Annotated in this window: 55 protein-coding genes and 1 pseudogene (1 of these 56 running past the window's edge); 36 read left to right on the forward strand and 20 right to left on the reverse strand. The window is 68.2% G+C overall.

Going from position 1 to position 57671, the window contains the following annotated elements; translation table 11 throughout:
• Nucleotides 1-415 precede the first annotated feature (415 nt).
• Nucleotides 416-1135 carry a polysaccharide deacetylase family protein gene (locus tag GA707_RS19315; RefSeq protein ID WP_193315444.1) on the forward strand — a complete coding sequence of 240 codons (720 nt, stop codon included), beginning with the start codon at nt 416-418 and terminating at the stop codon, nt 1133-1135.
• 290 nt (nt 1136-1425) lie between these two features.
• Nucleotides 1426-1674, forward strand: a complete 249-nt coding sequence (locus tag GA707_RS19320; protein WP_152180094.1) for a hypothetical protein — start codon at nt 1426-1428, stop codon at nt 1672-1674.
• Nucleotides 1675-1793: 119 nt separating this feature from the next.
• Here GA707_RS19320 and GA707_RS19325 read toward each other — a convergent pair whose 3' ends face one another.
• A complete protein-coding gene (locus GA707_RS19325; RefSeq protein ID WP_152180095.1) occupies nt 1794-2312 on the reverse strand; it encodes a hypothetical protein in 519 nt (172 codons plus the stop codon).
• A gap of 234 nt (nt 2313-2546) precedes the next feature.
• Here GA707_RS19325 and GA707_RS19330 point away from each other — a divergent pair, with 234 nt between their 5' ends.
• The 3 genes from GA707_RS19330 to GA707_RS19340 all read left to right on the forward strand — a co-directional run bounded on the left by GA707_RS19330 (nt 2547) and on the right by GA707_RS19340 (nt 4172).
• The gene (locus GA707_RS19330) at nt 2547-2759 is read left to right on the forward strand and encodes a hypothetical protein (RefSeq protein ID WP_152180096.1); all 213 of its coding nucleotides are present in this window, start codon (nt 2547-2549) and stop codon (nt 2757-2759) included.
• Between the two features lie 35 nt (nt 2760-2794).
• Complete coding sequence (locus GA707_RS19335) at nt 2795-3289, forward strand: hypothetical protein (protein ID WP_152180097.1); 495 nt, start codon at nt 2795-2797, stop codon at nt 3287-3289.
• A 136-nt stretch (nt 3290-3425) separates the two neighbouring features.
• Nucleotides 3426-4172: a DUF4386 family protein gene (locus GA707_RS19340; protein WP_152180098.1), complete on the forward strand. Its 747-nt coding sequence runs from the start codon at nt 3426-3428 to the stop codon at nt 4170-4172.
• A 243-nt stretch (nt 4173-4415) separates the two neighbouring features.
• On the opposite strand, the gene GA707_RS19345 is transcribed toward GA707_RS19340, so the two are convergent.
• The 15 genes and pseudogenes from GA707_RS19345 to GA707_RS19420 form a co-directional block, all read right to left on the reverse strand.
• Entirely contained in the window at nt 4416-4718 is a 303-nt protein-coding gene (locus tag GA707_RS19345; RefSeq protein ID WP_152180099.1) for a hypothetical protein, read from the reverse strand.
• 683 nt (nt 4719-5401) lie between these two features.
• Nucleotides 5402-6595, reverse strand: coding sequence for an ATP/GTP-binding protein (locus tag GA707_RS19355; protein ID WP_152180101.1), 1194 nt, complete (start codon nt 6593-6595; stop codon nt 5402-5404).
• 334 nt (nt 6596-6929) lie between these two features.
• The gene (locus GA707_RS19360) at nt 6930-7916 is read right to left on the reverse strand and encodes a hypothetical protein (RefSeq protein WP_152180102.1); all 987 of its coding nucleotides are present in this window, start codon (nt 7914-7916) and stop codon (nt 6930-6932) included.
• Between the two features lie 145 nt (nt 7917-8061).
• Nucleotides 8062-9138: a hypothetical protein gene (locus tag GA707_RS19365; protein ID WP_193315445.1), complete on the reverse strand. Its 1077-nt coding sequence runs from the start codon at nt 9136-9138 to the stop codon at nt 8062-8064.
• 555 nt (nt 9139-9693) lie between these two features.
• Nucleotides 9694-10479: a hypothetical protein gene (locus GA707_RS19370; protein WP_152180104.1), complete on the reverse strand. Its 786-nt coding sequence runs from the start codon at nt 10477-10479 to the stop codon at nt 9694-9696.
• Between the two features lie 365 nt (nt 10480-10844).
• Entirely contained in the window at nt 10845-11882 is a 1038-nt protein-coding gene (locus GA707_RS19375; RefSeq protein WP_193315446.1) for a serine hydrolase, read from the reverse strand.
• A 266-nt stretch (nt 11883-12148) separates the two neighbouring features.
• Nucleotides 12149-13339 (reverse strand): glycosyltransferase, encoded by a 1191-nt coding sequence (locus tag GA707_RS19380; protein ID WP_193315447.1) that lies wholly within the window; start codon nt 13337-13339, stop codon nt 12149-12151.
• 74 nt (nt 13340-13413) lie between these two features.
• Complete coding sequence (locus GA707_RS19385) at nt 13414-13806, reverse strand: type II toxin-antitoxin system VapC family toxin (protein WP_152180107.1); 393 nt, start codon at nt 13804-13806, stop codon at nt 13414-13416.
• On the reverse strand, nt 13803-14030 hold the full coding sequence (locus GA707_RS19390; RefSeq protein ID WP_152180108.1) for an antitoxin: 228 nt from the start codon (nt 14028-14030) through the stop codon (nt 13803-13805). The genes GA707_RS19385 and GA707_RS19390 overlap by 4 nt, the downstream gene beginning before the upstream one ends.
• A gap of 102 nt (nt 14031-14132) precedes the next feature.
• Nucleotides 14133-14492 (reverse strand): annotated as a pseudogene (locus tag GA707_RS19395) (bleomycin resistance protein); the annotation flags it as partial.
• A 147-nt stretch (nt 14493-14639) separates the two neighbouring features.
• Nucleotides 14640-15155 (reverse strand): isoprenylcysteine carboxylmethyltransferase family protein, encoded by a 516-nt coding sequence (locus GA707_RS19400; RefSeq protein ID WP_122261604.1) that lies wholly within the window; start codon nt 15153-15155, stop codon nt 14640-14642.
• A gap of 187 nt (nt 15156-15342) precedes the next feature.
• Nucleotides 15343-15981, reverse strand: a complete 639-nt coding sequence (locus tag GA707_RS19405) for an NAD(P)-dependent oxidoreductase (RefSeq protein WP_226963974.1) — start codon at nt 15979-15981, stop codon at nt 15343-15345.
• A gap of 166 nt (nt 15982-16147) precedes the next feature.
• Nucleotides 16148-16459 (reverse strand): hypothetical protein, encoded by a 312-nt coding sequence (locus GA707_RS19410; protein WP_152180110.1) that lies wholly within the window; start codon nt 16457-16459, stop codon nt 16148-16150.
• Nucleotides 16460-16461: 2 nt separating this feature from the next.
• Nucleotides 16462-16773 carry a hypothetical protein gene (locus GA707_RS19415; protein ID WP_152180111.1) on the reverse strand — a complete coding sequence of 104 codons (312 nt, stop codon included), beginning with the start codon at nt 16771-16773 and terminating at the stop codon, nt 16462-16464.
• A gap of 129 nt (nt 16774-16902) precedes the next feature.
• Complete coding sequence (locus tag GA707_RS19420; RefSeq protein WP_226963975.1) at nt 16903-17544, reverse strand: DinB family protein; 642 nt, start codon at nt 17542-17544, stop codon at nt 16903-16905.
• 71 nt (nt 17545-17615) lie between these two features.
• Here GA707_RS19420 and GA707_RS19425 point away from each other — a divergent pair, with 71 nt between their 5' ends.
• The 5 genes from GA707_RS19425 to GA707_RS19445 all read left to right on the forward strand — a co-directional run bounded on the left by GA707_RS19425 (nt 17616) and on the right by GA707_RS19445 (nt 21043).
• Complete coding sequence (locus tag GA707_RS19425; protein ID WP_152180113.1) at nt 17616-18014, forward strand: metalloregulator ArsR/SmtB family transcription factor; 399 nt, start codon at nt 17616-17618, stop codon at nt 18012-18014.
• On the forward strand, nt 18011-18658 hold the full coding sequence (locus GA707_RS19430) for a cation diffusion facilitator family transporter (protein WP_152180114.1): 648 nt from the start codon (nt 18011-18013) through the stop codon (nt 18656-18658). Before GA707_RS19425 ends, GA707_RS19430 begins: the two co-directional genes overlap by 4 nt.
• Entirely contained in the window at nt 18648-19283 is a 636-nt protein-coding gene (locus GA707_RS19435; protein ID WP_152180115.1) for an isoprenylcysteine carboxylmethyltransferase family protein, read from the forward strand. The genes GA707_RS19430 and GA707_RS19435 overlap by 11 nt, the downstream gene beginning before the upstream one ends.
• Entirely contained in the window at nt 19283-20200 is a 918-nt protein-coding gene (locus GA707_RS19440; RefSeq protein ID WP_152180116.1) for a cation diffusion facilitator family transporter, read from the forward strand. The genes GA707_RS19435 and GA707_RS19440 overlap by 1 nt, the downstream gene beginning before the upstream one ends.
• Before the next feature lie 219 nt (nt 20201-20419).
• Complete coding sequence (locus GA707_RS19445; RefSeq protein WP_152180117.1) at nt 20420-21043, forward strand: class I SAM-dependent methyltransferase; 624 nt, start codon at nt 20420-20422, stop codon at nt 21041-21043.
• A gap of 368 nt (nt 21044-21411) precedes the next feature.
• On the opposite strand, the gene GA707_RS19450 is transcribed toward GA707_RS19445, so the two are convergent.
• The 3 genes from GA707_RS19450 to GA707_RS19460 form a co-directional block, all read right to left on the reverse strand.
• A complete protein-coding gene (locus GA707_RS19450; protein ID WP_152180118.1) occupies nt 21412-21765 on the reverse strand; it encodes a hypothetical protein in 354 nt (117 codons plus the stop codon).
• Between the two features lie 157 nt (nt 21766-21922).
• On the reverse strand, nt 21923-22828 hold the full coding sequence (locus GA707_RS19455) for a nuclease-related domain-containing protein (RefSeq protein WP_152180148.1): 906 nt from the start codon (nt 22826-22828) through the stop codon (nt 21923-21925).
• A gap of 126 nt (nt 22829-22954) precedes the next feature.
• Nucleotides 22955-23932, reverse strand: coding sequence for an endonuclease/exonuclease/phosphatase family protein (locus GA707_RS19460; protein ID WP_152180119.1), 978 nt, complete (start codon nt 23930-23932; stop codon nt 22955-22957).
• Nucleotides 23933-24111: 179 nt separating this feature from the next.
• Between GA707_RS19460 and GA707_RS19465 the strand changes: the two genes are divergently transcribed.
• The 13 genes from GA707_RS19465 to GA707_RS19530 all read left to right on the forward strand — a co-directional run bounded on the left by GA707_RS19465 (nt 24112) and on the right by GA707_RS19530 (nt 36384).
• A complete protein-coding gene (locus GA707_RS19465; protein WP_152180120.1) occupies nt 24112-24537 on the forward strand; it encodes a helix-turn-helix domain-containing protein in 426 nt (141 codons plus the stop codon).
• A gap of 271 nt (nt 24538-24808) precedes the next feature.
• Nucleotides 24809-25411, forward strand: a complete 603-nt coding sequence (locus tag GA707_RS19470) for a hypothetical protein (RefSeq protein WP_152180121.1) — start codon at nt 24809-24811, stop codon at nt 25409-25411.
• 269 nt (nt 25412-25680) lie between these two features.
• Nucleotides 25681-26310 carry a PKD domain-containing protein gene (locus tag GA707_RS19480; protein WP_152180122.1) on the forward strand — a complete coding sequence of 210 codons (630 nt, stop codon included), beginning with the start codon at nt 25681-25683 and terminating at the stop codon, nt 26308-26310.
• A gap of 43 nt (nt 26311-26353) precedes the next feature.
• Nucleotides 26354-27079: an SAF domain-containing protein gene (locus GA707_RS19485; RefSeq protein ID WP_226963976.1), complete on the forward strand. Its 726-nt coding sequence runs from the start codon at nt 26354-26356 to the stop codon at nt 27077-27079.
• 7 nt (nt 27080-27086) lie between these two features.
• A complete protein-coding gene (locus tag GA707_RS19490) occupies nt 27087-27908 on the forward strand; it encodes a hypothetical protein (RefSeq protein ID WP_152180123.1) in 822 nt (273 codons plus the stop codon).
• Complete coding sequence (locus GA707_RS19495) at nt 27905-29569, forward strand: CpaF family protein (protein WP_152180124.1); 1665 nt, start codon at nt 27905-27907, stop codon at nt 29567-29569. The genes GA707_RS19490 and GA707_RS19495 overlap by 4 nt, the downstream gene beginning before the upstream one ends.
• The gene (locus tag GA707_RS19500) at nt 29566-30435 is read left to right on the forward strand and encodes a type II secretion system F family protein (protein ID WP_152180125.1); all 870 of its coding nucleotides are present in this window, start codon (nt 29566-29568) and stop codon (nt 30433-30435) included. Before GA707_RS19495 ends, GA707_RS19500 begins: the two co-directional genes overlap by 4 nt.
• On the forward strand, nt 30432-31346 hold the full coding sequence (locus tag GA707_RS19505) for a hypothetical protein (RefSeq protein WP_152180126.1): 915 nt from the start codon (nt 30432-30434) through the stop codon (nt 31344-31346). The genes GA707_RS19500 and GA707_RS19505 overlap by 4 nt, the downstream gene beginning before the upstream one ends.
• Nucleotides 31347-31383: 37 nt before the next feature.
• Complete coding sequence (locus tag GA707_RS19510; RefSeq protein ID WP_152180127.1) at nt 31384-31599, forward strand: hypothetical protein; 216 nt, start codon at nt 31384-31386, stop codon at nt 31597-31599.
• Nucleotides 31600-31608: 9 nt separating this feature from the next.
• Nucleotides 31609-32046: a TadE family protein gene (locus tag GA707_RS19515; RefSeq protein WP_152180128.1), complete on the forward strand. Its 438-nt coding sequence runs from the start codon at nt 31609-31611 to the stop codon at nt 32044-32046.
• Entirely contained in the window at nt 32043-32537 is a 495-nt protein-coding gene (locus GA707_RS19520) for a TadE/TadG family type IV pilus assembly protein (protein ID WP_226963977.1), read from the forward strand. Before GA707_RS19515 ends, GA707_RS19520 begins: the two co-directional genes overlap by 4 nt.
• 92 nt (nt 32538-32629) lie before the next feature.
• Complete coding sequence (locus tag GA707_RS19525) at nt 32630-33019, forward strand: pilus assembly protein TadG-related protein (RefSeq protein ID WP_226963978.1); 390 nt, start codon at nt 32630-32632, stop codon at nt 33017-33019.
• Nucleotides 33016-36384: a LysM peptidoglycan-binding domain-containing protein gene (locus tag GA707_RS19530; protein ID WP_152180130.1), complete on the forward strand. Its 3369-nt coding sequence runs from the start codon at nt 33016-33018 to the stop codon at nt 36382-36384. Before GA707_RS19525 ends, GA707_RS19530 begins: the two co-directional genes overlap by 4 nt.
• Here the strand turns inward: GA707_RS19530 and GA707_RS19535 are convergent.
• Complete coding sequence (locus GA707_RS19535) at nt 36381-37184, reverse strand: alpha/beta fold hydrolase (RefSeq protein ID WP_226963979.1); 804 nt, start codon at nt 37182-37184, stop codon at nt 36381-36383. The two genes, GA707_RS19530 and GA707_RS19535, sit on opposite strands and share 4 nt — an antisense overlap.
• Nucleotides 37185-38122: 938 nt before the next feature.
• Here GA707_RS19535 and GA707_RS19540 point away from each other — a divergent pair.
• From GA707_RS19540 to GA707_RS19600, 13 genes are all read left to right on the forward strand, one after another.
• Nucleotides 38123-38941 carry a hypothetical protein gene (locus GA707_RS19540; RefSeq protein WP_152180132.1) on the forward strand — a complete coding sequence of 273 codons (819 nt, stop codon included), beginning with the start codon at nt 38123-38125 and terminating at the stop codon, nt 38939-38941.
• Nucleotides 38942-39042: 101 nt separating this feature from the next.
• Nucleotides 39043-39897, forward strand: a complete 855-nt coding sequence (locus tag GA707_RS19545; protein WP_152180133.1) for a hypothetical protein — start codon at nt 39043-39045, stop codon at nt 39895-39897.
• On the forward strand, nt 39894-40190 hold the full coding sequence (locus tag GA707_RS19550) for a hypothetical protein (RefSeq protein ID WP_152180134.1): 297 nt from the start codon (nt 39894-39896) through the stop codon (nt 40188-40190). The genes GA707_RS19545 and GA707_RS19550 overlap by 4 nt, the downstream gene beginning before the upstream one ends.
• Nucleotides 40187-41041, forward strand: coding sequence for a hypothetical protein (locus GA707_RS19555; protein ID WP_152180135.1), 855 nt, complete (start codon nt 40187-40189; stop codon nt 41039-41041). Before GA707_RS19550 ends, GA707_RS19555 begins: the two co-directional genes overlap by 4 nt.
• 17 nt (nt 41042-41058) lie before the next feature.
• Nucleotides 41059-42528: a hypothetical protein gene (locus tag GA707_RS19560; RefSeq protein WP_152180136.1), complete on the forward strand. Its 1470-nt coding sequence runs from the start codon at nt 41059-41061 to the stop codon at nt 42526-42528.
• A 45-nt stretch (nt 42529-42573) separates the two neighbouring features.
• Nucleotides 42574-44079: an SCO6880 family protein gene (locus GA707_RS19565; protein WP_152180137.1), complete on the forward strand. Its 1506-nt coding sequence runs from the start codon at nt 42574-42576 to the stop codon at nt 44077-44079.
• A gap of 26 nt (nt 44080-44105) precedes the next feature.
• Nucleotides 44106-45632 (forward strand): ATP-binding protein, encoded by a 1527-nt coding sequence (locus GA707_RS19570; protein WP_152180138.1) that lies wholly within the window; start codon nt 44106-44108, stop codon nt 45630-45632.
• A gap of 8 nt (nt 45633-45640) precedes the next feature.
• Nucleotides 45641-46732 carry a M23 family metallopeptidase gene (locus GA707_RS19575; protein ID WP_152180139.1) on the forward strand — a complete coding sequence of 364 codons (1092 nt, stop codon included), beginning with the start codon at nt 45641-45643 and terminating at the stop codon, nt 46730-46732.
• A gap of 737 nt (nt 46733-47469) precedes the next feature.
• Nucleotides 47470-50685, forward strand: coding sequence for a helicase-related protein (locus GA707_RS19580; RefSeq protein WP_226963980.1), 3216 nt, complete (start codon nt 47470-47472; stop codon nt 50683-50685).
• Nucleotides 50682-53474 (forward strand): hypothetical protein, encoded by a 2793-nt coding sequence (locus GA707_RS19585; protein ID WP_226963981.1) that lies wholly within the window; start codon nt 50682-50684, stop codon nt 53472-53474. The genes GA707_RS19580 and GA707_RS19585 overlap by 4 nt, the downstream gene beginning before the upstream one ends.
• Before the next feature lie 272 nt (nt 53475-53746).
• Nucleotides 53747-56401, forward strand: a complete 2655-nt coding sequence (locus GA707_RS19590) for a DUF499 domain-containing protein (RefSeq protein WP_226963983.1) — start codon at nt 53747-53749, stop codon at nt 56399-56401.
• A gap of 568 nt (nt 56402-56969) precedes the next feature.
• Nucleotides 56970-57485 (forward strand): hypothetical protein, encoded by a 516-nt coding sequence (locus GA707_RS19595; RefSeq protein WP_152180140.1) that lies wholly within the window; start codon nt 56970-56972, stop codon nt 57483-57485.
• Nucleotides 57482-57671, forward strand: partial view of a type IV secretory system conjugative DNA transfer family protein gene (locus tag GA707_RS19600; RefSeq protein WP_152180141.1) — the 5' portion only. 1262 nt of this gene lie beyond the right edge of the window; the window shows 190 of its 1452 coding nt (coding positions 1-190); the start codon lies at nt 57482-57484; its stop codon lies beyond the right edge, outside the window. The genes GA707_RS19595 and GA707_RS19600 overlap by 4 nt, the downstream gene beginning before the upstream one ends.

Genomic DNA, 57671 nt, shown 5'->3' on the forward strand with positions numbered 1-57671 from the left:
CACACCGCCGCGAGTCGACCAGACCTGAAAGGTCGGGCCCGTCTCTGTCGAGTCTCTGCCGGCTGATCGAGACCTCGGGGGTTGGACGAGGGGGCGGTAGGTCGCGTGCGAGGATGATCGTTCGTGCGTTTTCTAGCTGGTGATGGGAGGAACTCAGGTGGATTCCGATGTAGCGGATCCGCTGGGCCGCCGTCGTCAGCGCCTGGCAGTGCTCAACCGCCGGGGGGCACTCCGCCTTGGCGCCGCAGGTGCTGTCTCACTCCTGACCGCCTGCGCGGAGGGGGAACAGGCTCAGGAGCCCTCACGATCGGCGGAGGCCTCCGCAGAGAGTGCGTCGTCCCCGACCGCGGTAGGCACCAGCGACGCCGATGCTGCGACAACAGAGGCGACGCCTGCGGCGCCACCCGCAGCCGCCATGCCGTCCCGGCAGGACATTGTGGACAGGTTCGCCGGGCGCGTACCGTCGACCTTTGGGCTGGAAGTGCCCGGTGTCGCGCTGCGCCACCCTGGAGAGGGTGTGGCGCTGACTTTCGACCTGTGTGGGGGACCACAGGGAGAGAAGTTCGATCATGATCTATGGAAGTTGCTGCAGGAGCTAGCGATCCCTTCCACGTTCTTCGTGAACTCTCGCTGGCTCAAGGCGAACCCGACGCTGGCGCGGGAGCTGGGGGCCGACCCGCTGATCGAGATCGCCAACCACGGACACGAGCACCGCCCCCTGACCGTGGACGGGCGCGCGGCATACGGGATCGCAGGTACCCGAGACGCGGGGGCCGCCTACGACGAGGTAGCCGCGCCCGTGCCCGCTCTGACCGACGCCGCCGGGGCAGCGCCCCTGTGGTTCCGCTCCGGGACGGCCCACTGTGACGACGTCGGCGTCGCGATCGCTGAAGCCCTCGGTCAGGTCGTGGTGAACTTCAGCATCAACGGCGATGCTGGTGCAACCTTCAGCGCGCAGCAGGTGGTCATCGAGGTAGACCGCGCCGGCGACGGTGACATCGTCATCGCCCACGCCAACCGTCCCGGGTCTGGCACGGCCGGCGGCATGGCACTTGCGCTACCCGCAATGCTCGAGCGTGGTGTCACATTCGTGCAGCTGGCTGACGCCCTGCCAAGCGTCCGAAACCCCTACTGACACAGTCCTCCAAGCTCGAGCCTCGAGCCGGAGAAGTCGGCTGCCGAACCAATGCTGGCCGACCTCACAGGGGGCGAACGAACACCATGCTGCCAAGCGTCGCCAACGTGTGCTCGGGGGGTCCGCACGACGGCAGCCCTCACCTCCTCGGCGCTGCGTCACAGCGCCGCGAGTTGGGCGCATACTCTCGCCTAAGTGTTCGTATCCAAGGGGCGATTATCCCGTCGAGTCATGCGAGTTCGCTGCTGAGGCCTACTGACCTAAGGCGAGATTCTCGTTATGGTCGCCGCATGAAGGCGGGAGACCAGCACTCGATGTCGCTGTCGAATCGGGAGCTCATGATGCTCAGTGCCGGGCTCAAGGCCTATCTGCAGATCTTCGCCGCCCACCGCGCGGAGGACGGCGGGGCGAGCCACTCAGAAGATGAGTTGATCGCAGTAGCGAACGATGTCGGCCGGCTGCTCTGGCGACTTGAAGCGACCATGGCGGGCCAAGCCGCCGTTGAGCACAGTCCGGAAGCGGTGGACCCAGAGGCATAACCGCAGGACTACGGTCACTTCGCCGCGAGTTGGGCGCGGGGAGAGCCGGACCTCGCTCACCTCGTGTAGGCGTCGCCGCGGTGAGCGTCACGGGCTCCGGCCGAGGGACGTTGCAGGGGTCAGTACTGTTCGTCCTCGCGCGCTGCATCCCAGATCGCTTTCCGGTGCGCTACCGGGTCGGTGATCCCTTGGCTCAGAGCCCATTCCTGGACAGAGTTGAACAAGGCGTCGGCTCCGCAGGGAGGGTCCCGCAGTTCGGCCCTGATGGAGATCTTCTCCAAGGCCGCAGTCACGTGCTCGCAGATATGTCGCATCATCCCGAAGACGTCCAGACCGGAGTACGCACCGGCCGGCAGTCGACAACTCGCAGACCAGCCTTCCTTGGTCCTTGAGACTCGGATGGCCGGCGCAGTCACCTCATGGCGGTATCTAAAAATGACGGACAGCTCACCCACCGACGCGATGGGAAGCCATTCCCGCCATTCCCCGGAGGGATCCGATGCCAGGTAGTCATCCACGAGCGTCCATGCGCTGATGAGGTTGAAGTTGCCTCGGCCTGCGAACTCCAGACCCAGGACTATCGGCCAGTTGTCCTCTCGGTGATCCCGCGTTTCGCTGCCACCCCGGTTGTTCATCATCGACGGCTCACCCCAGCTTCGTACGAGCTGGTCATCCGACGGCCAGGGCAATGACACGCAGTACCGCAGGCCGACAGATCCGCAGAACGCATTGGGACGACCTTTCCCGCGATGACGCATAGCGATCCACCCACGGCGATGGAGGCCGCTGACCCAGTAGACACCACCACCGACCTCCTGCGGCACTTCGCCGCGTAGCGCGTCGGCTTGGCCCGGGGTCCCTAGACTCCGATGATGTCGGAGACGGTGGTGTCGGCGTCGGGGGTTGATCGCGGGGGTGAGCAGCCGCCGTCGTGGTGGCCTGTGGCTCGGTGGTCGGTGCTGGCGCTGTCGGTGCTGACGGTTGGTGTGTTCGCCGTCCAGGGCCATCTGCAGACGTCCTACGGTGACTTGCAGAAGGAACTGCGGCAGGGCACCGTCACGAGGTACGGATCGAGGGCGGCCTAGGCGGGGCTGACGGCATCGACCCTGCCGTTCAGGGCTTGGCAGTGGTGCACGTGTACTGGGATACCGGCTGGCCCGCCCGCGTGACCCGGATCTGGCAAGCCACGTCCCAGTCAGAGCTGAACAGCGACACCCTGGCCGGTGCCGACGCAGACGCCGTCGTGGTCGGACCAGTCGACGACGCTCTTCGCCTGGAGGCTCCAGGGCTCGACGTGACCTTCACGGAGTCGCCGGAGCCCAGCGCGGGGGCGATCCTCGGCCGGTGGGAACTGCCCGGCACCTGGATGGCCCTTCCCTTCGTCCTCCTCGCCAGCTTCTTCCTCGTCCTAGGCCGCGGACCAGAGCCGCGGTGGGCCACCCGGTGGGCCTGGGCATGGCTGAGCCTGACCCCCGTCATGGTTCTCGTGGTGCCGCTCTACGTGCTCTTCGGTTCCCGACCCCACCCTTCCAGGGCACGCCGCCTGACCGGCGGCTGGGCCTACCTCATCACCCTCATCGTCTTCACCGGCCTCGGCGTCCTCGCTCCGATCTAACGGTCCGCCGCGCCATTCAGAGTCTCGAGACACATCGGCCAGATGCCCCACATCGCCGGCTGTCGACCGACGCGCGGCGCACCCATCACGTCTGACGCGGAAGAAGGAGTACTGTAGCCGCGACAGACGGCCTCTGGTGGAGGTGATCTCGACGACCAGTGCAGCCCGCGCCGGATACTCCGTCGTGGTGATGGCGGTGCTCGGCCTGGCTTGGACCGTCGTCGAGGTCCTACCCCCGGCCCTGGGCTACACCGACACCGACGACCCGGCCGTGATGGTGCAGTTCCTACGCGACTTCCCCGTCATCTACCAGATCGACGGCGTGCTGCTAGTCATGCTGTCGGTGGCCGTGGTGAGCGCAGTGGTGGGTGTCGCAGATCATCTGCGCAGCGACCGTCCCCAGGGCACTGCGCTACGGGTCGCGAGCATCTTCGGGTTGTTCACCGCCGCGCTGCTGCTGCCCCTCGCCGGGCTGCGGATGGCATCGGCGAGCACGCTGCTGCACGTCGACAAGCTCAACACCGACTGGAGCGAAGCCGCGTACCTGAGCGTGCAGATGGTGGGCACCCAGGCTCTCGGCGCCGGCGCCATCATCGCGTTGTGCGGCTGGGCGGTCGGCCTGTGTGCCGACGCGATGCTGACGGGGGTGCTCCCGCGTTGGCTGATCATCCTCGGGCTCCTTCCAGCAACTCGACTGCTGTTCGCCTCGTCCGCGCCCTTCGTCGCGGACGAGTCAGCGGCGTCCGCGGTGTTGTGGGTTGTCTACATGCTGGCCGTCCCCGGCACCACGGTCTGGTTCCTGCTGCTGGGGATCACGCTGATCCGACACCGCAGCCCGTCGATGGTGGCATCGGCTTCCGACCCTGACACCACACCAGCGTGACAGCGTCAGACGCGCGGGTCCGAGCGCGTCCTACCGCCGCGTATCGCGCGGCGCCGGATCGCGCTCTGCGCCTCGATGGGGTCACATGGCGGGGCCTTGACCGCATTGGATCTCAGGTTTCCGATGTCGACGTGCGTGGGATTCGCAGTGCTTGCGGACGCGGACTCGCGGAGCGCACTCGTTTGGCCAGGGAACCCCGGCGGAGCCACACCGTGATGTGAGGGGCCGCGCACCGCGGGACCGTCATCTTATGGTGCGCTCAATTCCTTCGAGCGCGAGTTGCTTCAGCTGGAGCTCGACGGCCCACTGCGTCGACCCCCAGACGGTGACGACGCCGTCGGTGATGTCGACCGCACCGACCCCGGGTACTCCCCAATTCACTGCCCGCAGCTGGTGAGTCGGCATACGAGAACTCGACATCCCTCCCGCCACCCCAATCTCCATGATCTCGTACTCTTCGCCGGTGGGGAAGAGCAGCGTCGAGCCGGCGAGGTTGCAGCCCGGTTCCCCCATCTGGGCCAGAGCGGTGACGTCGATAGTGTCCACTGGGCACGGCTGCAAGTCGTCTGCGCCCGGCGGGACACTCACCCCGCCCCTAGAACAACCTCCCAAGAGAAGTATCAGGACTCCACAGGCAGCGCCCGCTGCGGCCCTCGCACTGATCTCCGATGTCCGACCGCGCCCGCGGCCGTCCCCTTCGTCCGGAAGCAGGTCGAGCCGGATGCCCCCAGGATTTCTCACGCGCTCATCGTGCCTCATTGGCCCGTGCTGGAGGCTCAATGAGTACGGCTGTGTCACATCGCCGCGAGTGGCCTCTGCCACGCGATCGCATTTCCGTCACTCAGGGGTTGGAGCGTCGAAGCGGAGATCGTCCGCCGTGGGGGCCCTGTCGCTGTTCCAGACGCGGGCGTAGGCGTGCTCGACAAGAGGCCAGATCTGCTGGATGCCTTCAGCGACTGAATTGACGTGGGTGGCGAGATCGCCGATGGCGACAAACTCGTGTGGGATGACGCGACCCGATGCGTCGCGGCGCCCTTGGGGGTCCGGAAACCTGACGGCGACAGTCCCGCCCGTTCGATGCCATGCGATGCGGCGATCGGAGGCTTCGCTGAACGCTCGCTCGTACTCGGCGAGTGGGTCTCTCCAGCCGCCGTCGAGGAGGAACCGAAAGCCCCACGTGCGGCCGCGCGTCGCCCAGATCAGCTGTATCGGGCGCTCCGATTGAGAACTCACTTCTGGGTCCGGATCACCTTGTCGCTGACGCCCTGGTCGAGGTCGAGTTTGAACTGGGTCAGCATGGCTCGCAGGTAATCGTTGTGGGCGCGCGCCTCCTCGTTGATCTCCCTGAGCTTCGGTCCAGCCATCGCGACCGCGGCCGCCAGCATCGGCAATGCCTTGGCCACAAACTCCGCTCGCTTGTCCGCCTTGATGAATTTGTTCAAGAGCTTCTCGACATTCACGAACTTCGCCCCCGTCAGGGCCGCGGCAATCACATCCGCACCGTCGGCGAGCGAGTCCACGACCTTGCGGGGGATCGCCATCCGCTGCTCCCACAGGACACGGCGCTCCAGCGGCAGAAGGGACGCGATAGGGAGGATCAGATCGAGTCCAACCCGTTGCCTGACATCTATCTCGACCGGGTCCTGACCGCCCGGCTTGAGCTCGAACTTTGCCGACGACAGGAGGATGAAGTCCTCGCCGATCGACAATGCCTCCGGGGTTTCGATCAGTTCCGCGATGGCACTTCGCAGGCGTTCGAGGTCTTCGGAGGCTTTGAGGATGACGAGATCGCGGAAGGTGCTGACGTCCCAGTCCGGTATCAGATCCGCCTTGGACAGCGCGAGAATCCAGATCCTTGGGAACTCGACCAACGGTCCGTTCTCCGCGAGGAGGTCGTCCTTAAGGCGCAGGAGGTTCTGACGGAAGTTGCCCAGGAGTGATTTCAGGTAGCGCTCCTCTTCACCCGCGTAGTCGAGCAACTTCTGACCATCGACGAGGAGCAGTGCGACATCCGAGCGGAGCAGCGAGATGAAGGTGTCGGTGCGTCGGTCGCGCTCCTCGAGGCTGCTGGGGTCGTCCGTGAACCATTCGCCGGGGTAGTCATGCCAGGCGAGACGCAGCTCATCGAAGGGTCGCTTCTTGCCTTCGGGCTCATCGCCGGCCTTGAGTTTGACGGAGAACTCGTAGGTAGTGTTGTCGAACCTTGTTTGGATCGGGACGGTCGCGTTGTCGCGCATTCCGAGGAAGTTCTGGTAGAGCCGATGCCCCTGACCGGTCTGACGAGCGACCAGGTCCCACAGGTCGTTTACGTAGGACCCCTCCTGCGTCGGGCCGTAGAACGATGAGACCAACACCGTCTTGCCCGACCCGGCTTCACCGAAGACTGCGATGTTCTGCTCTCGAACGCGGGGATACTTCGCCATACGGCGAACCTATCCCGGATCTTCAACAGTCCGAGGGTGCACGTGGCGCGAGTTGGTGGCGGCTGACGAGGCGGCGGGTGCTAACCCATGGGTCACCCCCGGGGGGCAGGTTGACCAATCCGCCGCGAGTGCTCCGAACTGCTTGGACACGTTGACGACCGTGAACTATCGCGGGAACCTGTGTCTATGGTTGACGATCGCGTGCCGGGAGTGAAGTTTCCTTCGCGGCACTTCGTGTGCCCCGTCTGCGGGGACGAGCGCTACGAAACGGCGGCCAGCCCCTTCTGCCCCCGAGATGGCGCGCGCATGCGGCTTCAGACGGATGAGGGCGCGGCTAATCAGCTCGATTGAGGAGCCGAAGGGCGACCACATAACCTCTAGCGCTCGACAGCGCGGATCGATAGCAGACAGCTGAGAACAGCAGCAGTGCCAGCGTGAAGACGACGATCCACCACCACGCGATGTTCCGTCCGGCAAGGAGTGGCGCCGGGAGCACCGCGAGACCGAGTGAGACAAACACAAGGGTGCAGTACATGTCGAGGCGTGTCCTGAACTGATCGTGTTGACGTTGGACTCGAAGGGGGGCGCGATGCCGGTTGCGAAGGGCAAATCCCTCAACATCCCCTCCTGTATTGAGGTTGATCTCCGCTGTCCGCATGATGTTGCCAAGCATCGTGGGTAACACTTCCCATGGTGGCGGATAGTCCCTCAGCAGGAGATCGTGACGATCGACGGCAGCCAAGAGCTGTTCGTCACAGCTGGAGCGCCAGTTCAGGTCCTTGAGCAGGCTCCTTTCCGCATCGGTTAGCGTCGGCACCGGTGATCGCGTGGCCTGGGCTTCCAGTGCGGCCACTACCGCCATAGGAACGGATGGAAGAGCCTGAAGCTTCGTGCGCGCGGGGGTGAACGCTTGCCCAGCCAAGCGATCACGGCGCACCCCGAGACGGCTGCGGCGCTCTACGTGCTTACGTATCCCATAACTGCGGACGGCGTTGAGGGGACTCCTCGGCGCCCCGTATCCCTCAAGCATTCGGATGGCTTCAAACGCGAATGATTGCGTCAAGAGGGTCGACAGGATCAGGACAGGCAGCGTGAACAGCGCGAGGGCCCACTTGTCGTTCGTGAGGTCCTGTACTACAGCACCGACATCGACAGACTCATTGATTCGAAAACCGACAAGGAGAACGACGACAGCGGTGCCGAATGCAGCAGGCAGCCAAGCGCTGAGGCTAAGTTGCTCAAAGATGCGCGCCACAAAGCCGGACAGGCTCGGTGCGTCCTCCGGGGCTGCCTCGCCGGGTCCTTCTCGCGCTCCAGTCACCGCACCAGAATGGCGTCGCTCGGCCGAGCTGCCTGAGACCTTCGCCGCGTGTCGCCGACCTTGAAGCAAACACTGGCGAGCCCGCGGCCCGGGAACTGACCCCACTCCGCTGGATATTGGGTCTTGGCGGTTCGCCGGTTGGCCTCTAGAAGCCGATGCGGCTGACGACGACGACTTCGTCGATGACGCCGTCTGCGTTGTTGTCCGTCTCGTAGGTGAGCACCGTGGTGTCTTTGGTGTAGGCGTACGTGATGGTGGTGCTCGACTGCAGGGTGTCCGTGCCGATGTAGGAGTTATGAATCTCCTGCACGACTCTGCTCTTGCCGTCGTATGTCAGCGTCTGGGTGGTGCGTGCATCAATGACACCATCAGTGTCAGAGTCGCCCTCCTGGATCACCTCGACGAGGCGGCCCCTGGCGTCGTAGGTTCGAGACAGGGTGCTGGTGGACGAGAAAACGACGCCGGCTTGGATCTGCGTTGAGGTGAGCAGTCGCCCTCTTGCGTCGTAGGTGTAGCTGTCGGTGATGGTGAGCGGGTCGGCACCTGGGGCCTCGGTGATCGTGACGATCTGCAGCAGGTCGCCCCGCTTGTCGTAGGTGAAGCTGGAGTTCGAACGGATCTGTTCCAGTCCATCCACGGTGAAGCTCAGGCTCGTCGTCAGCTGACGGCTCTGTGGCCCGTAGGTGCCTGTGTACGTGGTGATGGAGGTCTGGCCGTCGGCATCGGAGGTCTGCACCGTCTCGCTGATGACGTTGCCGTGCTGGTCGTAGACGCGCACGGAACCACTGCTGATCTCGGCTACGCCGTCGTTGTCCAGATCTGCCTCGGTGCTCGTCGTGATGGTTCGCGACTTGACATCGGTGGAGAGGGTGGCGGTGGCGGTCTCGTCAGCGACGCCGTCTCCGTCATGGTCGACTTCAGTCACCGTCCCAGAGACCAACCCGCGCTTGTCGTAGGTGGTTCGCAGCGTCCGGGTGATCGGAAGGCTCGGACCCGCGCCGTCAAGGTCGTCAACCCTGGTCTCGGTGACCAGTCGACCGGATTCATAGGTGTTCGTCACGGCAAACAACCTGGTCTGGGTGCCTTCGGCGTCGAAGGACTCCGACGACGCCGTCAGGAGACGACCGCGGGGATCGTGGGCGTCCCGGTACACCTGGGTCCCGACCAGGGCACCGGAGGAGTCATACACCTCGACCACCTCTTCACGCACCGCGTTCGTCAACTCTCCCGGGCTACTCAGAGCATCGGGCTGCAGCCACGACGCGGTGGCGGCATGCGTAGGGACCACGACCAAGCCCAGCGCAAGAGCGGTACTGGTTAGGACCGCTCCTGCCCCGGGCCATCCGCCGACCCACCTGCCGGCTGAAGCCCCGTTCAGGTTCGCGGCGTGGGCGTGCGAAGTGCAGCCCGTCGCCCACTCCTTCCGAGGCGAAGCCGCGACCTCAGAGGTCCAGCGGCTTGAGAATCCGGCGAAGAGGCGAGATCTGGCGAAGAGGCGAGAACGACTCGGGAGAGCACGCATCACTTCGGATCCTTCCGGTCAAGCCCCTGGCCGCCAGCGGATCGGGGTCTTCTCGGACCGTAGCGGCCACAGCCGAATCTCGGCATCGGGCATTTGCCCTAATTCCCATCCTCATCGCCACCATCACCGGCCAACCCACTGAGCGACTCCGGACGTAGGGCAGTCCGCCGGCTGCTGGCGCCTCGGCACGGGTAGCGACAGGCGCTTTGCCCTCGTCACAGCGTCACAGATGAGGCAAGCATCTGGAGAAGAGCGCTAGGTGGACTCGCTCTCACCGCTGGACGCGGTGCGGTAGCGGGCGACGATGTCGCGTAGTGCAGCTAGGTCGATGGGGTCGTTTGACCGGGCAGGCCGATGGCACTCCCCATAACGAGCCCAAGCGAGGGCGCGCAATGTTGTGGTCGCAAGGCAGGCGAGATAGAACGCGCCGTCGTTGATAGTCAATAGGAGGCGTTGGCCGCCTGGGTACGACCCGACCGGCGACCGGTCAGTGACCCGAAGCAGGGCACTGGCCTCTGAGTGCTGGAGGCCGGAAAGAGTCTTCCATGTGACCGTATGCGCCAGGGTCATCAGCTCGTCGCCGGGAAACAGCTCGGACAGAGCTTGCTCGACGTTAACGCGGGCAGGCCGATGGTTCACCTGCCTGCGGTGCTTCGTCGTGCTGTAGGGCAAACGCGTAGCGTCCGCTTCCGCGACGTATGTCTCGTGATTCGCGTTCACCTTAGGTAGTGGCACGGTGTCCGACGGAATCCCGATTTGCCTCAGCACGTCTCGATTTCCGAGTGCGACTTCGCGGAACTTCGTTGCGGCAATGTCATCGAGCCATTCTAGGCGAACGCCCCTGCGGCGTCGCTCGACGCTGTCCTCGGGGGTCAACAGCCATAGCGCGTAGAACGCCGACTCGAAGGACGGGCGCAACAAGTTCCAAGGCGCTGTGGGCGTGGCTCCGTGGTGCTCCAGGAGGCTGACTAGGGCGTCGTGATTCTCGTCCGAGGTGGTGAGGTAGCGCTCCGCGGCGGCGTAGCCGCGGTGTCCCCCCACTAAACGCTCGTCCACGGTGCGTGGGCAGACAATGCGCCGATCCCATCTCGCGACAGCCTGCTGGGCGGATTGGCGTAACTGGTCGCACTGGCTCCAACGACGATGGAGGTCCTGGAGATCTAGATACCCGTGCGGTTCTCGGCCTTCGGGCATGCTGCCAGCATGGCAAAGGGTCCCCCCAAACCGGAGGCATTGGCCAACGCGCGGAACACGAGGCTACTCACGCTCGGCCGACGAGGGTCGCCCCCGTAGTCACACTCGCGCGACAGCGCGACCCATCGACCTGACCCACTTCGCCGGGAATCGCCTGACACATGCTTGTGGTCGAAGCCTGGCTAGGTACGACGAAAGTGGTCTCCTTGGTGTCAGCTGCCGAGGTTGGGGATGATGGCGTTCTCGAGCATGCTGACAGCAGACTCGCCGCTGAACTCCTTGGCCATTCGGGCGGGGTCTCTGTCGTCGAACTCGGTGGCGATGGCGAGCACCAGCTGCTGGGCGGGCACGACGGCGATTACTTGACCGCCTAAGCCGAAGGCCACGTACCCGGGCTCGTCGGCGATGTCTGTTGTCCACCACAGGTAGCCGTAGCCGGTTGCTCCTGGTTCGCGGACCTCTACGTGTGGCGTGGTTGCTTGCTCCACCCACTGCTCGGGGACCACCTGTTGGCCGTCCCAGCGTCCCTGGTCCAGGTAGAGTTGACCGATCGCGGCCAGGTCCTGCGGGCGCAGCTTGATGCAGCAGGCCCCCTCGTGCAGGCCCTGCGGATCGACCGGCCAGGTGAAGTCGGCGTCCCAGTACTGCTCGTATGTCGCCGCGGCCGCTGCCTCGTCGGCGAAGTCGAAGGCGGGTTCGAACGCCGGCTCGGTCGGGATCCCGAGCGGGTCGAACAGCTTCTGGCGGGCGTACTCCAGCACTGGCACACCGGTCGCCTCGACCAGGATCGCGGACAACAGGTGTGCCCCGGCGTTGGAGTAGACGAACGTGCCGTCGACCGGACCGCTTTCGTTGCGGTCGGCCAGGATCTGCCCGACCCAGTCCTCAGCGGCGAAGTACTCCCGCGATGCGTTCCCGGTATCGGCAGCGAACCCGCCGGTGTGGGTCAGCACCTGATGCAGCGTCACCGCGGCGGTCTCCTCGCTCATCTCCGCCGCCCGCGACGGCAGCAGCTCGCCAACAGTCGACTCCACCCCCTCGATCTGCCCCTCGCCGATGGCGATCCCGACCAAGGTCGACATCACCGACTTGGTGACCGACCGGGTATCCCAGTAGTCCTCGGGACCGGACTCGGTGTAGCGCTCCGCCACCGGCTCGCCCTCAACGTGCAGCAGCACCGCCCGCACCTGACCCTCGGGGTCGACGGTGGTCAGGTAGTCCTCGACCGCCGGCCCCACATCGGCGGCCACCTGCTCGCCGGTGGGACCGGATCCCGAACACCCCCCGAGGACGAGAACCGAAACCAGCGCAGCGGACCACACGCGACATCTCACGCTCCACCTCCAACGGTGAGCACCAGACCCTGCCCCAGATCATCAAGGTAGCGCCCGGGCGATCGTGCGGTCCAGCATCGCCAACAGCCCAAAGCGTCAACGGATCCTCGCGATCCGAAGGGAGCGTCTCTCCGCCGGGTGCTGGGCTGGGTGCCGGCCGGGTGGGGCTGGGACGGACCGGGTCAGTTGGGGGCGGCGGTGTCGGTGATGCGGCCGATCTGGTCGACGACATCGGTTGCCTCTGGTAGCGCTGCGATCTGCTCGGCGATTTCGCCGGAGCGGATGCGGAAGGATGACTCGCTGAGCACGCGCGAGACAGCTGCTGCCATGGCCGAGGTCGCGTCGGGCCCGCCGTGGATGGTGACTCCAGCACCCATGGCCGAGACCGCCTCGGCGTTCAGGTACTGGTCGGTGCTGAACAGGGGCATAACGACTTGAGGAACACCGGCCGAGAGCGCGGACATGGTCGTGCCGAACCCGCCGTGGCTGACAACGGCAGCGGCGAGCGGCATGAGATCGTCCTGGGGCCAGAACTGCTCGACATGGGCATTGCCGGGAACGTCGGCGAGGGCGACTTCTCCGCCGGCGCCTGTCGTCAGCAGCACGCGCACGGGTAGGGCGGACAGTGCGTGCAAGGTCGCGGTGAACACCTCCCGCAAGTAGTCCAGACCCCCCGCGACGGTTCCGAAGGTGACGTACACCAGCGGGTCATCCGGGTTACCCCACGAACACGGGAGGCGGCCCGGCCCTGTCTCATGCCTGGCCCGGAAGCGCACCACGTCACGCACCGCCGACGCGGTGCCGGTCGAGTGGCCAGCGGCTCGATCCATGGCCTCGGGAACCATCGTGAACACCGGCGACGCCGCGGCCGCCTGCAGCAGAGTCCCGTGGGTGAGCCCGGTCACCTCGTCCAGCTCCGCCAGAGGGTCAGGCAGGTGCTCCAATCCCCATTGCATCAGGGCCGCCACCGCGATAGCCACCTCGATGTGGGCGATCCCAGCTGCCTGTGCGGCGGCTAGCGAGGCGAGCTCGGCCGGATCTCGCAGCACGACATCCGGACGCCACGTCCTCACCATTCTCTGGACGTCGGGGAACGCTGCCTGGGCGTCCAGGCGCCCAAACACCTCGGCCATCACGGTGGCATTCGCCTGTTCTGTGCTCATCCGCGCCAGCGAGGCAAAGACAGCGTGCATAGCCTCGGGGGACGGTTCAGCGAAGGGAACATGGTCCAGACCGGCCCGCTGCACCGTACCGGCGAACGAGGCGGGGGCGGCGACCCGCACCTCGTGGCCGGCAGCCCGGCAGGCTTGCGCGAGCACCCGGAGCGGCCCGAAATGGCCCTCGCCGGCGGTCGTCGAGCAGAGCACCCGCATCTCCGCAGTTTGCCACCGCCCCCGCCCCATAGGCAGCCCCCTTCCGCCGGGAGTTGCCGCACGGACCGCGGAGGTCAGTGGGTGCGTGGGTGGAGGTGAACGGCGACTTGGTGGCCCTCGCTGTCGAGTTTGGCGTCGCAGGTGCGCAGTGGCACATCGAGGGCTTCGGCCAGGGCCAGGTAGGCCGCGTCGTAGCTGGTGTACCGATGGCGCAGACTCCAGATGCGCTCGGCCAATGGCGCGGTGTCGTGTCGGTCGATGAGCAGGTCGAAGTGGTCGACTCGTGCCGCCTCAGCCAGGTTCTCCTCGAGCTTCCCGCCCAGCACCAGGCCCCGCAGCACAGAGAGGACTTCCACGTCGAGGATGTGGGGAGCGGCGATCTCGCCGGAGAGAACCTCGAGGAGACTGTCATCGACGTCGCGCCCCACCAGTGCCTCGACCATTGCCGAGGCATCGATGACGATCACCGCTGAGACTCGCGCAGGGCCTCGACGATGTCGGTGGCGTTCGGCCCATCGGTACGGTCTCTATCACGCAGGCGTGCCACGATCTCGGCGTTGGTCGGGCGGGAGGCGATCCGCGCAAGTTCTGCCGCGACGTAGGCCGAGAGTGACTTGCCTTCGGCCGCGGCGCGATCCTTGAGCGTCTGGGTCACTTCGTCGGGGACGTCCCGTACGTACAGTGTGGTCATCCCACCACGCTAGCACTCTGCAAGCGACGCTTCGACACCCCGGGAAGAGCCGATGACGACCTGCGTCGTAGCGCCGGGTATCGATCGAGGCAACCGTGGCTTTGGGTTCTGGATCAGCCTCAGGAGTGTGCCGTCGGGGTCGAGCAGTGCACCGATGCGTAGTCCGGAGTCCTCGAGGGACGGGCGGTGTACGCGTGGCCATCCCCGGCTCGACTCGGGAATGCCCGCTGCTCGACACTCTTCGAAGAAGGCAGTTACGTCATCGAGGCGCAGACAACAGGAGAAGGCGCTGGTTGCTGGATCGAGCTGCGGGAAGGGGAAGAACTCCAGGCTGACCTCGCCCCGGCTCAGGATCATCCAGCCCGAGTCGCGATAGTCGGTGGCAAAGCGCAGGTCGGCGAAGAAGGCAGCTGTCGTGTCGAAGTCCCGCGACGGCAGATTCGGCGTGGCGCGATCGACCATGAAGTCACAGTAATGCTCCGCCCGGGACTCCGGAGGGCAGCCGTGCGGGCGAGACTCCTCGCCAACTGTGCCCCTTTCCGCCGGCAGTTGACCACGTGGTCTGTGGTTCCGCATCGCTCAACAGTCAGGGACGTCCCGCGCTTGCTCTCACGGTGACCTCCTCGACCGCAAGGGCACGAACCGTGGAGTGCGGTCGGCATAGTCGGCGTATCCCTCGAATCGCTCCGCCAGGCGTGTTTCCTCCCATCGTGCTTTCACGTTCAGGAGCAGGACCAGCGCTGCCAGGGTCAGGAGCCGGAGCCCGCTTCCGGCCGCCACCGTGATTGCGGCCATCATGAGCAGCAACCCGCTGTAGATGGGGTGCCGTACGTACCGGTAGAGGCCGCCCGTACGCAGCTGTGCGTGGGCGTTCGGCAACGGCGTGGCCGTCAGACCTCGGCCCAGTCCCGTCGCGCCGATCACCATCACGGTCAGGCCCAGGACGGCGGCCGCGCTGCAGGCAACGGTGAGCGCAGCGGGCACCGGCCAGTCATCGCCCTTCGGGAGCACCACGAGGATACCGATGAGCACGAACTGGCCCACGACCATGAGCCGCGCGGTCCTGACCTGACCAGAGGACGTGCTGCCTTCGTGCCCAGCAGCGGATTCTGTGGGTGGGCTCATCTGATCGGCTTCCTTCACGGGAAGAGTGGAGCCAACGAGTGGTGAGATGCCGAGGTTGACAGCGCGTCGACGAGCCCCATCATCCTTGGTCCTCGCGGCCGAGCACGTCGCAGTGATAGACGCGGCGCGCAGTGCTGCGGAGTAGGACGTCGTGCACGCCGCGGGCAGCGGGCACCTGGGCCCGTGGTCAGTAAGCGATGCTGATGTGCTCTCGGTGATGACGCGGGTTCTCGATCTCGTCAACGATCGCGAGAGCGAAGTCGGCACCGGAGATGTTCGAGTTCCCGTCGGCGTCGAAGAGCGCGATCTCACCGCCGACCCGGTAGGTACCGGTTCGCTCGCCCGGGGCAAACGCACCGTAGCCACCAGCGGGGCTGATGAAGAGCCAGTCGAGCTCCTCGGGCGCCTGCTCGGCGAGCATCACCCGGGTGGCCTCACCCTCCAACGCCTCGGCCCGGTACTGCTCCGGGATCTCACCCTCGACCACCCGCGGCAGGCCCGGCCCGGGTCGCAGCGAGCTGAACCCGCCGACCTGCAGGTAGCGCGCACCAGCCTGGGCGGATAGTCGGGCCAGCGCGCCGTACGCCTCGACGAGGCGGCCGGCCATGTCACCGCGTGGGGAGAGCGCGGCGAGCACGACGTCGGCGCCCGGCACGACGCGGGCAGCGACATCGGAGACGCCGCCGACCTCGTAGCGCACGCCCTCCACAGGCTCCTGCGGCTCGGACCGGCTCACCGAGAGCACCTGGTGACCTCGCGACGCAGCCTCCCGAACGACGCTGCCGCCGGTGTACCCGGTCCCGCCGAAGACAACGATGGTGGCCATGAGCATGCTCCTCTACTGCTGGGGTCAGTCGGACTGCTTCGTCAACCACCGCAGAGGCTCAGATAGTCCAGCCTCCAGAGCGAACGGCACACGCAGGCGCCCCCTTCCGCCGGCTGTCGACCGCCCGGATCGCGGCATGAGCGGAAGCCGTGCTCCTTGGTCTTGGTCAGCCTTCGGCTACCCGCTTGAGCGCTCGGCGCAGATCCCGCAGCGCCGGGACACCACGTAAGCCCTCTGGGGTGGGGTAGAGCCGACACGCCATTGCTGCGGGGGCGGCGGGGTCTTCGAAGGGGTCGGAGCCGTTGACCAGGATCGTCGGAGAGCCCGCGAAGCCGCGTCGACGCGCTTGGTCCTGGCTGGTGATGACCGTGTGTGTGACCGTTGCCTGCACTCCGGTTTCCGCCACGGCGGTGGTGATCAGCTCGGCGGCGGCGGCCTCGTGGGGACAGTCCGGCACGACTAGCAGTTCGATCTCCATGGCTACGGAAGGTACCTGTCAAGCCACCTGAGCTTTGCGCCGATGAATCTGTTGTGGTGCCAGCCTCGGCGAATCACCAAGGCGCGCAGGTCGCGGAACCGGTCACGGACGAGCGCTGCCGGGCCTTGCTTCCCCTCTCCCTCAATCTCCCGCGCCCGGTGGTGCACGAAGTGCGCGCAGCCCAGGCAGAGGTGCACCTCAGGGTGGTCACCGAGGTTCACCATGCGGTCGGGGGCGTCGATGGTGCCGCAGCACCAGCAGTGGACGCTCCCGTCTTCGGGGAGGTCGATGGAGGTGACCGGGTCGGCGCTCATGTGCTCAGTGTGAGTGCACTGACGACCGTGAGCAACTGACCGCATCACGCGCGCCGGCGTCCGTCCCGGGCGACAGTCCAATTACTGCGGGTGCGGGCGTTCCCGTGCGCGCGACGACGGTGGGTCGCCTCATCCCTGGCGCGCACTTGCCAGGGTCAACTGCCGTCTGTGGTGGTCGTAGTGCTGGGTGGGGTAGTGGTAAACCTCGAGCAGTGTCATGAAGTCCCTGAAGTAGGGGTCCCAGCCCACCGGGAAGTGCATGCCCCGAGCCAAGGACTCATCTGACTGGGCCCGAAGGGACCGTTGGAGGCCGGTGACTACGCGGTCCATCAGCCCCTGGATCCGCGCGTAGCCCAACACGCGGGCTCCGAAGAGGGAGCCGACGTAGTTGACGACGTGGAAAGGACGGGTGCCCGCGTTGAGCACGAACGCAAATCGGCGGGAAGCGCTATCCGGGAGCCGAGAGAAGCCCCAGACGATCAACTGCAGGTTCCGCACCAAGAGATACCCAAACAGCATGTGAAAGAGCAGTTGCTCATTGTTCCACTTCGTGCCGTTGGTGGGTTGACGCAGCTCGCCGACGGTGGCGCTGTCCAGCAGTCCTCGGAAGTCGTCCCGGACACGATCCAGTTCGGCGTAGATCTGGTCCTGGTCCATGGCTGCCTCCCGGGTCGCCGCCCCACTGGTCAACGCTAGCCCCGCGCGGAGGACCTTGCCCATCCGCTCGTCGGCACGGTCTGTGGCCGGGCCTTCAGGTGTATCGAGCGACACTGCCGCCCCAGCAGTGAACGACAGCGCGCCGCCTGGTTGCGCGATCGCGGGGACCGTGCAACCATCGTCTCATGGCGATGACAAAGACAGTTGGCGATGCATTGGCGCCGCAGCGGCCCCTGACTGCGGCTGCGTGCTTGTTCCACGGCTTCTCTGACGCCTCGCGTCTGGAGATTCTGCGCCACCTGGCTCTCGGTGAGCATCGCGTTGTCGACCTCACCGCGCACTTGGGGCTGGCGCAATCCACGGTCTCCAAGCACCTGGCTTGCCTTCGCGACTGCGGCTTGGTGACCTCGCGGGTGGAGGGTCGGGCCTCGGTGTTCGCCCTGGCTCATCCCGAGGCCCTGATGGACCTCCTTGCGGCCGCTGAGCGCCTACTCGGCTTGGCCGGTGATGCTGTTGTCCTGTGCCCGGTCTACGGCCTCGATGGCACCGTCACCGCCGCGGACGAGGAGGAGCCCGCGCGATGACGACCGTGGAGCTGAGCGCACCGGAGGTGGAGCGGCTGACCCGCCGCGGGCTGCGCTTGGCGCAGTTCACCGTCGCCTACAACGTCGTTGAAGGCATCATCGCGATCACTGCCGGTGTCATGGCCGGGCTGGTCTCGGTGATCGGGTTCGGCATCGACTCCGGGATCGAGTCCATCGCCGCGTTCCTGGTCGCCCTGCGCCTGTCCGCCCGGCTGCGTCATGGCGAGGCGGACGAGGAGAAGGAGCGCCTCGTCCTGCGAGCCGTCGCCGTGACGTTCTTCATCCTTGCCGCGTACGTGACCATCGAAGGCATCCGCAGCCTTGTCGACAGCGCAAGGCCCGACGCCTCCCCGATCGCCCTGGTGCTGCTCACCACCTCCGTGGTCGTCATGCCGCTCCTGGCAGCCGCGAAGCGGCGCGTGGGCCTGGCACTGCGGGACAACCTCATCCTCGCCGACGCCGCAGAGACCCGGATCTGCGTCCTGCTGAGCATCTCCACCCTCGCCGGGATCGGCCTGTTCCAGCTGACCGGCGCCGCGTGGCTCGATCCCGTTGCCGGCTTCGTCATCGCCGCCTTCGCGATCCACGAAGGCAGAGAGGCCTGGGAGGGCGAGCTGGTCGAGGACGATGACTATGACGAGTGAGCTCGCCGCCACGGCGGGACTCGGCCTGTACATCCTCGGCGTCCTCGTCACGTTCGGTGTTCGGACCTGGGCGCACCAGCAGGCCACCGGCAGTTCAGGGTTCCGCCGCCTGTCCGGGCCGCCCGGGTCAGCGCCGTGGTGGGGCGGGGTCCTGTTCGCCGCCGCGCTGGTCCTGACCGCGCTCGGTCTCATCCTTGCGGCCACCGGCACCGTGCCCGCAGCACCCCTGCCGGCCGCTGCCGTATGGGCCGGGCTGGCCGTGGCGCTCACCGGATTCGCCACAGTGGTCCTGGCCCAAAGCGGGATGGGCACCTCCTGGCGCATCGGTGTGGATCCCACCGAGCGCACCGCCCTGATCACCGGTGGCCCGTTCGCCATCGTCCGCAACCCGATCTTCACCGCCATGTCCACAGCCCTGGCAGGGTTGGTGGTGGCGACCCCGACCGTGCTGACGGCCGCCGGACTGGTGTGCCTGGTCGTCGCCGTCCAGCTGCAGGTCCGCGTCGTCGAAGAGCCCTACCTGCTAGCCACCCATGGCAAGACCTACGCCGCCTACGCGGCGCGGGTGGGACGGTTCGTGCCCGGTGCCGGGCGACTGCACACGAGCAACCCGGTGGTGCGCTGATGGGTGCCGGGCACGACCACGCTGCAGGCACCGCCACCGGGCGTCACCGCCGGCGCCTGGTGCTGGTCCTGGTTCTGACGCTGTCGGTGGTGGGCGTCCAGGTGGTCGGCGGCCTGATGTCCGGTTCGCTGGCACTGCTGGCCGATGCCGGGCACATGCTCACCGACGCCACCGGCGTCGCGATCGCCCTGATCGCCACCGTGATCGCTGCCCGGCCAGCTACCAACGCCCGCACCTTCGGACTCCAGCGCGGCGAGATCCTCGCTGCCCTGGCGAACGCAGTGCTGCTCGGCGTGCTCGCCGTGTGGGTCATCACGGCCGCGGTCCGCAGGTGGAACGACCCACCCGAGGTCGCCAGCGGCCTGATGCTCGTCGTCGCTGTCGCCGGCGCGACCGCGAACCTCATCAGCCTGCTCATTCTGCGCAGCGCACGCGAGGAGAGCCTCAACGTTCGGGGCGCCTACCTAGAGGTCCTCGGCGATCTGATCGGGTCCGTCGCTGTCATCATCGCCGCGGTCGTCATCACGACCACCGGGTACACCCGCGCCGACATCATCGCCTCGGTCGGCATCGGCCTGTTCATCCTCCCGCGCGCATGGTCGCTCCTGCGGGACGTTCTCGACGTGCTGCTCGAGGCGACACCCAAGGGCATGGATCTGGACCGGGTCCGTGAGCACATCCGCGGCGTACCCGGGGTGCTCGACGTGCACGACCTCCACGCGTGGACCATCACCAGCGGCGTGCCGGTGCTGTCCGCGCACGTCGTTGTCGACGAGGAATGCATCGACACCGGCCGCACCGGACAGGTCCTGGACCAGTTGGCCGCCTGCCTAGGTGAGCACTTCGACACCGACCACTGCACCTTCCAGCTCGAGCCCGCCGGCCACGGCTCACACGAACCTCACCAACACGCCTGAGGCCCGCGGTCAAGATCGTGAACCCGGGTGAACAACGGACCGTTCGCGCGTTCACGTGGACGCACGGTCATCGGCAGTTCCGGACGGATCCGGGGTCACCGGGAGTCGCTGCATACCGCCGGGAAGCGCCTGCTGTGGGGTTGCGGAGTCTCGGGTGGAGAGGTGGAGTTTTCTTTGGGTAGAAGTGGGGCCAGAGATCTCGAAGCTAGGGTCGAACACATGCACGAACACAAGGGCTTCGACGCTGAGGCAGCGACCTGGGACGACGATCCCGGCCACGAGGAGCGGCAGGTAGCGGTGGCCCGAGCCATCGAGGAGGCACTGGACCTTACCTCCCGGATGAACGCCTTGGACGTCGGCGGCGGCACGGGCCGGTTGAGCATCCTGCTTGCCCACCGAATCGGCTCGGCGGTCGTGACCGACCCGTCCCAAGGAATGGTGCAGGTCGCCCGGCAGCGGATCGAGGAGGCCGGGCTCAGTGACCGGCTGCGTGCTGTCCAAGCCGACCTCGCGACAGACCGGTTTTCTGGGTCCTACGACGTGGCGTGGAGCTCCATGGCGTTGCACCACGTACAGGACCTGGACCGGCTGTTGCGCTCTGTGGCCGAGCTCTTGATCGACGGGGGCCGGCTGGCCATCGCGGACCTTGACGAGGATCCCGACGGCGCCTTCCACGCCGGCAGAGTCGACTTCGACGGACACCACGGGTTCGACAGGGAACGCCTTACCGAGCAGCTGACCCGCGCCGGCTTCGCCAACGTCAGCTTCGTTGACGCCACGACCATCCTCAAGGGCGATCGGGAGTTCGGCGTCTTTCTTTGCACCGCCACCAAGGGTGCATGAATCCCTGGGAGATCAGTGCGCCGGACGGCGCGCTCAAGCCGGGCGTGTCCGGCACACCGCATGCCCCCTATCGCCGGCAGTCGACCTTTAAGGGCTGGAAGGTGTGGCATCGAATCGTTGCGAGGACATCACGTGTGGTAGCCGGATCGCCGTCACTGTTGCGGCGGATCGGTCTGAGTTTCCGTCCGGACGGTTTCGTCCTCGGTGACCTTGTGGCCGCATCCGGGGCATCTGGCGCCGAGGGCTGGAGTTTCCGCTGGTAGAGGAGCTCCGCACATGGCGCAGATAAGCATGTCGAGCAGGGAGCGCTGGGCCTCGGCCTCGTCGGATTCTCTGCGGTTACGTCGACGTGGCATGGTCTGGTCCTCCTAGACGAGGTTCTTGAGAAGGAAGGTACTGAATGCGGCGATGCTGATGAGGAATGCCGCCAGACCCGCCAGTGATCCGATCACTGTGAATCGCACGACGCTCGGTGTCGGGGGTTCTACGGATCGTCCTGCGCTGATGGTGCCGATAGCAGCCAGGGTCAGCGCTAGAAGACAGATGAACTGTCCGCCGATCCCTGGGATCAGCAGCCAACTCCAGTCCCGGTTCGACAGTTGGCTAGTGAAGGCAATCGAGAGGACGATCACGCTCGTCGCGAGAGTGCTCACGTGCTTGAGGTAGTCGAGCGCGACCTTCTGTTCCTCCAGGCGCTGCTTACGCTCCTCCGCGTCGGCCATCTCGACATAGTCGCAGACACGCGGGCCCATCCGGCTCGTTGACGCGGCTGCAAGTGCTCAACGGAGACGGTCTGACAACTCATCAGCGACCGCATCGGTACCGCGGTGCGCCACGGGCCGTGTGTGGCCCTTCGCCATGAGTAGCGCGCATCCGCATTCAGGCCGGGGGGAGGGCGTGCGCGAGCTTTCGGTGGATCTCGGCAGTGGCCTCGACGGTGATCGGGCCGTCTGTTTGGAGCTTGGTGTAGAGCTTCTTCGGCCAAAGGGCCTGTACGCCGCGAGTGGTGAAGGTGCCGCCGATCAGGGGCCAGTCGGCGTCGACGAAGCACAGCACTCCGTGGACCGGCACCTCGTCGGTGAGCAGCTCGCGGACCATGCCGACCTGCTTGAGGACCCCGTCGATGAGCTTGGTGCAGTCGCGTGAGCCGACCAGCAGTCGTTCCACACGGGGTCGGAATAGGCCACCTTCGATCTTCAGGTGAGCGCGGCCCTTGTACTTCTTGGCGTCGATGACGTAGATGCCGGTGGCGCTCACGGCGAGGTGGTCGATGTTGGCTCTGCTTCTCGGGATCCGACGGTCGTGTAGTAGCCGGATGGTGTCTGACGCGAGACGGTCCAGTCCCTTGCCGAGTCTCTCCTCTCCGACGGCTCCGACGTTCCAGGCGGTGGTGGACTGCTTCTCGTCCGAAAGAGCGAGAATCAGGCCGCCGAGTCTCGGGTGCTCGGCTCGAATGCGTTGTTCATGCTTCGCCTTGCGCCGTTCGAACTCCCGGCGCGCTGACGCTCCAGGTGTACCGGCGTCGATGACTCCTGCAATTGAAGGCTCGCCAGCCTCTGAGGACGCATCTTCTACTGCGGCGGGTTCGACGACGTCTGCGTCTGCCGGCCTCGCCACTTCGTCGATGGCCGACGCGGTGGCCTCACCGACAGGAGAACCTGACTGAGGGCTCGCGTCGTGACTTACGCAGCGAACCGTCTTGGTCGGCCGTTCGTAGATCACGACCGCCTTTGCCGGAAGCTCGACCCCGCAGACCCGACAAACGCCTGCGTACCGCAGCCGCATGCGCTTCTCGTCGGTCCCCCCGTTCACAGGAACAACCGTACGGTCGCCGGCGCCCGAGACGGCCCCGGTAGACAACGAAGTTGCGTCGACCCGCCAGGTAAGACTCGGCGAACCGGGTGGGTCGGGTCAGTCGAGTTCGGTGACTGTGCAGGCGATGGGGGAGTGGTCGGAGTAGCCGTTCACGTTGACTGGTCGGCCCATGCCGCCGAAGGGGATGGGTGTCGGGTAGGCGCCCGTGCGGACCATCCCGGGAAGGCGGATCATCTCCACGGATCCTGGCTGAATCCGAACCGGCGAGTCGCCTTCCAGCATGGCGGCGTTGACGAGGAACTGGTCGAGCATGTTGGGGGCGTTGTTGAAGTAGAAGCTGCCTTCCTGCTGCCCGAGCAAATCCCAGGTGAGGTTCAACAGGTAGGCGTTCTGGCCCCGCTCGACACGGGCTGCCTGGCGGGTGCTGAGCGCGTGCCGGACGAGGGAGTCGTCGAAGGGCTCGTCGTTGAAGTCGCCCATAACCAGGACGGGGGTGTCTTTGCCGTGCACCTCGCGGACTCGTTCGTGGAAGTACGCCAGGGTCTCTCCCGCGATGGCCCGGTACCCCGCCGATTCGTACTGTCCCCCGCTGCGAGAGGGCCAGTGGTTGGCGAACACGGCCCAGGTTCGCCCTCGGTGGGTTGTGAAGTTCACCTGGAGGATGTCCCGGGTGGCGGTGCGCCGCATGACCACGTGATGGAACCGCTGATCGAGTGGGGCGGTGAACAGGTCCGCGTCGAAGATGAACGCGACATCGATTCCCCGCTGGTCGCTGGTGTCGGCATGCACGAAGTCGTAGTTGCGGGTAGGGAGTCGGTCCCTCAGGGCCTGCGTCAGCAGGGTCATCACGACAGCGTTCTCGACCTCACACACGCCCAGCAGGTCGGGCCCCGCCCCCTGGTTCATGGCGCTGATGGCCGATGCGAGCTGAGCGATCTTGGCGTCGCGCAGTTGCGGGGTCCACCCGGCCAGGTCGCGCCCCAGCGCCCGTTTCAACTTCTCGGTGCGGTGAACGGAGAACTCCTCGTCGAAGAGGTTCTCCACGTTCCAAAACGCCACGTTGTAGGTCGACACCACAATCTGCCCTCCCGTCCTCTCCCGCGATTCTCGCAGCGGTCGGCCGTGCACGGAAGGATGCACCGGGCCCGAAGGAGTGTCCGCCAACTGCCGCAGCGCTGCCGCGTCGGGGAGCGCGCGGTGACTGAAACGGTCGCGCATTACGTGGCCGTCGGGGCCCTAGAGTGCTGTCCACCATGGACAGGGCCCCTGCGATCAACCCGGATGCGCTCAGGCGAGCTCGTCAGCGTGCCGGTTTGACCCAGCTGCAGCTGGCGTTGCGGATCGGAGTGGTTGGCGGAGAGCGAATTTCGAGCTGGGAGCGTGGCTTGTCGCGACCGCGGACTCCAGCGATGCTGCATGCCTTGGCGCGCGCCCTGGACGTTCCTGCGACCTCGCTCCTTGCGGTGACGGACGAGGGGCCGGACCTCAGATGGCTTCGATTCGCCGCCGGCCTGAGCGCGGCAGAGCTGGCTCATGCGGCGGGCGTGTCCGTGACGACGATTCACCGGTGGGAGAACGGGCAACTCGAGCGTCCTCTGCCGTCCGACGTCCTTGCCGATCTCGCCACCGCGTTAAAGACCTCTACCGCGCAGGTCGACGCCGCCGTCAATCAGCGGTAGGAGAGTTATCCACATTCAGCGCGTAGGGGGAGCGAAAGTCGCGCGGTTGTGGCAACAATGGGTCTCGTAGGTCGGGCGGTACCCCTCGTCCCGCTCGAGCTGCAGGCAGCGGAATCAGGGGTTGATCAGGCATCCCGTCGTTCTACCGGGCACACGGTCTCCTGCTGATCCACTACCGGATGGTCTCTAGCATCTAGTGGTTCAAAGCCGAAATGAACACCGGGAATGGCTGGATCGGCGTTGGTCTGGCATACCCGACAGGAGTCTGCAGATGAACGTTCGCACCGCCGCCGTCCTGGCCCTGGCCGCCGCGCTCCTGACCGGCTGTTCCAACCCGGAACCGACGCCAGGCCCGACATCTGCCGCAACGCCTTCACCCACAGGCACCCCCACAACGACTACGCCGACATCGGCCTCGCCGGAGGAGGAGGCCACCGCGGCCGCCGAAGAGGTGGTGAGGGAGTACTTCGAGACCGTCCCACGATGTCTGGCAGACCCGATGAACACCGAACCGTCATGCTTCGACGATGTCGCGATCGGCACCGAGCTAAACGACAACCGGAACTCTCTGATCGCCGCTCAGCAAGTCGAGAGCACAGCCTCAGGGACGTTGGAGGTGGTCTCGATCGAGCCCCAGTCCGTCGACTTGACACATGACCAGCAGGCCAGCCCGCCCGACGCCGCCACTGTCATCTTTGAGGTCTGTACGGACGTCTCTGAGTTCCAGATCGTCGACAAGGACGGCAACTCCCTCGTCCCCGAGGATCGCGACCCCCGAGTCCGCACGAACATGGGCGTCCTCAACTACGACTACCCGGCCACCGACGGGTGGCGCGTGGGCTTCGTGGAGGAACTTGAGGAGTCCACGTGCTAAGCCCGACCCGATCAGCCTTGGCGCTACTTGCCGCGACTGCCGTTTCGTTTGGCTCGTCCCCGCATGCAGGGGCCAACCCGCCAACCTGCGAGGCTCGGAAAGCCTGGGGCCAGTGCGTCATCTGGGTGGGCGGCGGAGGCTCCGGTGGAAACCCTGGTGGCGGTGGCAGCGATGGCGGTTCTGCTGGCGGCGGCGGGGGCGGTGGCGGCGACTCCGCCCCGGTTGTCACGCCGATCACGATCGGGGGGATCGAGTGCTACCCCATCGGATTGACCGACCCGCAGCCCGACTTCGTAGACCCGATCTGGGCCGGCCGTACGGATGGCGCGATCTATGACTGTCTGGCCGGGAGCCCGTCGAACCCGGGTCTGTTCGGTGGGATGTCGGTGTTGCGGTACTGGGCGGCGACGGCGCCGGTGATGGCTGCGCCGCCGGATCCGGCGGATCTGGCGGCCGAGGCGGTGGAGTCGATGAACCTGTCGGCGATCACGATCGGCATCGTCCCCGAGCCCGGGCCGGACTCCGTGGGGCTCATCGGGATGCCGGTGTGGATGTGGGTCGAGCAACCGTCGGAGTCGACGTGGGGACCGATCACCCGCACCGCGTCGAGCGGGCCGTGGAGCGTGACCGCGACCGGCGAGGTCGCCGATGTGACGTGGGAGATGGGCGACGGCGCGGTGGTGCACTGCGAGGAGGGCGTCCCGTACCAGGACGCGTTCGGCAAGCAGCCCTCCCCGTCGTGCGGCCACACGTACAGCGAGCAGGGCGAGTACACGGTGAGCGCGACCTCGCACTGGGTGATCCAGTGGAACGGCATCGGCCAGAGCGGCACGATCCGGCTCGACCTGACCCAGAGCGCGCCAGTGACGATGGGCGAGGTCCAGGTGCTTCGCCAGTAGGCACGATCAGCAACACAACTCAGGCAGGCAGGGGAAGCACAGCATGAGCACGACAGTGGAACGTCGACCACGACTGACCAGACGCACCGGACCGCAGACACCCGAGAGTGGGAACGGCCAGGACGCGACACAGCCGTCGCCGAGGCAGGTGCCGGCACCGCCGAGGGCGCGCCGCCGCTGGGGCCTGGTGGCCGCCGCGCTGGTGGTGGTGTGTCTGGGCGCGTTGGGGAATGTGTGGCTCCTGCAGAGCAGCAGCGACGCCGTCCAGGTGGTCGCGGCCCGCACGGCGATCGAGCGTGGCCAGGTCGTCACGGCCGAGCAGCTGATGAGCGTCTCGGTCGCGGCCGACCCGGCGGTGCGGACCGTCGCAGCGTCGCAGATGTCGGAGCTGGTGGGGCAGCGGGCTGCGGTCGATGTCGCCGCCGGCACCCTGCTGACCGAGGACTCGGTCACGGTCGAGAACGTGCCGGGGGAGGGGTTCTCACTGGTCGGGGTTGCGCTCTCGTCGGCGATGCTGCCCGGTGAGCCACTCGTCGCCGGGGACCGGGTTCGGGTGGTGGCGACGTTGGGGCCGCAGCAGGACGCGGCCACCGCGAGCGACCCGCTCGCCCTCGACGCGGTCGTGGTCTCCACCCAGAGCGGCCTGGACAGTGTCGGCCAGGGACAGACCATCCTGACCGTTCAGGTTCCCGATGGGGACGCGCCGGCGTTGGCCGCGATGGCCGCGACCGGGCGGGTCGCGGTCGTGCTGGACTCGCGGGACCGGTGAGCGCGTCATGAGCCTGGTGGTGCTGGCATCGGCGTCGGGCTCGCCCGGGGTGACCACGACGGCGCTCGGGTTGGCGTTGACCTGGCCGCGGCCGGTGCTGCTCGTCGACGGTGACCCGACCGGCGGGTCCGCGGTCGCGGCCGGGTACCTGCGGGGGCAGCTCGCCCCACCGGAGGCGATGCTCGATCTCGCCCTCGCCCACCAGGACGAGGATCTGCTCGAGACGCTGTCCGCGGTGAGCATCACCCTGCCGGGTTCGCAGGTCCGCTTCGTCGCCGGCATCCGCTCCCACGAACAGGCACCCTCGCTGTTGCCCCTGTGGGACCCCCTCGCAGCCGCGTTGCGGTCCCTGGAGGACACCGGTCAGGACGTCATCGTCGACGCCGGCCGCCTCGGCCTGACCGGGTCCCCGATGCCGCTGCTCTACCAGGCCGACCTGACAGTCCTAGTGGCACGCTCCGACCTGGTTTCCCTGGCCGGAGCACGGTCCTGGGCGGCCACCCTCAAAGACCGCTTCGCCCGCACCGGCGCCGGCGCCCACCTGGGACTGCTGCTCGTCGGTGACGGGCAGCCGTTCACCGCCCGCGAGGTCAGCACCGTTCTCGGCATCCCGGTCCTGGCATCGGTGGCCTGGGACCCGGCCACCGCGGCGGTGTTTTCCCACGGCGCGACCCCGGCCAAGGCAGGGATCGCTCACCGGGTCGCCGGCCGCCCCGGACTACCGGACACGGCGCTGGTGCGCAGCCTGCGCGCCACCCGCTCCGCCCTGACCGCCACCATTCGCGACACCACCGAACGGCTGCACAGCGAGACGGGAGCAGACGCGTGAAGAACGACCCCACCGACCACACCGGCGCCGGCGGCGCGTCGAGCGACCCGGCCGCGCTGCCCCTGTTCACCGCGTCCCCGCCGCGAGCCGGTCGGGTGCGCGGCACCTTCACCATGACCCCCACCACCGCCACCCCCAGCTCTCCCGGGACGCCAACGAGGGAACACACCGCAGCCACCGGACACCTCAATGGGCAGCGCAACGGGCACGCCCCCCGGTTGAAGGTAACCCCGCAGGGGGCGTCCGGATCGGGGTGGGCGGGCCAGGAGGGTCTGGACTGGGGGCTGGTGGCGGCGTTCCGGACGATGGTTGCCAACCGGCTCACCCAGGCCCTCGGCGCGGACTGGCGGGCCCGCACCGACCCCGACATTGATCATTCCCGTCGCGGTGGCTCGTCACCGGACCGGGTGGAGCAGGAGCAGGTGGGTCGGGAGATCATCGCCGACCTGCTGCGCGACCACACCGCCGACTCGGTCGCCAAGGGCCTGGCCAGGTGGACCGCCAGCGAGCAGGCGACGATGGGGCAGGCGGTCTTCGACGCGGTCTTCCGGCTCGGCCGGCTGCAACCGCTGGTCGATGACGACCGGGTGGAGAACATCTTCATCCTCGGCCACCAGCGGGTGTTGCTTGAGCTGACCGACGGCTCCCGCATCCCGGGGCCGGCGGTGGCGGACTCGGATGAGGAGCTGCTCGACTTCCTGAGGTTCCTGGCGAACCGGTCCGAGTCGAACCCGCGCCCGTTCTCCGAGAGCACGCCGCGGTTGCACATGAAGCTCGACGGCGGCGCCCGATTAGCGGCGACGGCGTGGGTGGTCGGGCGGCCCACGGTGGTGATCCGGCGGCACCGGCTCAAGGTCGACACCCTGGATGCGTGGGTGGAGCGGGGCTGCATGACAGCCGCGTGCGCGAACTTCCTCGCCGCGGCGGTGCGGGCCCGGTGGAGCGTTGCCGTCTCGGGGGCGATGTCGGCGGGGAAGACGACGCTGATGCGCGCGCTGTGCGCACAGATCCCGGGTGATGAGGCGATCGGGACGTTCGAGACCGAGTACGAGCTGTTTCTGGCCGAGTCAGGCGTGCATGACATCGTCATCGACTGGGAGGCCCGACCCGGGGTGGGGGAGGTCCGCGCCGACGGCCGTGCGGCCGGGGCGTTCGACCTCGCCGACGCCCTGACCGACTCCTTCCGGTTCGCCCTCTCCCGGCAGATCGTCGGCGAGATCCGCGGCCCCGAGGTGTGGACGATGATCAAGGCGATGGAGTCCGGCACCGGCTCGTTGTCCACCACCCACGCGGCGAACGCCGAGGCCTGCATCCGCAAGCTCGTCACCTGCGCCATGGAGGCCGGATCCCACGTCAACCGCGACCTCGCCCTGGAGAAGCTCGCCGGCTGCCTCGAGGTGATCGTCCAGCTCTCCCGCCAGGTGGTGCAGCTACCCGACGGGAGCCAGCAGCTGCGCCGCTGGGTCAGCGAGGTCGTCGTCGTCGAACCCGGCGAGCGGGAGAAGGGCTACGCCCTGACCCACCTCTTCGGCCCCAGCAGCACGGGCCCGGCCACCGCGACCGGGATTATCAGCGAACGCTGCCGCACCCTGGCCGAGCAGGGCTTCGACCAAGCCCTCTTCCAGGCCGAAGCCGACCAGGCAGCGCAGGTGTCGCGGTGAACGCGCCCCTGTACGCGGCGCTGTTCGGGACCACGATCGTGGCCGGGCTCCTCCTCCTGGTCCACGCGGTGCGCCCCCACACCCCAGCCGTCCGTCCGCCTCGGCCACGGCCACGGATCGTGACGGCCGTGGCGCGCACGTCCCCCCGGACCCGGGTCACCTTGGCCGCCTCGACCGCGGCCGGGCTGGTGCTGGCCCTAGTGACTGGGTGGGTGGCCGCGGTGGTGGTTGTGCCGGCGGCGGCGGTCGGGCTGCCGTACCTGCTCGCTCCGCCGCCGGCCGCGGCACAGATCCGGCGGGTCGAGGCGATGGAGGAGTGGACCCGCAGCCTGGCCGGCGTCCTCGGCGCCGGCGTCGGCCTCGAACAGGCCCTCACCGCGACCCTGCGCTCGACACCGGAGCCGATCCGCCCCGAGGTCACCCAGCTCGTGGCACGGCTGCGGGCGCGGTGGGACACCGAGACCGCGCTGCGCTCGTTCGCCGACGACCTCGACGACGTCACCGGCGACCTCGTCGCCGCCAACCTCATCCTCGCCGCCCGCCGCCGCAACCGCAGCCTCTCCCACGTCCTGCACGGCGTCGCTGAGTCGGTCGCCGAGGACGTCGCCTCCCGCCGCCGCGTCGAAGCTGGCCGCGCCAAACCAAGGGGCAGCGCCCGCTTGGTCACCGGGTTCTCCCTCCTCGTCCTCGTCGTGCTCGCGATCACCGGCGACTATGTCGCCCCGTACGGCACCCCGGCCGGGCAGGTCATCCTCTTGGCCCTGCTCACCGCCTACGCCGCCGGGCTGTTGTGGATGCGGCGGATGGCCGAAGGAGACCCGTTCCCCCGGTTCCTCGGACCGCAGGCCCGTGCGAGTGCCCGATGACCACCACCCAGACCGCTCTGCTGATCGGCGCCCTCACAGCCGCCGCGGTCGTGACGCTGCTCGCGCAGTTCGTCCCGGCCCAGCCGGACCTGCGCGACGTCCTCACCCGGCTCTCCCCACCCACGCGCCGCCCCCACACAACCGGCGCCACCGCCCCAACAGGCGGCGGGGCGGTGGATGCCGAGGAGCGGCTCGGGATGTGGGCCGAACGCACCATCCCCGCGCGATTCCTCGGCACCGCACCGGCCCGGGACCTGGCGGTGCTGCGGATGACCCCGGCCCAGTTCTACGGCAAGAAGGTCCTCTACGCCCTCCTCGGGCTCACCCTGCCGGGCCTGCTGGCCGGGTTCGTCACCCTCCTCGGCATCACCGTGCCACTGTTCATGCCGGTCGCTGCCACCGTCGGGCTGTCGGTGCTGCTGTTCCTCGCCCCCTCCCGTGACATCGCACAGCGTGCGACCAAGGCTCGTGCCGAGTTCGCCCGCGCCCTGAGCGCATTCATCGAGCTCTGCGCGCTCGAGCGCAACGGCGGCGCCGGCGCGACCGTCGCCCTGGCCAACGCCGCCCAGGTGGGCGACTCGTGGGTATTCCGTCGGATCAGCGAGGAGATCGCCCGCTGCCGCTACAACGGCCAACCCCCCTGGGACGCCCTGACCGCACTGGCCGAGGAGCTGGCCCTGCCGGACCTGGCCGACGTCGCCGACATCATGCGCCTCGCGGGGGACGAGTCCACCGAGGTCTACCGGCAGCTCCGCGCCCGCGGCACCTCCGTGCGCACCGCCCTGACCACCAGCGAGCTCGCCGACGCCAACCTCGTCGAAGAACGCATGTACCTCCCAGCGTCCTTCCTCGGCGTCGTCTTCCTCGCCCTCCTCATGGCCCCACCCCTCATGCGCCTGATGACCAACTGAACCCTCATCACCACCGATTGGAAAGGAACACACCGCGATGAGACTTCTCGCCGCAACCCTGCATATCCTCGGCGTCACCCTCGCCGACCGACTCGACCGACTTGAGCGCCTCGACACCGTCTCGGCTGACGGGGAGCGGGGCGCCTCCACGATCGAGATCGTGTTCTGGGCCGTCGGGCTGCTCGCCCTGGCCGCCATCGTCTACGCGTTCCTGACCGGGTGGGTCAACAGCAAGCTCGGCGGCATCACCTGACCCCCCGCCATGCACACCACAGCGACACACAGCCGCCACCCACCCCCACGGAGCCATCCACGTCCGCGGGGGTGGGCTGGCACGGGTGAGCGCGGGTCGGGCACGATCCAGCTGGTCGTGCTCATGCCGCTGCTGTTCACCCTGCTGTTCGCCGGGGTCCAGGGAGCGATGTACTACCACGCCCGCACCGTCGCCATCGCCGCCGCCCAGGAAGGCGCCCGCGCCGCCGCTGCCCAAACCGGCACCACCGGTCACGGACACGCCGCCGCGATCGCCTTCCTGCAGGCCGCCGGCGGCGAGGACGTCCTCAAAGGCGCCACCGTGCAGGTCACCCGCACCGCCACCACCGCCACCGTCCGGGTCGCCGGCTCGATCCTGTCCGTGGTGCCCGGATGGACCCCAACCGTCACCTCCCAGGTCGCCGTCCCCGTGGAGCGACTCACATGACCAGCCGCGCCTCCCGCGACCCCCACGGAGTCTGTGGGGTTCGTGGCCACCATGCTCGCCAGAGCTGGTGGATGGGGGAGCGGGGCACGGCCGTGGTCGAGGTCGTCCTCCTCGCCCCCGCCCTGGCGATGCTGCTCGCGCTACTCATCGTCGGCGGCCGGCTCGCCATGGCCGACATGGCCGTCCAGGCGGCGGCGTCCGAGGCCGCCCGCACCGCATCGATCGCCCGCACCCACGGCGAGGCCAGCAGCCGTGCGCACGCCGCCGCCGTCAGCGGCCTGACCGCCCAAAAGGTGAACTGCCTCGAGGTCACCGTCACCGTCGACACCGGCGGCTTCGGCGCCCCGGTCGGCACCCCCGCCTCCGTCGCCGCCACGGTCACCTGCCGCGTCAACCTCGCCGGGCTCCTCCCCGCTGTCCCGGGCTCGATCGTGCTCTCGAGCACGAGCAGCTCGCCGCTGGACACTTACCGAGAACGGACCACCCCATGACTGCGCGACGAGAACCGCTACAGCGACGATGTCGTGGCCGGTGTCTGACGCGACTCCACACGCAGGCGCAGGGGGAGCGAGGGTCGGTGTCGGTGTGGATCATCACCACCGCGATGACGATGATGCTCTGCGTCGGTCTCGCGGTCGACCTCAGCGGCCACGTCCACGCTAAGCAACGCGCCCAGGCCATCGCCGCCGAGGCCGCCCGCGCCGGCGGCCAGCAGCTCCACGCCTCTGTCGCGATTCGCGGCGAGGCCGCCATCGTTGACGCCAGCGCCGCCATCGCCGCGGCGAGGACGTACCTGGCCGCTGTCCCGGACGTCACCGGCACCGTCACCGTCGCTTCCGGCGGCCGCGTCGAGGTCGCCACCACGTCCACTTACACCACCAAGATCCTCTCGATGATCGGCATCACCACCCTGCCGGTGACCGGTGAAGCCGAGGTCGACATCAACCGCGTCCTGGAAGGTGCCCCACGATGAACATCCGTGCCCGGCTCGTCGGCCTGCTCGCCACCCTGGCCACCCTGGTCCTCGTCGCCGGGGTGCCCACCGCGCTGGTCGCCTTCGCCGGCAACCCCCTCCCGGACACCATCCCCACGTTCGACACGATCCGGACGGCACTGACCATCCCCGACGACGGCACACTCCTGCTGGCCGTCATCACCTGGATCGCGTGGATTGCCTGGGCCGTGCTCACCCTCGCCGTCCTCCTCGAGGTCGCCGCCCGGCTCCGCGGAGTCCACGCGCCGCAGCTGCCCGGGCTCGCCCTGCCGCAGGGCGCCGCCGCCCAGCTCGTCGGCGCCGCCACCCTGCTGTTCCTGGTCGCCCCGCCGAGCATCGCGACCGCGCACGCCACCCCGGCCCAGCCGGTCCCCGCCGTGACCGCGCCCCTCACTCCCACGGCCACGGCTCCGGGCTGGACCCAAGCGGGGGCGTCCGCAGACGCCGTTACCGCCCCTCCCGCCGCAGAGTCCTCCGCCGCGGCGGAGACGTACACCGTCCGGCGTGGGGACAGCCTCTCCCGGATCGCCGCCGAGCACCTCGGCGACGGCGACCGGTGGCCAGAGCTCGTCGACCTCAACCCCGCCCTCGCCAACGACCCCGACCTCATCTACGCCGGGACGGTGATCACCCTCCCATCCGCCGCGCACCCGTCGAGCGCCTTCAGGGAGGGGCGGACGTATGTCGTGCGGGCTGGGGACACCCTGTCCTCGATCGCGGAACGGGAGCTCGGCGACGCCGAGCTCTACCCGCTGATCTACGAGGCCAGCCGCGACATCCCCCAGCCCGGGGGGACCTTCCTGCGCGACCCCGATGTCATCGACATCGGCTGGCGCCTCAACGTTTCCCCACCCCCCGACCAGGACCCCCCTCCCGTCGACAAGGTCCCCCCGGCGACGGAGCAGGTCCCCCCACCGGAGGGCGCGGTCGAGCCAGACCCCGGCGTCGAGAGTGACGGTAAGGCGCAGTCATCACCGGGAGGAGTAGTCGCAGGGGAGAGCTCCCCGCGCCGGCTCGACCGCTCCGACCCGGAGAACAGGAACACTCTCCGCCCCCACACGCCCGAGGTGAGCACGGCATACCCGTCGGAGTCCGCCGCCGAGGCCAGAGACGAGGACAGCGCCGGCGATCCGTCGTGGCTGGTGCTGGGACTGACTGGAGCCGGGACCGTTCTGGCCGGCTCCATGCTCACCCTTCTGCGCCGTCGTCGGCGTGCCGCCGTCCGGTACCGCCGGCCGGGGTACACCCTGGCCGCCCCCGACCCCGCCCTGGCGCCGATCGAGAAGACCGTCACCGTTGTCGGAGCCGGGCATGCGCCCGCGGTCGAGCACCTCGACCTACTGCTCCGCCGACTCGCCGCCAGCCATGCGCGCACGCAGACCCCGCTGCCGGCGTTGGCTGCCGTCAAGGTCTCGGTGGAGTCGGTCACGCTGGTCCTGACCGCGCCCGCCGACCTGCCGGACCCCTGGCGGGCCGGCCCGGACCGGCAGCACTGGCAGGTCCCCTTCCACATCCCCCTCGACGACATGGGTGTGGGCGGGGCCGACCAGCCGGCGCCCTGGCCACTACTGGCCACCATCGGCATGGACGAGGACGGCGCCCATTGGATGCTCAACCTCGAGGGCCGACACCTGGCTATCACCGGCGACCACACCTTCGGTCTCGACCTCGCCCGTTACCTCGCCGCCGAAGCTGCCACCAACCCCTGGGCGGGTGCGGTGACTCTCGACCTGGTCGGCGTCGCACCCGAGCTGAGCGGGCTGGACCCGGACCGGATCCGCGCCCACACCGACGAAGGCGCCGGCGGCGACGCGATCGGGGCGTGCCTGGTCGACGCCATCGCCGCGATCGACCGGGCCCGAGACACCGGACGTGACCCGGTCACCGCACGCACCGCCCCCGACGAACCCGACGCCTGGCCAGCCCGGCTGCTCCTGGTCGACGCCGCCACCCGCAGCCCGGTATTGGAGCAGTTGCTCGACCTGCTCCGCGACCACCCCGCCCACACCGCCACCTCCGTCATCGTCACCGCCGCCACCAGTCCCGGCGAGGCGTCGACGGTGCTGCAGGTGAGCGCGCAGGGCCGAGTTGGCGTCCCCGACCTCGGCCTCGACCTGGTCGCTGTCGGCCTGACCGCCGACGAGGCGCACGGCTGCGCCGCCCTCCTGGCGCACAGCAGCGATCCCGCCGACGCGGACGTCCCCACCGACGACACCACCAGCAGCGGCTGGCAGGTGTGGGCCGACCAGGCCGGAGCGCTCCGCGCAGAGCACACTCTTCCGCGACACCCGACCGCCCCGACCCGCAACGGCGCCGACGACGGCCCCCTCACCGACAGCCTGCTCCAGCGCGCCGACCAGACCTACGTGACCGTGGGCGCCACCACCAGCGAAGACCTGACCCGTCTCGCGCCGCGCATCAAGAAGGCTGTCCGGTCAGGGATCGAGGCCGGCGACCCAAGCCTTGATGACGACGTCGCGATGTGGTTCCGCACGGACAGCGCCCTGCCCAAGCTGCGACTCCTAGGGCCGGTGCGGGTCACCGCGCACGGCACGCCACCGACCCGGCGCAAGCCCTACTACAGCGAGCTGCTCACGTTCATTGCGCTGCACCCCAACGGAGCCACCGCCGAGGAGCTCACCACGGCGTTCGGCATCACCAACGTCAAGTCCCGCGACTACGTGACCACTCTGCGAGCCTGGCTCGGCACCAACCCCCGCACCGGCGAGCCGCACCTGCCCGACGCCCGCAAAGCCCCCGGAGTCACTGTCCGGGGCGCACCGGTCTACCAGGTCCTCGACCTGCTCACCGACGCCGACCTGTTCCGCCGCCTACGCACCCGCGGCCAGGCCCGCGGCGCCGACGGCATCACCGACCTGACCACCGCGCTCCGGCTCGTGACCGGCCGCCCGTTCGACTACCCGCCCGAGCGGGAAGCCGCCGGCGGCTGGGCCTGGCTCATCGGCGGGGACCGCCACGACGAGCACCTGCGGGTCGCCATCGTCGACGTCGCCCACATCGTCACCACCCACGCCCTCGCCGAGGGCGATCTCGCGACTGCACGCCGCGCCGCGCAGACCGCCAGACTCGCCGCCCCCGATGAGGAGATCCCACGCCTCGACCTCGCCGCCGTCGCCGCCGCAGCAGGCCAAGACACCGAGGCGCGACGGATCATCCGTGACGAGGTCTGCAACCGCAGTGATGACGACGGGGCCCCGATGGAGCTACCCGTGCGCACGGCCGCTGTACTTCGCGAGCGGGCCGTGTTCCGGCAGCAGCGTGCGGGATGGGACAGGCGTTCGCTCAGCGGGGCTGATGTGACCGTCGGTTGCGGGCCCGGTTAGGCCCAGCGGTTGATGAACTCCATCGCGGCTGCGTTGACGTCGGCGGGGTTGGAGGCGCTGAGGAAGTGCTGCCCGCCGTCGACAACGCGCAGTTCTGCATGTGCGGCGCTGGTGAAGCGGGCGATGCCGTCCTGGGCGTTGGCCACGGAGTAGACCGGATCCGAGGTGCCGTGCATCCACAACACCGGGCAGGTGACCATGTCGAGTCGGCCGTGGAGCCCGTCTCTGTCGCGCAGGTTGATGGTGCTGACCCGCAGCCGGTGTCGGCCGTCGTCGCCGGTGTAGTTGTTCCGGTACTGGGCGTGCCAGAAGTCGCGCTCGTCGGCCGGTACGTCCGGCCCGAGACCTTCCTGGAGGACCGCATCGACGAGGTCTGCGGGGATGACCCAGTCCTCGCCCACCGGGGCGGCGAGCGCTTCGATCGCGGGGCTGCAGAAGGCGACGCCGTCCCAGCAGCCTCGGCCGCGGCTGTCGGGGCTCTCGAAGTCCATCGACGTGCCCAGCGGAATGATGCCCCTAACGACCGTGGGGGCCAGCATCGCCATGCGGGTGGCGATCCAGCCGCCCTGCGACGTCCCGAGGACGAACGCCTCGGAGATACCGAGCTCCTCCAGAAGCTGCAGGTTCGCGATCGCCGAGTCCCAGTAGGTGAACTGTTGGTAGGTCGCGCGCGTCTGCCCGTGACCGAAGGGCTCCATCGCCACAAGGTTGGCCGTTGACGCCAGGGCTGCATCGTTGAATTGGGGCCGGAACTGCTCGACAGAGGTGGTGAAGGAGTTGACGAGTACGAGGGTCGGCAACTGCGGATCGTAGGCTCGACCGAATCGGTGGCCGATGGTTGATCCACCCAGATGCGACACGGCTCCGGTGCGGGTTTCTTCGCTCACAGGTGACCCTTTCGATGCGACGGTGAACCGAACGGTTGGCGGCCACGACGGTTCGCGTCGCTGCCGCGCTGGACATCAACGTAGTGGGCGAACAACCTGCCCCACCCTCGGGGACGGGGAGTCATCTTGGCGCCGCCACAGTGGTTGAGCCCTGCAGAGCGTCGGTCGACAGTCACGACGACGCAACGGCGGATATGGTCGTTGACGCCGTATCGGCGGCGAGGCCCGCCCGAAATGGGCGTTGCGGATCAGCTGCCGTTGCGGTGGTCGGTTTGCGGGGCGCCACCTGGTGCCGCTGCCCTTGGCCTTGCCGCATCCGCCTGGGTAGGTGGATCGGGGGACGGCTCACGAGGCGGTGGGCGAGGCGTGCGGACCGAGAGCTGCTCCGTCACGACGGTATGCGGTGGCTTGCCGGAGGGGGACGTGCGGAGGTCGCGCTACACCTGCTCGGGGAGCCCGCTGAGCGGATGGCTGTCCCGCCGGTTCACTGTCGGAGTCCCTTCAGGGTGGCGTGGCACACTGGCCGGCAGGTCGGCGCTCCATCCCCCACGGATGCGCCGGCTCAGCGTCCCGGGTCGAGGCCACCCCCCCCGGCCTCCCCGGGACGCGCCCTTGCCCGGCCGTGCTCAGGGCCCTACCCGCGAGGGCCACCGGAAGGCGATCGGCGCTCTCGGCAAGCCCTTCCTTTTCACGACATGGGGGACGTTGGGGGACCTTGGCTCTGACCTGCGCAAACACCGTTTCCACTGAGAAGGTCCCTCCCCCTGAGAGGGCCCGTATTGGCCGGTTTGGGGGACCTTGTTTCGGCACCGTCCTCGTCGTTGGCTTTCGACGAGAACAGGAGCAGGGACATGAGTGTGGCGACCAAGCTGGGACTGACCGACCCGGGCCGGGGACTGCTGGCCGACGCCGGTGAGAAGTGGAGCCGATGGTGTGAGGAGGATCCGCGGCTGGCGGTAGCGGAGGATCTGCTGGAGCTCCAGGACTGGCTCATGGAGACGGTAGGCCCGGAGGCGCCGCAGTCGGCGTGGGACGAAGCCGACGGGGCGCTGCACGCCTTGGCTCGGCTGTCGAGCCCGCGCGGCGGGGACGACATCGCGGCCACCGCAGCGGTGGCGTACCTGCTGCTGCCGGGGGCCTCGCTGCTGGCGAATCGGCTACGCGGTGTCGCCGAGCAGATCGACCAGCTCGTCGCGGCCCAGCTGTGGCTGGAGATCCGGGCCTTCAAGTGGGAGCGCCTGCAGAAGGTGGCCGCCAACATCCTGTGGAACACCCGACGCGAGGTCCTGCGCGAGGCCCGCGCCGACAAGGCCATCCTGCTCGACCCCGGCGCCGACGCGTGGCAGCGGGCCGAGGCCCGCGCCCGGCCCGACGACGAGGACCTGTACGAGAGCCTCGAGATGACGTGGCTGGTGCGTCACCTGCTCGCCCGGGCCATCAGCGAGGGCGTCATCACCGACCGGGAACGTACCGTCCTGCTCGCTCTGGCGGAGGCTGCCGCCGACAACGAGGTCGCCACCCACCGCGGCGTCGCCGGCCTGTACTCCCGGCCCGCTCTGCACGCGGTCGCCCGTCAGACCGGCTGGTCGATCTCCACCGTTCGCCGCAGGGCCATGGCCAGCATCGAGGCGATGGCCGACGCCTATGGGCACCTGCCGGTGGCATCGTGAACACCGGCGGGCGCCTGTCCGGCATCAGCAGCCATGAACACCCGCGAACCGGACAACCCGGCCACGTGGCGGACCTGTCGCACGAACCGGCCGGTGGGGTCATGACCGCGGTCGCGACCCGCCCGGTCGTCGGGGTCGATGAGCTGCGTCGCGCGTGGCGCGCGGTGCAGGACGGCCAGTTCCGCGCCCACCACCGCGAGCCGGTCCCCGCGCGTCCAAGCCGGTCCCAGAAGGCAGTTTCGTGGTCGCCGACCGGGCCGGTGCTCCCGGTGCTCGGGTGCCTCGGCCAGGCCGGCGCCTCCGCTATGGCCCTCGCCTTGGCGACCGCCGTCGGGCCGGCGCGGGTGGTGGAGTGCTGCTCGGCCACCAGCTCCGGCCTCGGCACGGCCGTGACGGCCGAGCTCGGCCACACTCCGACCGGGTGGCGCCTCGGCCGCCGCGACCACGTGTCGATCGTGCGCGCCGCGGGAGTGCACCTCTCCCTCGCTGAGGTCCCGACACCCGACGAACCCACCGACCACCCCGTCGACACCGAGTCGTCGCTGACGGTCCTCGACGTGGGCTGGGACCTCGGGCACGTCCTCGCCACACCCGGCTGGGTCGAGCAGCAGATCACCGGCGCGGAGTGGGTCGTCCTCGTGACGACGCCGACCGTCCCGGGGGTGCGTCGCCTCGAGGTCGCCGCGAGCCTCCTCGGCCCGCACCGGTGCGTTGCCGTCGTCGTCGGAGCGAGCCGACGCTGGCGCCCGTCGTCCTCGGTCGCGGCCGGACCGAGCGTCCATGCACTCGAGTCCACCCAGCAGCTGCTTCAGATCCCGCGCCAGCGGTACCTAGCCCAGGACGGGATCACCGCCGCCCCGCTCCCGCCGGCGCTGCTGCGAGCCGCCGCCGGGATCCTGCGCCGCACCGGCATCACTCCGGTGGACGCTGCATCTGAGAAGGGACCCATCCGATGACCCCTGCATCCATCACCAGCCTCTTCCCAGCAGCCGTGTGCCCGGTCGCCCCGCCCGGGGCGCAGGCCTACGCCGACCAGATCACCGGCTACGTCCTATGGGGGGTGCTCATCCTCTTCGTCGTCGGCATCGTCGTCGCCATCGGTGCCGTCGTCGCCGGCCGGCTGTTCTCCATGCCGCACGCCAGCAAGGTCGGCGTGGTCTCCATCGCCGTCGTGTTTCTCGCCGCGGTCGGGTACATGATCCTGCCCGGCATGATCAACGGCATCACCGGATCCGGGTGCGTCTCATGACCACCACCACCGGCATCAGCACCGCAGCCTCCGCAGTGGGGGTGTGGGATCGGCGCCGGCTGCAGCGCACCCTCGCTGGCGTCACCGCCCTCGCCGTCCTCCTGCTGGCGGGTCTGGCCTATGCGATCCAGGCCGCGCTCGCCACCGAACCGCAGACCGCGGCCGCCCAAGCAGCCTCGGTCGGGCCGGTCGTCGTCGCCGTGGAGGACCTGCCCGACAGTGCCGCCCGACGGGACGCGATCGCGGCCGCCCCGATGCTCGCCGTGCCACCGGACGCGGCACGCGGCGGCACCCCCGCCCAGACTCGAGCCGAGCCAATTGCGATCCCGGCTTCGGGCCGGGTCGGCCCCGCGAACGTCCCCACCGGCTACCCCCAAACCCCAGAAGGGGCGATCGGGCAGCTCGCCGCGATCACGGCCGCCACCCTGCAGAGCCTCTCGCTCGACGACGCCGCCGACATCTACGCGGCGTGGACCGAGCCCGGCGCACCGCCGGCCAGTGATTGGACGCTAATGCGGAACCTACGGTCCTTCCTCGGCTCCGACGCCGCCGCGCACCTCACCGATCCCAGCACGGCACTGATCGCGACCCCGGTCGCCGCCCAGGTCAAGGGCATCGACGGCGACACCTGGACGCTGGCGTGCGTCCTCATGCACGTCGAAGCGCGCGTGGTCACGACGGCGCGGATGGGCTACGGCCACTGCGCCCGCATGCACTGGACCGACGACGCATCTGGGGGCCGCTGGGTCATCGGGGCCGGGGCCGAGCCGGCGGCAGCGCCGTCCACCTGGCCGGGCACCGAACTCGCCAAAGAGGCCGGGTGGCGCACCTGGGTCCCCGCAGAGAACTGAGAAAGGGAGGGGTTGTTGTGATCTGGTGGGAGCTGTTCGACCCGTTCGCCGCGCTCGGCAACGCCGCGACGAAGGTCGCCGCCGACGCCTGGACCGGCACGATGCTCAGCGTCTGGAACGCCGCCTTGTGGGTGTTGCGGGTCGTCCTGACCATCGAGGACCACTTCCTCACCCCGCAGCTGAGCCTCACCGGCCCGATGGCCGGGATCTATCGGGTGACGTTCTGGATCGCCGGCGTCCTCGTCGTCATCTTCGTCGCGGTTCAGCTCGGGATCGCCGCGATCCGCCGCGACGGGCAGTCCCTCGCCCGAGTGCTCATCGGGGCGGCGCAGTACGTCATGGTCTGGGCCGGATGGATCGTCTACGCCGTCGCCGTCCTCGCCGCCGCTGGCGGCTTGACGAAGGCGATGATGCGCGAGCTCCTCGACGTCGACCAGCTCGCTGCGTGGCAGCCGTGGGCGCCGCTGGCCGCCGAGGACCTCACCGAGACCGTCCTCGCGACCGTGCTCGGCATGATGGGGTTCCTGCTGCTCTTCGGCGCGGTCGCGCACCTGCTCGTCATGCTCACCCGCGCCGGCGCGTTGATGATCCTCGCCGCCACCGCCCCCATCGCCGCCGCCGGGCTGGTCTGGGAGGGCGGCCGGTCCTGGTTCTGGAAGACGTTCCGCTGGTTCCACGCCGCCGCCTTCACCCCCGTGCTCATGATGCTCATGCTCGGCCTCGGCGTGCAGGTCTCCAACGGCGTCGCCCTCGGCTGGGCCGACTCCCTCGCCGCCGCCATCGGCTCCGCCGTCCCGGCCGTGCTCCTGATCTTCATCGGGGCGTTCTCCCCGCTAGCCCTGTTCAAGCTGCTCGCGTTCGTCGACCCCGGCACCTCCTCCGGGGCGGCCATGCGCGCCGGGCTCGTCGCCGAAGGCGGCATCCAGGGCCTCCTCCGCGGCGGCAGCAGTGCCGGGTCGTCGGCCGCGTCGACCGCAGACGACACCGGCCGCTCCCAAGGCGAAGCCTCGAGCGAGGCCGCCACCAGCCAACGCGCCGCCCAGACCGGCGGCGGCATGCTCGCCGCGTTCGGCGGAGGTGCCGGGCAGGTCGCCTCCCGCGGCCTCGGGCTCGCGGTCACCCTCGGCACCACCGGCGCCAGCGTCGGTGCCGACCTGGCCAACCAGATGGGCGTCGGCCACAACACCTACATCCCCGACATGTCCCGCACCCGCGCCCAGACCGGCAAGGACCCGGCCAACCCGCAGGTCCACGGCGCCGACCCCGCCAGCCAAGGCGGCGGCAGCAGCGGAGGAGCCGCGCCGTCGGCAGGCCCCCAGCCCGGGCAGCAACCACCGATGCCGGCCCCGCCGACCCAGACCGCACCGGCGGGAGGTGCCGGGGGCACGCCCGGGGCGCCGAGCACGTCGGGCACGGCTGCCGGCGGGGGAGCAGCCGCAGGCGGCGCGGCGGGGGCCGCCGGGTCGGTTCCGGTCGTCCCCGTCTGAACTGACCCCCAACAACAAAAAGAAACCAAGTAGGAGGTGCGTCTCGTGGCGCAGATCTACAGCCAGTACACCAAGGCCCGGATCGGCTGGTTCCTCGGCCTGACCGGCTGGCAGGCCAGCATCGTCGCCGCCTCGACGCTGCCGTTCTTCTGGGCCCTCAAAGAACAGGCCTGGGCCTCAGCGAGCATGTTCCTGCTCATCGCCGCCACCGTCACGGGCGTCACCGTCGTTCCTGTTCGTGGCCGGTCGGCGGTCGGGTGGCTGCTCGCCGTCACCGGCTTCGCGATCGGGGGCCTGACCGGCTGGACCCGCTACCGCGCCCGCGCCACAACCGGAACGGTCACTGACCCGGACGTGGTGGACCTGCCCGGCGCGCTGTCCGGGATCGAGATCCACGAGGGCCCACCCACCGGGCTGTCCGGGGCGCGGGTGGCGGTCATCCAGAATCACGCCACTCGCACCTGGGCGGCCACCGCCGCCATCGTCCACCCCGGGGTCGGGATGGCCGACGCCGACGAGCGAGCTCGCCTCGGCCGCGGCTTGGCCGAGCTGATCGACCAAGCCGCCCGAACCGAGCTCATCGACGAGATCCTCTTCCTTGTGCGCACCGTCCCCGACGACGGCGCCGAACGCGACCAGTGGGTCACCCGCCACCGCCACCCGACCAGCGGCCTCGACGTCCGTGTTATCAACGACCAGCTCCAACAGGCCCTGTCCTCGGCGTCGGTACGTACTGAGATCTACGTGTCGATCGTCGTCCCCGAGACCCGCCTCACCAGAGCCGCGAAAGAGGCCGGCCGCGGCGTCGACGCACGCGCCGCGGTCCTCTACGGGCTCATGGCCGAGGTCGAGGCCCAGCTCAAAGGCGGCCTCGCCATGACCAGCGTGGCGTGGCTGACCAGCCCCGAGCTCGCCGCCGCCGCCCGCACCGGGTTCGCCCCAGGAGACCGCGCCGGAATCATCGACGCCCTCACCGCACACGCCACCGACGAGACGGTGAACGCTTCGGTGCCGTGGTCGATGGCCGGCCCCTCCGGAGCCGACCCCGCGGCCCGGCACTACTCCCACGACGCGTGGAACTCGATCAGCGCCACCATCACGCTGCCGATTAAGGGCGCCGTCCTGGGCGCCCTCGCCCCAGTCCTGACCCCGACGCAGCCGGGAGAGCGGCGCAGCTTCCTCGTCGCCTACCCGATCCTCTCCCAGCACTCCGCGGCGCGGCAGTCCGCCAGCAGCGAGTGGGCCGCCGACATGGGCCAAGGCCTGCGCGAGAAGGCCAAGATGCGCACCTCCACCAAGGCCCGCGACGAGACCGAGCAGGTCCGCGCGCTCGAGGCCAAGCTCGCCCGCGGCTCAGCTCTCACGCGCCCGTATGCGGTGTGCACCGTCACCGTCCCCAAGACCGCCCGCATCGCCGAACACGGCCGCCACCTCGACGCCTCCATCCGCCGCGCAGGGTTCGCCCCCCTCCGACTGGATCTATCGCAGGACGTCGCCTTCGCCGCCTCCGTCGTCCCCCTCGGCATCAGCCTCACCCGCACCACCACCTGAACGAAGAGCGAAACAGGAGCGACACGATGATCAGGACGCAGCGCGGGAGTGGGCGGGATATGACCCGGCTGCTCGCGGACTTCGGCCACACCCTGCCCACCCATCCCGCCCCGGCTGCCGGGTCGAAGGAGTCGCGGCTGTTCCGGTACGCCCCCCGGCGCGGGCCACGCCAGGCTGGGCGGGGGTGGGCGCCCGCGGCCGCACCGGTCACCGCCTACCGGATGCCCTCGGACCAGGCGGGCGTGTTCTGGCCGTTCATCCACGGCCCCGGCCTGCCCCCGACCGGCGCCCAGATGGGCGTCGACACCCTCTCCGGCGCCGCGTTCTACGCCGACCCCATCGGCTGGGTCCTCGACGACGACATCCCCGTTACCAACCCCAACGTCATCTGCATGGGCAAACCCGGCACCGGCAAGTCCGCCACCACCAAAGCCTTCGCCCTACGCATGACCGACTTCGGCTACAAGATCCTCATCCTCGGCGACCCCAAAGACGAATACGAACGCCTCTGCCACTTCTTCAACGTCCAACCGTTCACGCTCGGCCCCGGCCTGCCCGCCCGAATCAACCCCCTCGCCTTCGGCCCCCTCGCCCACCGCTGGAACCACCTCACCCCAGAGGAGTCACAGTCGCGGGCGGCGGTCGTGTTCGGCCGCTGGCTCACCCTCCTGCGCGCCCTCGTCGGAAGCCAACGCATCGGCGACCAGCGCGTCCCCTTCGGACCCTCAGAGGAGAACGTCGTCAAGACCGCGCTGCGGGATCTCACCGGCTACGACCGCGGGACTAGCCACCTGACTGAGACCACCATCCCCGCCCTGTGGCACGCCCTCGACCACCCCACCGACGACCTTGTCACCGCCTGCCGCTACGCCAGCCGGCAGGTCTTCCTCGACGACACCCGCCTCCTGCGCGACGCCCTCGGCCAGCTCGTCTCCGGAGCCCTCGCCGGACTCTTCGACGACCACACCACCATCGTCATCGACTGGCACGCCCCCATCCAGTCACTGTCCCTGTCTCGCCTCACCCCCCTCGGCGATGAGGCCGTCGGTATCGCCCTGGTCTGCCTGAACTCCTGGGGTAGGGGGATGCGGGAGATCGCCGAACCGGGAGACCTGCGCATCGTTGTGCGCGACGAGATGTGGAAGGCCATGCGCCTCGGCATCGACGCCGTCAAGAGCCTCGATGAGGACTTTCGCCTCTCCCGAGGCGTCGCTGGCCGCGGCGGCGACATCCAGTGGGCCAACGCCCACAAACCCTCCGACATGCTCACCGTCGGCGACCACGGCTCCCAAGCCGCCAACATCGCCAGAGACCTCATGCACCTGGCCGACATCAAGATCCTCCACGGCCAGAAACCCGGCGTCGCCCACGAGCTCGACGACATGCTCGGCCTCGGGCCCATCGCCACTGACGCCATCACCGGCTGGGCCATGCACCGCAAAGGACGCGCCCTCTGGCAGATCGGCGACCACGCCCACAAAGTCGAAACCTTGCTGCATCCCATCGAGGCCCACCTCACATGGACAAATGACGCCATCCAGGGCGCGCTCTAGGCGCTCCCATGGCGAAGCTGGTCTCAGCGATCACCGCAGCCCTTCTTCTGCTCATCGGTGCACCGCTGCTCCTGGCGGCGTTCGTCGTCACCGGATCGACCGCGGCCGCCCTTCAGCTCGAGTCCTGCACCGCCACAGGCGGCGTCGGGGCGGGGGAGTGGCGTCCTCCGTACCAGCAGGCGTACGTCGTAGGGGCTCGCGGGTTCGGGATGCGGTTCCACCCCATCTTGCGCACCTGGCGGGTGCACACCGGACAGGACCTGACCTCAATCCCCGCCGGCGGGCCGATCGTCGCCGCCGCTGCCGGCACCGTCATCTTCGCCGGGGACTCCGGCGGTTACGGCAACCTCGTCCTCATCGACCACGGCGGCGACATCGAAACCGGCTATGCCCACCTCGCCCGGATCGACCCGGACATCACCGTCGGCGCCACCGTGTCGATGGGGCAACCACTCGGCACCGAAGGCTCCACCGGCAGGAGCACCGGCAACCACCTCCACTACGAAGTCCGCCGCAACGGCACCCCCATCGACCCCGTCCCCTTCATGGCCGACCACGGCGCACCCCTCGACGGCCGCGCCATCGCACCCACCACGCCAGCGGGGCAGGGCACCGGTTCAAGTCTTGCTCCGGTGGTTGCGGACACCTTCTCGTTCGAGCTGCCCGAACCTGGCGAGCCGCGCCTGAACTCCCTCACCAACCCCGCCCTCCCCATCCCGCCCGACATCAAGGCCCTCTACATGGCGGCGGCCGAGGAGTACGACGTGCCGTGGGCGCTGCTCGCCGGGATCGGCATGGCCGAGACCGCGCACGGGCGCATCCGTGCCAATAGCTCAGCGGGGGCCCAAGGACTTATGCAGTTCATGCCCGCCACCTGGGCCATCTACGGAGTCGACGGAAACGGAGACGGGAGAGCCGACATCCTCAACGACACCGACTCGGTCATGAGCGCCGCCAACTACCTCACCACAGCCGGCGTCCACAACGGCCCAGACAGCGTCCGCGACGCGCTCTTCGCCTACAACCGAGCCCACTGGTACGTCAACGACGCCCTTTTCTACGCCGCTCAGTACGGGGTCGGCGCGGTGGACTGTCAGTGAAGCGACGCAGCTGGCCGGCATCGAGTTCGTGGTGTGGTCGAGGAGTGTGGCTCTGGGCCTCGCAGTTCGAGAGAGTCTGGGCGCCGACGGACACGCACCCTCCGGTCATCTGTAACCACAGCCGCCCTGGGTCAAGCGAGAGGCCGTGGCCGCGTTCTTGATCTAGAGTGCCTCATTGCCGGTAGAACGATCTTTCAGGTCTGTTGGTGTGCCGCCATAACCCGCGCGTGCGCGCGACTGGGGATTCCCTCACCAAGCGGGACGGAAGTCGCCCTCGATAACCGCCTTGGGGGAGTGATCATCGCTCGCCGGGGGGCGAACGTAACCCAGCGCGTCCGCTGAATTGCGGCTGAGTGACTTGAGCAGGGTTGTGTGTGGGCGAGGGATCCATTTGCAGCCAACCTTCTCTTCCCCGCGACAGCCTCGACGTGCTAAGGATCCTCTTTGAGGCGCCGGAGTACCGTTCGGCACCCCCGGGGAAGGTCAGACTCGTATAGATCGATCCGCCTAGCTCGACGAATCACCGTGGAGGAGCGGTTGGGGGATCGCTTGGGGTCGGTCAGTAGGCAGTGTCCGCGTCGGATGCCCGTGAGCGACACAGGAGTTTCCTCGTCGGGTCGGGTTTGTCCGCGTGGCCGGCCGGCTGAGACCTGCGCCGACGGCTACGGTGTGATTCAGACCCCCGGTGTCAGCCTTGCTGTGCTGTGTTGGAGGGCAAGGTGACAGGAGGAGCGGCAGTGGCGCGCGAGTTTGTGCAGGACCAGCGCGTCATCCTGCCTGCCCTGTCTTCTCTCGGGTACGTGACGGTGGACATGGCCGTGAAGGGGCCTGCGGGCGGCTGGGTGCTGTACGTGAAGGACGACGGCGGCGGCATCCACCGCGCCGACCTCACCGCCAGCGAGGCGGACGAGGTGAAGACGCTCACGCAGGACGGCAGCGCCAGGTCGGAACGTGTACTCGCGGGCATGTGGACTCAGTGGATGGCCGCAGCGTCCATGAACGCCCGTTCGACATTGCTCGCGTCGTCACCGTTGGAGCCGTACGCGCACCAGTCACATGCCGTGTACGGGGCGATGCTGCCCCAGCCGTGGTTGCGGTTCCTCCTTGCGGACGAGCCGGGCACGGGCAAGACGATCATGGCGGGCCTGTATTTGCGTGAGATGCAGAAGCACGGGCTCATCCGCAAAGCCCTCATCGTCGTCCCCGCGAACCTCGTGTCGAAGTGGCAGGCCGACTTCGAGCGGTTCTTCGGTGGAGGGCTACGTCGTATCACCGCTGGCACCGTGCGGGAGCACGCGCTGGACCTCGACCATGACATGTGGATCACCTCGCTGGAACTCGCCGCTGTGAACCCTGCCGTGCAGGACGCGATCCGGCCGGACCTCGCGGGCTGGGACATTGTTGTGTTCGACGAGGCGCACCGGCTCACGCCGACGGCCCAGTCATTCCACCGTGTCGGCCGACTGCTCGCAAGGAATACGCCCCGCGCGTTGTTGATGACCGCCACCCCGCACCGTGGGTCGGAATGGCTGTTCCGCCACCTGCTGCACCTCGTAGACCCCGACATCTACCCCGAGCCCGGTGACGATTCGCGCCAGCAGCTCGCTGCGCTCCGCCCAGGCTCAACCCACTTCATCCGCCGCATGAAGGAAGACCTCGTCGACTACGACGGCACCACCAAGCTGTTCAAGGGCCGGCACGCGTCGAACCTGCGCGTACCACTCACCCTCGAAGAGCTCACCGTCTACAACGAGGCGCTGGCGATGGTGAACCAGTTCTTCCCTCCAGCGGCCCAAGCCCTCGCCCGCATGGTCTATGGCAAGCGGACAGCGTCGTGCCTCTACTCGCTCGCGGAGACGCTCAAACGGCGCCGCGACCTCATGGGCGGAAAGACCGCCGCTGAGACCGCCATCGACGTGGACCCGTACGGGGAGGACGAGTCCGAACGCGAAGTCGAAGAGGTCGTGAACGCCGACTCCCTCTCCGCGCGAGCCGAGAAGAAGGCCATTGGAGGGCTGCTCGCCACGCTCGAATCGACGCTGGCCCGCCCGTCATACGTGCCGTCGAAATGGCGCCGCCTGACCGACGATTGTCTCGCCATTAACGGGATCCGACCCGGCGGCAACGAGCAAGCGGTTGTGTTCACCGAGTACGCCGACACCGCCGAGTGGATCACCGCGCGACTTAACCGCGAGGGGTACACCGCCCGCCCCTACTCCGGCAGGCAGAACCAAGCCGAACGAGACACGGTCCGTGCCGCATTCATGCGCGGCGACTTTCAGGTCATCGTGACCACGGACGCCGGTAACGAAGGCATCGACCTGCAGGCCGCGCACGTCCTCGTGAACTACGACATCCCATGGTCATTAGTCCGGCTCGAACAGCGCATGGGTCGCATCCACCGGGTCGGGCAGACCCGCGACGTAGAACTGTTCAACCTGGTGGCTGTGGACACACGTGAGGGCGAGACGCTGCACCGTCTGCTGGACAACTTCGTGAACGCCGCGAACGAGCTGAACGGGCAGCTCTTCGATTCGCTCTCCCTCGTGGCTGAGCTGACGGGCGTGGACTACGACAAGTGGCTCACCGCGCTGTACGGCAACGACGAGGACCGGAAGGCCGAGGCAATCCAGGCGGCCCGCCGCGTCACCACGGCCCAGCTCAAGACCGCTGCTCAAGCGGCACGCGCACAAGAAGCGCGGCTCGCTGAGCAGGTCAAGGTCGTCGAAGCACTCGCGCTGCTCCACCGTGACTACCTCGAACGGATCAACCCCGCAATCGTCGACGCCTACCTGGAACGCCTGAACGCGTCCGGGCTCGTCACCGTGCGACCGACCGCGATGGGTGACGAGGTCCGGCTCCTGTCCGCGACACGACTCCCGAACGCGCTGGGCGGCGAGTCCCAAGCCCTTGTCGCGATCAGCGGCGACGCGCTGCGGGAGGCGGCCCGCTCGGACATCCGCGTCCTCGCGCTCGGGCCAGGCGACCCCGCGTTCGCGGCACTCATCGACCTGGCCGAGGACGACCTCGCCCCCGACCTGTACCGCGGCGGGGCGGCTCAGGACCCGACCAGCATCACCGCCTACGACCTGTACGCCTACCGGGCCGAGCTCACCGAGGCTGACGGCCGCCGCCGCACCCAGTGGGCGTGCCTTGTGCGCGTCGACGCGACCGGGAGGGCCACCGCTGTCAGGTGGGAGTCCCTCGCGAACCTCGTGCCGACCACCGACCAGGGTCATGCGCCGCACCCCGCACGCGATCTTGCAGCTGCAGATGAGGCCCGCAGGCTCGCAGACAAGGCCAAGTCCGCGTCCCAGTCCGCTCGGACCGACTGGTTCTCCGACGCCCGGCGCGACCTGGCGAACCTGCCCACCGACCTGACACCCGCGAACGTGTTCCCGAACCGGGAGGAACGCGTCGCGCTGAGGACCACCCTAAAAGCCAAGACGGAAGCCCGACTCGCGGAGCTCGAACGGCTCTCCATCGTCGACATCACCGCGCCGCGGCCCGTGGCTCGTATCCACGTCGCCCCAGCAGGCGTGCCCGCAACCCTGGAGGAGAAGGACTCCGAGGCCATCTCCATGCGGCTCGTCGCGCACACCCTAGCGCTGCGAGGCTGGACCGTCTCTGACGTGCACTTCGACAACCTAGGCTACGACCTGTACGCCCGCCGTAGCCGGGAACACCGGCTGGTCGAAGTCAAGGGTGTGTGGGGTTCAGCGAGCTCTACAGGTGTGCGGCTGACCGGCAATGAAGTCCTCATGGCGACCCAGCACGGCAAGGACTACTGGCTGTACGTGGTGGACGGGTGCGCGGACGGGACAGGCCGTATGTTCGGGACCTACCAGAATCCGGTCAAGGTGTTCGACTCGGACATCACCGCAGACGCGATCTTCAAGGTCCCGGGCTCTAGCCTCGCTCGCGCCGCTCACAAGGAGGACGACCAGGCGTGACACGCATGATCGAACGCTGGTTCCCGACTGCTGAGGTGAGCGCGAACAGCGGCTCCGGTTGGGGCAGCGGTAATGCCGAGGTCGGCGTGATGACCTGGTTCGCGAAGCGACCAACTGCACAGGCCAAGGCCGCCACGATCTGCTCCCTCCTGCCTTGGCCCGAGGAACCCGCTGAGCAGGCTCGCCTGCAGCAGTTGGTGCGGGACGCGATGCAGGGAAGGTTCGAGCGTGGCGCAGAACTCCGTGCGGAGATCACGAAGGCCAACGGGGAGGAAGTCAGCACGCTAGACCCGTTCTCTGGTCGAGGACTCATTCCACTGGAGACTGCACGGCTGGGGTTGAAGGCGCACGCTATCGACTACAGTCCGGTAGCCGTCATGGCATCTCGTCTGCTGGCTGACTACCCATGCAGGGACTGGAGTTCAGAGCCACGTCTGCCCTACGACTCTCACTCAGACCAGCTCGAGGTGACAGCAGCGCGACTCGTCAGCGACGTTCAGACGGTGATCGAGGAAGTCGGTCGCCGGTTCACGACATCGCTGCGGCCCTTCTACCCACAGGTGGACGACAAAGACGCGTGGGGCTACTTGTGGGCGTTGAGCATTCCATGTCAGGAGTGCAACCGCCACTTCCCTCTCATCGGCCAGCTCGAACTACGCAAAGCCAGCACACGGAAGAACCGGGCGAAGGGAACCACCTACAGCGATCCCGGCCAGTCGTACTACATCGACGCTGACCATGCCGCGGGTTCGTGGGTGGTGGTTGTTCACGAGGGTCCACCGAGGGGCCTTCCCACCCGGCAGGTGCCACCAGGCAAGAGCCGCTACGACAGCAACGGTCGAGTTGCAGTGTGCTCGTTCTGCGATCACCCGCACGACCGCCATGTCCTTACGCGACTGCTCGACGAGGGCCACGGACGGGACGTGCCGCTCCTCGCCGCTGACTTGGACGTAGTGGTGGGAAAGTCGTATCGCGCCTTGACGGACGAGGAGAGCGAAGCGATCGAGCGAGCCACCGAAGCTCTCGCTGCACAGGAGAAGTTCAGCCCGTTCCTGAGTGCTGTTCCCGATGAGCACATACCAGAGGGCAACACCTGGACCGTGCAGGCGACTGTCTACGGTGCCCGCACCTACGGGGACATGATGAACGCGCGGCAGACGCTATCCTTCGTCAGCCTGGCGCACGCGATCAGCGACGTTGGAGCCGATCTGGTCAAGAACGGCAACAGCAACGACTACGTGCGTGCGCTGACTGGCTATGCAGCCGCAGCCATGTCCCGCAAGATCCGACGCGCGACTCGTGGATGCACCCTCGACCCCAAACTGAATAAGGTGAACGACTTGTTCGCCACAGAGTCGAGCCTCAACTTCTCGTTCGACTACTTCGAGGTAGGACTGGCTAACGGACCGGGGAGCTGGCAATCGGTGGCCGCCGGGACTGTCACCGCGCTCCGTTCGACAATGCCGCCCGCCCGTGCCCAGTCGGCTGTCGTGGACCACGGGTCCGCGACCGTCTTGCCTTTCCGTGACCGCACTATCACCGCCGTGGTTACCGACCCGCCGTACGACGCCATGATCGACTACAGCGACGCGAGCGACCTGTTCTACGTATGGATCAAACGGGCGCTGGCAGACGCATGGCCCGAGCTCAGCCTCACCGCGCACGAGTACGGCGTGCAAGAGAAGCGCGATGAGATCATCGTCAAGAAGGGCGGCACCAGCAACAGCGACCACCGGACGAGGGAGCACTATGACGCGCTCATCACGCAAGCGTTCCGCGAGGCCCAACGGGTCGTGCGGTCCGATGGCGTCGTCACCATCGTGTTCGGACACGGAGAACCCGAAGTCTGGCAACGCTTGCTGACGGCCATCCGCAACGCCGGGCTTGTCCTTACTGGCGCGTGGCCCGCCAAGACGGAATCAGGCGGCAAAGTCGGGTTCACCAACATCGTGACAACCCTGACCATGGCCTGCCGGCCCGCCCCAGAGGGCCGTCCCACGGGTCGTAAGGCTTCCGTCGAAGCCGAGATCCGCCGAGTGGTCCGCAGCCGGTATCCCGACTGGGAGAAGTGGGGACTCGCCCCCGCTGACATGCTCATGGCCGCTGCCGGGCCCGCCATGGAGGTGGCCGGCAGGTACGCGGAAGTGCTCGACGCGAAGGGCAGCCCAGTCGACATCGCAACGTTTCTCCCGTTGGCGCGAGCAGCCGTGCAGGACGCGATGGCAGTCGAGATCGACCGGCAGCCGCTAGAAACGTTCGATGCCCGCACAAGGTTCGCGCTTTGGTGGGCTCGCCTCTACGGGCGGCAGGTCCAAGCCAAGTCCGAACTGCGTTGGCAGGCCCTCGCAGCGACCCTGGAACTGTCCGAAGTTAGGGATCTCGTTCCAGACTCGCAGAAGGGCTGCCGGTTCACTGAGGCCAAGGCCGCGAACCGTCGCATCGACCCAGAATCGGCGGTCGTGGACGTGGCCTTGGCGATGGCGAAAGCGTGGCCGCAAGGACTGGACGCGGTGGGAGAGGTCCTGGCGGCTTCCGGGCGAGACACCGACGACGCGTACCTCTGGGCAGCCATGGCGTTCCTGGTGGACAGGCTGCCCGCCAGCGACGCAGACGTTGTGGCGTGGACAGGCATCCTGAGGAACCGCCGCAACGTGGGCCACGCCGCCCGCGGTGCCGAACAGGCCCGCCAGGACGCCCTAACCGCCGCAGCCCAGCCCACTCTGGACCTGACAATGGCCGGAGACGACCCGATCGCGCCCACCAAGAGAGACAAGGGGACCCGAGGATGAGCACGGACTTCACTCCATGGTGGGAGGCTCTGAAACTTCGCTCCGAGATCGTGGACGCCTCTGGTGCGATCGATGACGTGCAGATGAGTCTGCACGACGCCGTCTATGGCAAGGCCTCGGCCCGACCTGCCTACGCACAAGCGGGCTACTACGGGGAGATCACGCATCCCACCGGCCAGCTCGTTGACTTGCTCGCAAAACTCGCCGTTCGGCTGGGCGGAGGACCTGAGGACTACATGAAGTCACGTGCCCTGGTCCGGCTCGATCAGGGCATGGGTGGCGGCAAGTCGCATGCCTGCATCGGCGCTTGGCACCTCGCGAAGCACCCAGCGGACTTCGCCTCAACCGACATCGGAAAGGCCGTCCACGACGAGGCCGCGAACATTCTGGGGCGACAGCTCCCCACCGACCTCGGAACCCCCCGCGTTGTCGTGCTCCCGTGCGACTCCATGACGCCTGGAGCGCCCGTGCAGGACCTCGACGGACCGGCAAAGAACCTGTGGGAGCGATTCCTCTGGCGGCTGTTCGAGCGTGACTACGCGCGATATGAGGACTACCAGCCGTTCTTTAGCGACAAGTCGAAGGTCATGGACGCGCTGCGCTCTGTCGGCCGCCCCGTGCTCATTATCGTGGACGAGATCCTGAACTACGTCGGCAACGGTCTGGACGGTGCTGGCGACCCCGAGCTGGTCGCGCAGGACATGGCGTTCCTGCAGGTCTTGCTGGACGCTGTGAATGACGTGCCCAACGTCGCGATGCTCCTTGTGATGATCGCGTCCGAGAAGGACACGATGGCGCTGAGCGACGCAGGCGGTAAGCGCCGCGAGGCGCTCCAGTCGTTCATCGACCGAAACGGCCGGCTCGCGACCGTGAACGAGAACGCGGACTTCGCCGCGATCCTCCGCCGCAGACTGTTCGACAAAGCACCGGCGCGGGAGGTCGTCGACGCGACGGTCAAGTCGTACGACTCGCTGTTTCGTGACAAAGGGTGGAAGACCAAGGTCATCGACCAACTTAGCGCCCCATGGACGACAGACTTCGAGAAGCAAGTCGTCCGTTCCTACCCCTTCCACCCGCAGCTCATGCACTTGGCTGAGTCGGAGTGGGCCAACCTCGCAGGTTTCCAGAAAGTCCGCTCCACCATCCAGGTGTTCGCGGCGACCGTGTGGTCCCTGCAACGGCGCGGAAAGGCGGGCGAGTGGGTGCCGGCGTTGATCGGTCCCGGTGACCTGCCGTTGTCGGACGCGACGGTCAGGGAAGCCGTCCTCGGCACCGGGCTGATCACCGACACCAAGACTCAGGCGAACTACCGTGCCGTCGCTCAGAACGACATAATCTCGCTCGACCAGAGCACAGGGGCAGCCAGGCTGCTTGACGTGAACCGTCAGGCTGGGTTATGGGACGAACTGAACCCTCGCGCGGCCGAGCGGGCAGCGACCATGATCTTCCTCGTGTCCATCGTGGGCGCACGAGGACAGGGGAGGAGGGGTGCTTCCGAACCCGAAGCAAAGGCAGCCACGATGGTCCCCGGCCTCAACTACAGCATCGCGGACGCGGAGGGCGTCATCCGTGACTTGGCTGACCCGGACACTGGTTTGGCAGCACTGGAGCAGATCAAGGGCACGGGGGGCACACCACCCCGCTATTACCTTTCCACCCGCCAAACGCTGAACATGCTGGTACGCGCCTCTCGAGTCAGCGTCAGCGAGGCAGACCGGGATCGCGCAATCGCTCAGGCCGCCGAACGCTTGGCGTCCACTGGGCCATTCCGCGCCAAGCACTTCGTGCGGTTCGAGGCAGGTCGTTCACCACTTGAGCTGCTGGAGTCTGCAGGGTTGGACGACGCCCGCACGACGCGGCTAGTGGTTCTCGACCCATCGGGGTTCTCGCTGCGAAACGGGATGGAGCAGGACACGATTGACGCGCTGAGCGCCGCACTCGGTCTCGGACCTAACCGGCTCACTTCCTCGTGGGCATCCTCACTGGTCTTCGCCGTGGTCAACACCCAACGGCGCACCCATGCTCGCGCGATCGCCACCGAGTTCCTTGCACGGGAGCGTGTGCTTGAGGCCCCGGAAGTCCAAGATGACGAGTTGTTGCGTGACAAGGCACGCGAGAACCGCAACGAGGCGAAGAAGCGCATGGAGACGGCGCTCAGGCGTGCCTACCAGCACGTCGTCTACCTGTCGCAGCCGGACCTGGACTCCGACCGTGAGCTCGGCCAGATCACGTTCGAAGACGACGCACAGAGCTCCCTGGACGGTGCCCTCGTCTGGAAGGCCCTAGTCGCCCACGAGAAGGCGTACGACCAGGGGGAGTTCAGGGCCAAGGCGTTGCTGCACCAGCTCCGTGACCTAGATTACGGACGCCCTCTCAGCGAGATCCGTGACGCGTTCTGGCAGACCCCGCGACTGCCACTGCTGCACGCGGGTGAGGCCGAGTTGCGGCACGCCATCTACGACGCGGTTCGCGCCGGTGACCTCCGTGTCGCCACTCGGGACGGCACCGATGTCGCAGTGACCGGCCCGAACGAGATCAACCTCCAGTCACAGTCGTTGGTCCTTGCCAGGCCCTTGCCCGTAGACCCGCAGCCAACCCCGAGCGAGGACGAGCCGGACGACCCGACCCCGACGCCGACCCCCGGCCCTGGTCCTGCGCCGGACGACGCTGAGAAGAAGCCGACGCCTCCGACACAGGCCGAGAAGGAGCAGGAGGTGTCGCTCAGCATCATCAAGCGTTTCGAGGGCGAGGACGAAGCGATCGACAACACCGCTGCGCTACTTCGCTTGCTGTACGAGGCGATCGAGGCCAACGGGTCGTCATACCTGCATGGGACGTTGCGTGTAATCGTGGACTCCTCATGGGCTGAGCAGATCGCCGAGGCCGCCAAGGCTGCAGGGATCCCGGCCGTCGTGCGCGACCAGTAATTTAGGCGTGGCCCAACGCCCCTACCCTTGACGCTAGCCATGTCGAGGACGGTAGGTCACTGGCAGGTCCTTGGGCGGGACGCCACTCACCGAGTGAGCGCCGACGTGACACGTCAGATCACGGAGGACTCCCCGTGGCAAGACGCTGCATCCACCCGACTCGTCCCAGCACCGGGGAGGCGACCCAAAGCCGCCGTGGGCTTGGATGCTGAACCTCCCCGCCAAGGAGGAATGGCTGGACTCCCTCCGCCCGCTCCACGAGGGCGCCGATGACCGGGTGCCTGACGACGAGTAGACGGCTCCCTGCGGGGGCGCTCGTCCGGCCGGTAGAGGCCTGCTCGGCTCTCCCCACTTGGAGCAGCCGCTCATAAGGTGCAACGCCTTGAGGATGGGGTACATGGCGAGGGTCGGGTCGTGGGTGGGATGGTGCGCACAAGTCCTCTTTCCCTGACCGCCAGGCGGGGTGGAGCGGCGGCGGGTCGGCCGGTGCCTGGGCATTCGTGAATCCTCGCGTGTTCGTTCGGGGCCTTGTGGATCGGGAGGTTCAACACCCGAAGGAGGGTTCCTGATGCAGCAATGCCGACGACGTAATCCCTGTCCGCATACGTGGGAGATCCCGCTGGCGGTGGCGGTGGGCCTGGTGCTGCTGCTCGTTGCAGGCGTGCAGGTGGGCAGAGGCCTCGCCAACCTCATCGCCGGCAATGGGTGGCGGTTGGTCGATCGGGCGGAGCTGTTCACCTCGGGGCCGGGGGTGCTCGCAGGTCGAGCCGACGCGGGTCTGGCGGGTGTGTCGTCGCCGGCCTCGCCCGGCCTGCTGTGGTGGTGCATCGTCGTCGTGGAGGTGGTGGTGCTCGTTCTCTCGGGTCTGGCGCTGCGGACGGGCTGGGGTCGATGGGGACCGTCGCGGGTCGAGGGGACGGCGTATCGAGCCGACGTGGACGCGCTGATGGGCATCGCACGGCTTCGCCGTCACGCGCCGCTGATCCGCCCAGACCTCTACACCTCTCACGGGCTGGCGAGCATGGCGCGACAAGGGAGCATCCGTGGTCTCAGGCCCGCGAGCGGGTATCGGGAGGAGACATGAGACGGGTGCCTCCGGCGGAGGTGGGGTGGCGGCTCGGGGTGGCGAGGCATCCACGGGGTGGGGAGCTGTGGGTGCCGTGGGATCGCACGGCGGGGGTGATCGGTCCGCAGGGGTCTGGGAAGACGCTGGATCTGCTCGTGCCGGCCTTGATCGACGCGCCGGGGGCGGCGATGACGACGCTGACGA

The sequence above is a fragment of the Nostocoides sp. F2B08 genome, from assembly GCF_009184895.1.
Lineage (GTDB): Bacteria > Actinomycetota > Actinomycetes > Actinomycetales > Dermatophilaceae > F2B08.

What these genes read in the sequence shown, in the direction of transcription:
- GA707_RS19315 (WP_193315444.1), top strand. Translation starts at nt 416, where the DNA reads ATGCCGTCCCGGCAGGACATTGTGGACAGGTTCGCCGGGCGCGTACCG.
- GA707_RS19320 (WP_152180094.1), top strand. Translation starts at nt 1,426, where the DNA reads ATGAAGGCGGGAGACCAGCACTCGATGTCGCTGTCGAATCGGGAGCTC.
- GA707_RS19325 (WP_152180095.1), bottom strand. Translation starts at nt 2,312, where the DNA reads ATGATGAACAACCGGGGTGGCAGCGAAACGCGGGATCACCGAGAGGAC.
- GA707_RS19330 (WP_152180096.1), top strand. Translation starts at nt 2,547, where the DNA reads ATGTCGGAGACGGTGGTGTCGGCGTCGGGGGTTGATCGCGGGGGTGAG.
- GA707_RS19355 (WP_152180101.1), bottom strand. Translation starts at nt 6,595, where the DNA reads ATGGCGAAGTATCCCCGCGTTCGAGAGCAGAACATCGCAGTCTTCGGT.
- GA707_RS19380 (WP_193315447.1), bottom strand. Translation starts at nt 13,339, where the DNA reads ATGCGGGTGCTCTGCTCGACGACCGCCGGCGAGGGCCATTTCGGGCCG.
- GA707_RS19390 (WP_152180108.1), bottom strand. Translation starts at nt 14,030, where the DNA reads ATGACCACACTGTACGTACGGGACGTCCCCGACGAAGTGACCCAGACG.
- GA707_RS19400 (WP_122261604.1), bottom strand. Translation starts at nt 15,155, where the DNA reads ATGAGCCCACCCACAGAATCCGCTGCTGGGCACGAAGGCAGCACGTCC.
- GA707_RS19405 (WP_226963974.1), bottom strand. Translation starts at nt 15,981, where the DNA reads ATGGCCACCATCGTTGTCTTCGGCGGGACCGGGTACACCGGCGGCAGC.
- GA707_RS19410 (WP_152180110.1), bottom strand. Translation starts at nt 16,459, where the DNA reads ATGGAGATCGAACTGCTAGTCGTGCCGGACTGTCCCCACGAGGCCGCC.
- GA707_RS19415 (WP_152180111.1), bottom strand. Translation starts at nt 16,773, where the DNA reads ATGAGCGCCGACCCGGTCACCTCCATCGACCTCCCCGAAGACGGGAGC.
- GA707_RS19425 (WP_152180113.1), top strand. Translation starts at nt 17,616, where the DNA reads ATGGCGATGACAAAGACAGTTGGCGATGCATTGGCGCCGCAGCGGCCC.
- GA707_RS19430 (WP_152180114.1), top strand. Translation starts at nt 18,011, where the DNA reads ATGACGACCGTGGAGCTGAGCGCACCGGAGGTGGAGCGGCTGACCCGC.
- GA707_RS19435 (WP_152180115.1), top strand. Translation starts at nt 18,648, where the DNA reads ATGACGAGTGAGCTCGCCGCCACGGCGGGACTCGGCCTGTACATCCTC.
- GA707_RS19440 (WP_152180116.1), top strand. Translation starts at nt 19,283, where the DNA reads ATGGGTGCCGGGCACGACCACGCTGCAGGCACCGCCACCGGGCGTCAC.
- GA707_RS19445 (WP_152180117.1), top strand. Translation starts at nt 20,420, where the DNA reads ATGCACGAACACAAGGGCTTCGACGCTGAGGCAGCGACCTGGGACGAC.
- GA707_RS19450 (WP_152180118.1), bottom strand. Translation starts at nt 21,765, where the DNA reads ATGGCCGACGCGGAGGAGCGTAAGCAGCGCCTGGAGGAACAGAAGGTC.
- GA707_RS19455 (WP_152180148.1), bottom strand. Translation starts at nt 22,828, where the DNA reads ATGCGGCTGCGGTACGCAGGCGTTTGTCGGGTCTGCGGGGTCGAGCTT.
- GA707_RS19465 (WP_152180120.1), top strand. Translation starts at nt 24,112, where the DNA reads ATGGACAGGGCCCCTGCGATCAACCCGGATGCGCTCAGGCGAGCTCGT.
- GA707_RS19470 (WP_152180121.1), top strand. Translation starts at nt 24,809, where the DNA reads ATGAACGTTCGCACCGCCGCCGTCCTGGCCCTGGCCGCCGCGCTCCTG.
- GA707_RS19485 (WP_226963976.1), top strand. Translation starts at nt 26,354, where the DNA reads ATGAGCACGACAGTGGAACGTCGACCACGACTGACCAGACGCACCGGA.
- GA707_RS19490 (WP_152180123.1), top strand. Translation starts at nt 27,087, where the DNA reads ATGAGCCTGGTGGTGCTGGCATCGGCGTCGGGCTCGCCCGGGGTGACC.
- GA707_RS19505 (WP_152180126.1), top strand. Translation starts at nt 30,432, where the DNA reads ATGACCACCACCCAGACCGCTCTGCTGATCGGCGCCCTCACAGCCGCC.
- GA707_RS19510 (WP_152180127.1), top strand. Translation starts at nt 31,384, where the DNA reads ATGAGACTTCTCGCCGCAACCCTGCATATCCTCGGCGTCACCCTCGCC.
- GA707_RS19515 (WP_152180128.1), top strand. Translation starts at nt 31,609, where the DNA reads ATGCACACCACAGCGACACACAGCCGCCACCCACCCCCACGGAGCCAT.
- GA707_RS19520 (WP_226963977.1), top strand. Translation starts at nt 32,043, where the DNA reads ATGACCAGCCGCGCCTCCCGCGACCCCCACGGAGTCTGTGGGGTTCGT.
- GA707_RS19530 (WP_152180130.1), top strand. Translation starts at nt 33,016, where the DNA reads ATGAACATCCGTGCCCGGCTCGTCGGCCTGCTCGCCACCCTGGCCACC.
- GA707_RS19540 (WP_152180132.1), top strand. Translation starts at nt 38,123, where the DNA reads ATGAGTGTGGCGACCAAGCTGGGACTGACCGACCCGGGCCGGGGACTG.
- GA707_RS19545 (WP_152180133.1), top strand. Translation starts at nt 39,043, where the DNA reads ATGACCGCGGTCGCGACCCGCCCGGTCGTCGGGGTCGATGAGCTGCGT.
- GA707_RS19550 (WP_152180134.1), top strand. Translation starts at nt 39,894, where the DNA reads ATGACCCCTGCATCCATCACCAGCCTCTTCCCAGCAGCCGTGTGCCCG.
- GA707_RS19555 (WP_152180135.1), top strand. Translation starts at nt 40,187, where the DNA reads ATGACCACCACCACCGGCATCAGCACCGCAGCCTCCGCAGTGGGGGTG.
- GA707_RS19570 (WP_152180138.1), top strand. Translation starts at nt 44,106, where the DNA reads ATGATCAGGACGCAGCGCGGGAGTGGGCGGGATATGACCCGGCTGCTC.
- GA707_RS19575 (WP_152180139.1), top strand. Translation starts at nt 45,641, where the DNA reads ATGGCGAAGCTGGTCTCAGCGATCACCGCAGCCCTTCTTCTGCTCATC.
- GA707_RS19590 (WP_226963983.1), top strand. Translation starts at nt 53,747, where the DNA reads ATGGGTGGCGGCAAGTCGCATGCCTGCATCGGCGCTTGGCACCTCGCG.
- GA707_RS19595 (WP_152180140.1), top strand. Translation starts at nt 56,970, where the DNA reads ATGCAGCAATGCCGACGACGTAATCCCTGTCCGCATACGTGGGAGATC.